The 57,230-nt window shown below is 69.7% G+C and carries 47 protein-coding genes and 1 riboswitch (1 of these 48 running past the window's edge); of the genes, 26 read left to right on the top strand and 21 right to left on the bottom strand.

Annotated features, from left to right (window positions below; translation table 11 throughout):
• Both AAGI91_03880 and AAGI91_03875 read right to left on the bottom strand, forming a co-directional pair.
• Nucleotides 1-59, bottom strand: partial view of a DUF3368 domain-containing protein gene (locus tag AAGI91_03880; protein MEM1041748.1) — the start only. 337 nt of this gene lie to the left of the window's left edge; 59 of the gene's 396 nt are visible here — the first part of the coding sequence; it begins with the start codon at nt 57-59; its stop codon lies beyond the left edge, outside the window.
• 126 nt (nt 60-185) lie between these two features.
• Entirely contained in the window at nt 186-488 is a 303-nt protein-coding gene (locus tag AAGI91_03875) for a UPF0175 family protein (GenBank protein ID MEM1041747.1), read from the bottom strand.
• 307 nt (nt 489-795) lie between these two features.
• Here AAGI91_03875 and AAGI91_03870 point away from each other — a divergent pair, with 307 nt between their 5' ends.
• From AAGI91_03870 to infA, 6 genes are all read left to right on the top strand, one after another.
• Nucleotides 796-3,171, top strand: coding sequence for a GAF domain-containing protein (locus AAGI91_03870; GenBank protein MEM1041746.1), 2,376 nt, complete (start codon nt 796-798; stop codon nt 3,169-3,171).
• A gap of 100 nt (nt 3,172-3,271) precedes the next feature.
• Nucleotides 3,272-4,846: a sodium-dependent transporter gene (locus tag AAGI91_03865; GenBank protein ID MEM1041745.1), complete on the top strand. Its 1,575-nt coding sequence runs from the start codon at nt 3,272-3,274 to the stop codon at nt 4,844-4,846.
• Nucleotides 4,846-5,268, top strand: a complete 423-nt coding sequence (locus AAGI91_03860) for a hypothetical protein (protein ID MEM1041744.1) — start codon at nt 4,846-4,848, stop codon at nt 5,266-5,268. The genes AAGI91_03865 and AAGI91_03860 overlap by 1 nt, the downstream gene beginning before the upstream one ends.
• A gap of 212 nt (nt 5,269-5,480) precedes the next feature.
• Complete coding sequence (locus AAGI91_03855) at nt 5,481-5,807, top strand: hypothetical protein (GenBank protein MEM1041743.1); 327 nt, start codon at nt 5,481-5,483, stop codon at nt 5,805-5,807.
• A 238-nt stretch (nt 5,808-6,045) separates the two neighbouring features.
• Nucleotides 6,046-7,566 (top strand): amidophosphoribosyltransferase, encoded by a 1,521-nt coding sequence (gene purF, locus AAGI91_03850; protein MEM1041742.1) that lies wholly within the window; start codon nt 6,046-6,048, stop codon nt 7,564-7,566.
• 133 nt (nt 7,567-7,699) lie between these two features.
• On the top strand, nt 7,700-7,918 hold the full coding sequence (gene infA / locus AAGI91_03845; GenBank protein MEM1041741.1) for a translation initiation factor IF-1: 219 nt from the start codon (nt 7,700-7,702) through the stop codon (nt 7,916-7,918).
• 28 nt (nt 7,919-7,946) lie between these two features.
• On the opposite strand, the gene AAGI91_03840 is transcribed toward infA, so the two are convergent.
• The 6 genes from AAGI91_03840 to AAGI91_03815 form a co-directional block, all read right to left on the bottom strand.
• On the bottom strand, nt 7,947-10,298 hold the full coding sequence (locus AAGI91_03840) for an acyl-CoA dehydrogenase (protein MEM1041740.1): 2,352 nt from the start codon (nt 10,296-10,298) through the stop codon (nt 7,947-7,949).
• A gap of 650 nt (nt 10,299-10,948) precedes the next feature.
• Nucleotides 10,949-11,983, bottom strand: coding sequence for a quinolinate synthase NadA (nadA, locus tag AAGI91_03835; GenBank protein ID MEM1041739.1), 1,035 nt, complete (start codon nt 11,981-11,983; stop codon nt 10,949-10,951).
• Nucleotides 11,984-12,222: 239 nt separating this feature from the next.
• The gene (locus tag AAGI91_03830) at nt 12,223-13,095 is read right to left on the bottom strand and encodes a class I SAM-dependent methyltransferase (GenBank protein MEM1041738.1); all 873 of its coding nucleotides are present in this window, start codon (nt 13,093-13,095) and stop codon (nt 12,223-12,225) included.
• A gap of 54 nt (nt 13,096-13,149) precedes the next feature.
• Nucleotides 13,150-13,809, bottom strand: coding sequence for an ABC transporter ATP-binding protein (locus tag AAGI91_03825; protein MEM1041737.1), 660 nt, complete (start codon nt 13,807-13,809; stop codon nt 13,150-13,152).
• A 95-nt stretch (nt 13,810-13,904) separates the two neighbouring features.
• Nucleotides 13,905-15,284 (bottom strand): sigma-54 dependent transcriptional regulator, encoded by a 1,380-nt coding sequence (locus AAGI91_03820; GenBank protein MEM1041736.1) that lies wholly within the window; start codon nt 15,282-15,284, stop codon nt 13,905-13,907.
• Nucleotides 15,285-15,358: 74 nt separating this feature from the next.
• Nucleotides 15,359-16,057 carry a hypothetical protein gene (locus tag AAGI91_03815; GenBank protein MEM1041735.1) on the bottom strand — a complete coding sequence of 233 codons (699 nt, stop codon included), beginning with the start codon at nt 16,055-16,057 and terminating at the stop codon, nt 15,359-15,361.
• A 238-nt stretch (nt 16,058-16,295) separates the two neighbouring features.
• Between AAGI91_03815 and gap the strand changes: the two genes are divergently transcribed.
• The 9 genes from gap to AAGI91_03770 all read left to right on the top strand — a co-directional run bounded on the left by gap (nt 16,296) and on the right by AAGI91_03770 (nt 25,412).
• Nucleotides 16,296-17,309 (top strand): type I glyceraldehyde-3-phosphate dehydrogenase, encoded by a 1,014-nt coding sequence (gap, locus tag AAGI91_03810; protein MEM1041734.1) that lies wholly within the window; start codon nt 16,296-16,298, stop codon nt 17,307-17,309.
• A 77-nt stretch (nt 17,310-17,386) separates the two neighbouring features.
• The gene (locus AAGI91_03805; GenBank protein ID MEM1041733.1) at nt 17,387-18,580 is read left to right on the top strand and encodes a phosphoglycerate kinase; all 1,194 of its coding nucleotides are present in this window, start codon (nt 17,387-17,389) and stop codon (nt 18,578-18,580) included.
• Nucleotides 18,581-18,900: 320 nt separating this feature from the next.
• Complete coding sequence (locus AAGI91_03800; protein MEM1041732.1) at nt 18,901-19,872, top strand: mechanosensitive ion channel family protein; 972 nt, start codon at nt 18,901-18,903, stop codon at nt 19,870-19,872.
• 70 nt (nt 19,873-19,942) lie between these two features.
• A complete protein-coding gene (locus AAGI91_03795; GenBank protein MEM1041731.1) occupies nt 19,943-20,434 on the top strand; it encodes a DUF892 family protein in 492 nt (163 codons plus the stop codon).
• Nucleotides 20,435-20,566: 132 nt separating this feature from the next.
• The gene (locus AAGI91_03790; protein ID MEM1041730.1) at nt 20,567-21,550 is read left to right on the top strand and encodes an ABC transporter ATP-binding protein; all 984 of its coding nucleotides are present in this window, start codon (nt 20,567-20,569) and stop codon (nt 21,548-21,550) included.
• Nucleotides 21,551-21,606: 56 nt separating this feature from the next.
• Nucleotides 21,607-22,494 (top strand): ABC transporter permease subunit, encoded by an 888-nt coding sequence (locus AAGI91_03785; GenBank protein ID MEM1041729.1) that lies wholly within the window; start codon nt 21,607-21,609, stop codon nt 22,492-22,494.
• Nucleotides 22,495-22,660: 166 nt separating this feature from the next.
• A complete protein-coding gene (locus AAGI91_03780) occupies nt 22,661-23,629 on the top strand; it encodes a hypothetical protein (GenBank protein MEM1041728.1) in 969 nt (322 codons plus the stop codon).
• A 125-nt stretch (nt 23,630-23,754) separates the two neighbouring features.
• Nucleotides 23,755-24,645, top strand: a complete 891-nt coding sequence (locus tag AAGI91_03775) for an arginine deiminase-related protein (GenBank protein ID MEM1041727.1) — start codon at nt 23,755-23,757, stop codon at nt 24,643-24,645.
• Nucleotides 24,642-25,412 (top strand): TIGR04283 family arsenosugar biosynthesis glycosyltransferase, encoded by a 771-nt coding sequence (locus AAGI91_03770; GenBank protein ID MEM1041726.1) that lies wholly within the window; start codon nt 24,642-24,644, stop codon nt 25,410-25,412. The genes AAGI91_03775 and AAGI91_03770 overlap by 4 nt, the downstream gene beginning before the upstream one ends.
• A gap of 61 nt (nt 25,413-25,473) precedes the next feature.
• On the opposite strand, the gene AAGI91_03765 is transcribed toward AAGI91_03770, so the two are convergent.
• Entirely contained in the window at nt 25,474-26,502 is a 1,029-nt protein-coding gene (locus tag AAGI91_03765) for an Ig-like domain-containing protein (protein MEM1041725.1), read from the bottom strand.
• 150 nt (nt 26,503-26,652) lie between these two features.
• Between AAGI91_03765 and AAGI91_03760 the strand changes: the two genes are divergently transcribed.
• The 5 genes from AAGI91_03760 to AAGI91_03740 all read left to right on the top strand — a co-directional run bounded on the left by AAGI91_03760 (nt 26,653) and on the right by AAGI91_03740 (nt 36,843).
• Entirely contained in the window at nt 26,653-27,225 is a 573-nt protein-coding gene (locus AAGI91_03760) for a sigma-70 family RNA polymerase sigma factor (protein ID MEM1041724.1), read from the top strand.
• A 63-nt stretch (nt 27,226-27,288) separates the two neighbouring features.
• Nucleotides 27,289-30,060: a serine/threonine-protein kinase gene (locus tag AAGI91_03755; protein MEM1041723.1), complete on the top strand. Its 2,772-nt coding sequence runs from the start codon at nt 27,289-27,291 to the stop codon at nt 30,058-30,060.
• 70 nt (nt 30,061-30,130) lie between these two features.
• Nucleotides 30,131-33,136 (top strand): binary toxin-like calcium binding domain-containing protein, encoded by a 3,006-nt coding sequence (locus tag AAGI91_03750; GenBank protein ID MEM1041722.1) that lies wholly within the window; start codon nt 30,131-30,133, stop codon nt 33,134-33,136.
• A gap of 126 nt (nt 33,137-33,262) precedes the next feature.
• Complete coding sequence (locus tag AAGI91_03745; GenBank protein ID MEM1041721.1) at nt 33,263-35,767, top strand: cation:proton antiporter; 2,505 nt, start codon at nt 33,263-33,265, stop codon at nt 35,765-35,767.
• Between the two features lie 38 nt (nt 35,768-35,805).
• Nucleotides 35,806-35,910, top strand: a riboswitch (TPP riboswitch).
• 39 nt (nt 35,911-35,949) lie between these two features.
• The gene (locus AAGI91_03740; GenBank protein ID MEM1041720.1) at nt 35,950-36,843 is read left to right on the top strand and encodes an ABC transporter substrate-binding protein; all 894 of its coding nucleotides are present in this window, start codon (nt 35,950-35,952) and stop codon (nt 36,841-36,843) included.
• Nucleotides 36,844-36,950: 107 nt separating this feature from the next.
• Here the strand turns inward: AAGI91_03740 and AAGI91_03735 are convergent, their stop codons facing one another.
• The 8 genes from AAGI91_03735 to AAGI91_03700 all read right to left on the bottom strand — a co-directional run bounded on the left by AAGI91_03735 (nt 36,951) and on the right by AAGI91_03700 (nt 44,042).
• Nucleotides 36,951-37,100: a hypothetical protein gene (locus AAGI91_03735; protein ID MEM1041719.1), complete on the bottom strand. Its 150-nt coding sequence runs from the start codon at nt 37,098-37,100 to the stop codon at nt 36,951-36,953.
• A 42-nt stretch (nt 37,101-37,142) separates the two neighbouring features.
• Nucleotides 37,143-38,357, bottom strand: a complete 1,215-nt coding sequence (gene folK, locus AAGI91_03730) for a 2-amino-4-hydroxy-6-hydroxymethyldihydropteridine diphosphokinase (GenBank protein ID MEM1041718.1) — start codon at nt 38,355-38,357, stop codon at nt 37,143-37,145.
• Nucleotides 38,354-38,746 carry a dihydroneopterin aldolase gene (gene folB, locus AAGI91_03725; protein ID MEM1041717.1) on the bottom strand — a complete coding sequence of 131 codons (393 nt, stop codon included), beginning with the start codon at nt 38,744-38,746 and terminating at the stop codon, nt 38,354-38,356. Before folB ends, folK begins: the two co-directional genes overlap by 4 nt.
• Nucleotides 38,747-38,792: 46 nt before the next feature.
• Nucleotides 38,793-39,029: an RND transporter gene (locus AAGI91_03720; GenBank protein MEM1041716.1), complete on the bottom strand. Its 237-nt coding sequence runs from the start codon at nt 39,027-39,029 to the stop codon at nt 38,793-38,795.
• The gene (locus AAGI91_03715; GenBank protein MEM1041715.1) at nt 39,029-39,973 is read right to left on the bottom strand and encodes a hypothetical protein; all 945 of its coding nucleotides are present in this window, start codon (nt 39,971-39,973) and stop codon (nt 39,029-39,031) included. Before AAGI91_03715 ends, AAGI91_03720 begins: the two co-directional genes overlap by 1 nt.
• A 71-nt stretch (nt 39,974-40,044) precedes the next feature.
• Nucleotides 40,045-42,108 carry a tetratricopeptide repeat protein gene (locus AAGI91_03710; GenBank protein ID MEM1041714.1) on the bottom strand — a complete coding sequence of 688 codons (2,064 nt, stop codon included), beginning with the start codon at nt 42,106-42,108 and terminating at the stop codon, nt 40,045-40,047.
• 81 nt (nt 42,109-42,189) lie between these two features.
• Complete coding sequence (locus tag AAGI91_03705; protein ID MEM1041713.1) at nt 42,190-43,131, bottom strand: PfkB family carbohydrate kinase; 942 nt, start codon at nt 43,129-43,131, stop codon at nt 42,190-42,192.
• A 338-nt stretch (nt 43,132-43,469) separates the two neighbouring features.
• Nucleotides 43,470-44,042 (bottom strand): hypothetical protein, encoded by a 573-nt coding sequence (locus tag AAGI91_03700; GenBank protein MEM1041712.1) that lies wholly within the window; start codon nt 44,040-44,042, stop codon nt 43,470-43,472.
• A 274-nt stretch (nt 44,043-44,316) separates the two neighbouring features.
• Between AAGI91_03700 and AAGI91_03695 the strand changes: the two genes are divergently transcribed.
• The 6 genes from AAGI91_03695 (at nt 44,317) to AAGI91_03670 (ending at nt 52,260) form a co-directional block, all read left to right on the top strand.
• On the top strand, nt 44,317-47,346 hold the full coding sequence (locus AAGI91_03695; GenBank protein MEM1041711.1) for a tetratricopeptide repeat protein: 3,030 nt from the start codon (nt 44,317-44,319) through the stop codon (nt 47,344-47,346).
• 112 nt (nt 47,347-47,458) lie between these two features.
• Entirely contained in the window at nt 47,459-49,075 is a 1,617-nt protein-coding gene (locus tag AAGI91_03690) for a hypothetical protein (protein MEM1041710.1), read from the top strand.
• A gap of 49 nt (nt 49,076-49,124) precedes the next feature.
• On the top strand, nt 49,125-49,346 hold the full coding sequence (locus AAGI91_03685) for an HU family DNA-binding protein (protein MEM1041709.1): 222 nt from the start codon (nt 49,125-49,127) through the stop codon (nt 49,344-49,346).
• Nucleotides 49,347-49,349: 3 nt separating this feature from the next.
• Nucleotides 49,350-50,870, top strand: a complete 1,521-nt coding sequence (locus AAGI91_03680; protein MEM1041708.1) for an SPOR domain-containing protein — start codon at nt 49,350-49,352, stop codon at nt 50,868-50,870.
• Between the two features lie 203 nt (nt 50,871-51,073).
• On the top strand, nt 51,074-51,790 hold the full coding sequence (locus AAGI91_03675) for a MotA/TolQ/ExbB proton channel family protein (protein MEM1041707.1): 717 nt from the start codon (nt 51,074-51,076) through the stop codon (nt 51,788-51,790).
• A 68-nt stretch (nt 51,791-51,858) separates the two neighbouring features.
• Entirely contained in the window at nt 51,859-52,260 is a 402-nt protein-coding gene (locus AAGI91_03670; GenBank protein MEM1041706.1) for a biopolymer transporter ExbD, read from the top strand.
• Between the two features lie 14 nt (nt 52,261-52,274).
• Here AAGI91_03670 and AAGI91_03665 read toward each other — a convergent pair whose 3' ends face one another.
• The 4 genes from AAGI91_03665 to AAGI91_03650 all read right to left on the bottom strand — a co-directional run.
• Entirely contained in the window at nt 52,275-54,371 is a 2,097-nt protein-coding gene (locus AAGI91_03665) for a T9SS type A sorting domain-containing protein (protein ID MEM1041705.1), read from the bottom strand.
• Between the two features lie 173 nt (nt 54,372-54,544).
• Nucleotides 54,545-55,789, bottom strand: a complete 1,245-nt coding sequence (locus tag AAGI91_03660; GenBank protein ID MEM1041704.1) for a lamin tail domain-containing protein — start codon at nt 55,787-55,789, stop codon at nt 54,545-54,547.
• Nucleotides 55,790-56,110: 321 nt separating this feature from the next.
• Nucleotides 56,111-56,524 (bottom strand): ATP synthase F1 subunit epsilon, encoded by a 414-nt coding sequence (atpC, locus tag AAGI91_03655; protein ID MEM1041703.1) that lies wholly within the window; start codon nt 56,522-56,524, stop codon nt 56,111-56,113.
• Nucleotides 56,525-56,601: 77 nt separating this feature from the next.
• A partial coding sequence (locus tag AAGI91_03650; protein MEM1041702.1) for a F0F1 ATP synthase subunit beta occupies nt 56,602-57,230 on the bottom strand: 629 nt, incomplete at its 5' end.

Raw genomic sequence — 57,230 nt, 5'->3', positions numbered from 1 at the left:
TTTTTGACCTCGGCTTCTCCTGGGCGGCCCTGTCCTTCTTCCACGGCTTCGCGCCACACAGCGGTCGGGGTCAGGAGTTAGCCGAAGAACGTCTTCAGCAGGTGAAAAAGGCCGGCGCGGGTGAGGTGAACGAGCGGTGATGTGTCGCTGACCACGACCTCGCGTAAGGCAGACTCTGGCACAGCTTACTCTCCCGCCTCACCGAGACCGTAGGCAAGGTCGTCCTCGAGGTCGTCGTCGGTGTAGGCGCGGGGGACGTGACGCTCGGCGAGGAGGTCGTCGAAGTCTCGCCTCGCCATGCCGGCCAGCCGCCGCGCCTTTCCGAGCGGAAGAACCTGGCGGGCGTAGAGCGCGAGCGCCAGTTCCGTCCTGAGCTCCTGCTCGGCCTGCGCGGGCGGCAGCCGGAGCGCGGCCGCCACGTCGTCGGGGATTTTCAGCACGAGCGCGCTCATGGCAACGTTGATGGAGTTCGACGCAGTCGCACGCAAGATAGCACAGGCTCGGGTGAGCGCCCCGCGCCGACCGGCCCGCGCAGCGCCCCGGCCCGTTCGTTTCAGCGCCCGGCGGATTCGTCACAACCGGGCATCCGGGCTCGAAATCACTCCGTAGTCTTTCCATGCGCCTCTCGCCGAGGGGCCGGCCCGGACGGGGAGCTGAGCAGGACTCCTCGACGCGCCGTCCTCGGCAGGGGCGTTTTCTGTTGCCCTCGCCTGCGGCGGCAGGTGCACTGACATGGTCTAGCGGTGCTTCGAAGCGTTCGTAGCTTGCCTGCTCCCCGCCTGCCCCAGGTCTGCCATGGAAACCTCGACGCGCCCGTTCCCCTTCGCTACGGCGTTCAGCCTGAACCGGCTGGTCGCGTTCTGGGAAGCCGCCGAAGACGGCCCCCTCGCACCGCTCGCCGCGCTCATTCGGGAGCGCCTTGCCGGTGCGCCGGACCTCCACGCGCCGGACCTCGACCCGGACGCGCTGCACGCGCACGGCGACCTCGTGGACCTGATGCTGAGCGCGGTTTTCCCTCGCGCCCAGTGGGACGAGAGCGTCGCCGCCTTGCTGCCTCCTTTCGGAACCGGGATGGTCTACGCCACGCCGACGTCCGAGCGGCTCGGCCTCTTCGGCGCGGCCACGCTCCACGAGCAGATGGACCTCGACCCGCGCGGCTTCGAGCTCGGCCGGACGATGATGGCCTACTACCTCGTGCTGGAGCGCTGCTACGGCATCACGGTGCCGTACGACTTCCCGCTCCTGCTCAACCTAAGCGACGCAGGCACAGAACTGGAGCGCCACTTCAAGCTGCTGATCGACACCCAGTTCGTCTGGGTCGAGACGCGCGGCGCGCGGCCGCCTCTGGGCGAGACCGACCTCGCCCGCCTCGTAGCCTCGCCCACGGACCGGGCGCTGTGGGAGCAGATGCTCCCGCCCGAGCGCTTCGCGCTGCACGGCTTCACGATCGCCACCGCACTCGACGTGACCGACGAGCAGGTGCTCTCGGCACTCCGCGACGACCTCCTCGAAAAAGCAGCGATGACGTCGGAGGCGAGCGTGGTGAGACTGGAGCGCCGGCTGCGCTCGCTCCTGCGCTCGCCCGACCTGCGCTTCGGGCTTATCTGCCTCGAAGACGGCGACGACCTCGGCGAGACGCAGCGCGTCCGGGCCATCGGGCGGAGCCTGCTGCTCTCGTCCGGCGCGGCCCCCGTCTGCCCGAGGCGGGGCGAGTCCGTCTACGCCCAGGCGCTCGGCAGCGGGTGCCCGGTGGTCGTCAGCGACCTCGCCGCGCACGAGCCGCAGACGGGCTACGAGGACCACCTGCTCGCCGAGGGGTTCGGGAGCCTCCTCGTCGCCCCGCTCCGCGTCGGCGAGCGGACGGTGGGGCTCTTGGAGCTAGCCGCGCCGCAGCCGGGGGCGCTCAACGCCTTCAACACGATGAAGATCGAGGAGGTGGCCAGCGTGTTCGCCACGGCGCTCCAGCGGAGCCTCGACGAGCGCGAAGACCACATCCAGGCCGTCATCAAATCGCAGTGCACCGCCATCCACCCAGTCGTCGAGTGGCGCTTCCGCGAGGCCGCGTTGCGCTACATCGAGGCCACGCCGGGTGCCGCGCCAGGCGAGCGGCGGCAGCTAGAGCCCATCGTCTTCCCCGGCGTCCTCCCGCTCTACGGTGCCTCCGACATCCGCGACTCCTCGACCCACCGCAACGCCGCGATTGCCGCCGACCTCGCCGAGCAGCTCAGTCTCGCCTTCGCGGTCGTCGTCGAGGCCTCGGCGCACCGGTCGCTGCCGGGCCTCGACGAACTCGGCTTTCGGCTCCAGTGCACGATCGACGAGGTCGGGGCCGGGCTCCGCACCGAGCACGAGGCCCACGTCGCTGAGTTTCTGCGGCGCGACGTGGAGAGCCTCTTCGACCACCTCGCACCCTACGGGGCCGGCGTCCGCGACCGCGTGGCGGCCTACCGGGCCGCGCTCGACCCGACACTTGGGATGCGCTACGAGGCGCGGCGGCACTACGAGGAGTCCGTCACGAAGATCAACGAGACGATTGCCTGCCACCTCGAGCGGCAGGACGACTACGCGCAGCGCCTCGTCCCGCACTACTTCGAGAATTACAAGACCGACGGCGTCGAGCACAACCTCTACGTCGGCGACGCCCTCCTCGAAGACCGCACCGTCGACCCGCTCGCCGTCCGCAACCTCCGCCTCTGGCAGCTCATGGCGACGTGCTCGACCGCCTGGGCGCTCGACCGCATCGCGCCCGACCTCCCGATGCCGCTCCAGGTGGCGCACCTCGTCCTCGTCCAGACGACCCCGCTCGCCATCCGCTTCCGCTACGACGAGAAGCAGTTCGACGTGGACGGGGCGTACAACACGCGCTATGAGATCGTCAAGAAGCGGATCGACAAGGCGTGCGTGGCCGGGACCGAGGAGCGGCTGACACAGCCGGGGCACCTCGCGATCGCGTTCACGCCTGGGCGCGCGGCGCAGGAGTACCAGACCTACCTCGACTACCTCCGCGCGGCCGGCTACCTCGGCGCGCCGGTCGAAGAGGTCGCCCTCGAGCCGATGCCCGGCGTCCACGGCCTCCGCGCCTTCCGCGTCCCGGTTGCCCCGCAGCCGCCGGGGATGGAGCTCGACGTGACGCCGGAGCGCGCGCGGGCCGCGGCGCTGGAAGCGAGCTGAGCGGAATCGGAACGGGCAGTGGCGCTGTCCCCTTCCCTAACCTGCGTGCTTTGCCGTAGTTTGCGCCCCGACCCCGCCTCCTTCACGAAGCCTTAACGACGTGGCAAACGGTTCAACGCAGGTCGCCCCCGAGACTGCTGATGCAGCGCGCGGTGCGTGGAAGTCCAAGCTCGGGTTCGTCCTCGCCGCGAGCGGGTCGGCGATTGGGCTGGGCAACATCGTCTTCTTCGCCTCCAACGCCTACCAGTACGGCGGCGGCGCGTTCTACCTGCCGTACTTCGTCGCGCTCTTCGTGATCGGGATCCCAGTGATGATCATGGAGTTCTCGCTCGGCACGATGACCGGGCAGTCGTTCCCGATGGCGCTCGGCCGGCTCGTCGGCAAGAAAGGCGAAGTGATCGGGTGGTTCACGATGGCGAGCGCGCTCTTCATCACGATGTACTACATCACGATCCTCGGGTGGGCGCTCTCGATGCTCTTCGGCGCGATGGGCGGCCTGCTGACCGACCCAGCCGTAGCTCCCTTCGTGCCGTTCGCCGAGCCGAGTGACGGGCCGAGCGCGACGGCCTACTTCTTCGGGCTGATCGCCACGTGGAAGCCGATGCTGGCCGTCGCGACGATCTGGGCGCTGACGATCCTCATCCTCTGGCGCGGGACCTCCACGATCGAGTCGGCGGTGCGCATCTTCGTGCCGCTGATGTGGGGGTTCATGATCGTCCTCATCGTGCGTGGCCTCACGCTCGACGGCGGGACCGACGGCGTGCTCTACCTCTTCACCCCCAACCTCGACGGGATCAGCGACGTCAACGTCTGGCAGGGGGCGTTCGCGCAGATGTTCTTCTCGCTCTCGCTCGGGCTGGGCACGATGACGGCCTACGCGAGCTACCTCCCCAAAGACGCCGACCAGATCAACAACTCGCTCCTCGTCAGCTTCCTCAACTGCGGGTTCGAGTACATCGCCGGCGTGGCGATCTTTGCGATGCTGTTCGTCTTCGCGCTCAACCCGGCCGGCTCGACGCTCTCGCTCTCGTTCTTCGTGATCCCGCAGGGCATCGCGGCGTTCCCGTTCGGGGTGAAGCTCTTCGGGACGCTCTTCTTCTTCCTCGTCGTGATCGCCGGGCTGACGAGCGCGGTCTCGCTCGTCGAGGGGTTCGCCGCCTCGATCATCGACAAGCTGCACCTCTCGCGCACGACGGCGCTGACGACCGTCCTCGTCCCCGGCATCCTCGGGTCGCTCGTCTTTGCGCTCCCCCACGTCATCGACCCCGGCCTGACGGGCAACGGCACGCTCGGGCTGACGCTGCTCGACATCCTCGACCACTGGGCGTTCCGCTACGCGCTGATCTTCTCGGGCTTCATGCAGTGCATCCTCATCGGCTGGGTCTTCGGCGCGGACCGGCTGCGGCAGGCTGCGAACCGCTACTCGAAGTTCCACCTCGGGCCGTGGTTCAACTGGCTCATCAAGCTCGTCATTCCGGTCATGCTCGGCTACGTCCTCGTCGGGACCCTCATCGAGGACCTGACGCAGGAGGGCGGGCTCTACGGCTCGCTCTACGACCTGAGCGGCTTCGCGTGGCTGCCGACGGTCGTGCCCATCGTGTGGTTCGTCGGCTCCGTCGCGCTCGCTGCCTACCTCACCTTCGGCCGCCCCACCGAGCAAGCCCCCGTCGCCTGATGCGTGCCCTCTGTCTTCTCGCACTCCTGGCGCTCGCCGCACCCGCTGCGGCGCAGCCCATCACCCTGGCACCGGAGATTCCCGTGGCGAACCAGGAGCTGACCCTCCGCTTCGCCGCGCCGGTCGACACCGTCTTCGTGACTTACCGCCCGAACAGCGCCGTGGCGCAGCGCGACACGATCCGCGTCGGCGAGGCACAGTCGATGCGGTGGACGCCGAAGCGGGCCGGCGTGGTGCGGATCGGGCTGCCGGACGGGACGAGCCAGAACGTGTCGGTTCGCTTCGCCGCGACGCCGCTGGCCGGGGTCCTGGTGCTGCTCTTCGCCGGGCTGATCCTGTTCGGCGGGGCTACGTGGGCGATGCGGAAGCTCTTTTCTGAGGGCAGCCCTGGGTTCGACCCGAACGACCTGCCGGATACGTGATGGCGAGAAGTCGAGGGTCGGGAGTCCGAGGTCTCGTGGTCCTCGCCGTGTTGCTCGCGGGGCCGGCGCTGGCACAGTCGCCCGCTTCGCTGCAGGCGGCGGTGCTGCACGGAGAGGTCGTGCCAGGCGGAACCAGGGCGCAGCATGCTGCGCCCCTACGGGTCGTGTCGCCGGTCTGGGCACAGGGCGAACGCCGTTCGCCCCTACGGTTCTTGTCACCGTCTTCCCCCGCTCTCTCACACCCTCGCACGCTCACCCTCTCCGACACCACCCTCGCGGACCCGTGGTTCGGGCGCGACAAGGCGCTCCACGCGGCCGGCAGCTTTCTGCTGACGCTCAGCGCGCAGTACGTCCTCACGGCCAAGCTCAGCGCGGACGAGGGCACGGCAATTCCGATTGCGGCGGGCACCGCCTTCTCGCTCGGCCTAGCCAAAGAAGTCGCCGACAGCCGGCGGCCGGTCAACCCCCTTTTTAGCACGCGCGACCTCGTGGCCGACGCCGTCGGCGTCGCGCTTGCGGTGGGGCTGATTCTGCTGTGACTTACGGCGGCCGGGTTTGCCTCGGCCAGGGCAACCACGAGGGGTCGCCCCTACGGGGTTGGCGCGGCGCGCAGGGGCTGAGAGGGCGTTGCGAGACTTTCTCTGTCCCCTGTCTTCCGTCCTCTGTCTTCCGTCCCCTGTCCTCTGAACCTAAATTCACCGAACCGCATACCCCTCCGCGGGTTTACCTTGTGCCACTCCGCCCAGACCGTCTCCCTCGCCTAGACCGTCCGAGAGCATGAGCGTCCGCGACCACTGCGGGATCGTCGGCATCTTCAACCACCCGGAGGCCGCCCGGCTGACCTACTTCGGGCTGCACGCGCTCCAGCACCGAGGCCAGGAATCGGCCGGGATCGTGACGGCGACCTACGACGAGGTTCGCGGCCGCACCATGATGCCGGTCCACCGCGACTTCGGCCTCGTCCTCGATGTCTTCGACAAGAAGAACCTGTTCGAGGACGCTCTCCTCGGCGACCTCGCCATCGGACACACGCGCTACTCGACGAGTGGGGCCTCGGACAACCCGGCCAACATCCAGCCGTTCGTCGTTCACTACCAGGAGGGCAACCTCGCGCTGGCCCACAACGGCAACCTCTCGAACGCCCGCTCGATCCGCGAGGACCTCGTGGCGAAGGGGACGCTCTTCAACTCGTCCTCGGACTCGGAGCTCATCCTTCACCTCGTCGCCCAGAGCCGCGAGGACGGCCCGGTCGCCCGCATCATCGACGCGCTCCACCAGTGCCAGGGCGCGTTCTCGCTCGTCCTCCTGACCGACGACACCCTGATCGCCGTCCGCGACCCGAACGGGTTCCGCCCGCTCGCGCTCGGCCGGCTGGAGCACGCAGGCGGCGTCGCCTACTGCGTGGCGAGCGAGACCTGCGCCTTCGACATCATCGGGGCCGAGTACGTCCGCGACGTGGCCCCGGGCGAGATCCTCATCATCGACCGCGCCGGGATCGAGCGCGCCGAGCGCACCGGCGACCGGAGCGCCGAGGCCTTCCACGGCGTCTGCCTCCCGCGCCACCACGGCGTCAACCAGTGCGTCTTCGAGTACGTCTACTTCTCCCGGCCCGACTCGCGGATTTTCGGGACGATGGTCGACAAGGTCCGCCGCAAGATCGGCAAGGCGCTCGCGCACGACGCCCCGCCGCCGCACCGCAAGCACGGCGAGAAGCGCCCGATCGTGATCTCCGTCCCCGACTCGTCCAACACGGCCACGCTCGGCTACGTCACCGAGTGCCAGAAGCTCGGCTACGACGTGCGCTACGAGATCGGGCTGATCCGCAACCACTACGTCGGGCGCACCTTCATCTCGCCCGGCCAGAACGCCCGCGAGATGAAGGTGCGGACCAAGTTCAACCCCGTCGCCGGCCTCCTCAAGGACCGCGTCGTGGTGATGGTCGACGACTCGGTCGTGCGCGGGACGACGGCCAAGCAGCTCGTCAAGATGGTCCGCAACGCCGGGGCGAAGGAGGTCCACTTCCGCAGCGCCTCGCCGCCGGTGATCTCGCCGTGTTTCTACGGCATGGACTTCCCCTCGGAGCGCGAACTCCTCGCCAACCGGCACGACCGCGACGTGGAGCAGATGGGCGCGTGGCTCGGCGTCGAATCGCTCGCCTACGTGTCGGTGGAAGGCATGATGGAGGCCGTCCGCGAGGCGAGCGACAGCAACAGCACGGGCTACTGCAACGCCTGCTTCTCGTCGAACTACCCGATCCCCGTCGAGCGCGGCGTGGAGAAGGAAGAGAACGAGTGGTAGGCGGCACGTCGCTGCGTGCGGGTCTCTCTGGACCCACGGGCGCTTTTGTGCGTAGGTTAGACCCTGGCGGAGCCGCCCTCTAGCGGCCTGCGTCAGTTCCCCGTCTGTTCACCAATGCACCCCGCTACACCTTATGGCGAAGCAGCCACCGATCAAGCAAGAGGGCGTCGTCACCGAAGCCCTGCCCAACGCCCAGTTCCGCGTCGAGCTCGACAACGGGCACGAAATTCTCGGCCTCCTCTCCGGCAAGATGCGCAAGTTCTTTATCCGCATCCTCCCCGGCGACCGGGTCGACGTTGAGATGTCGCCCTACGACCTGACGAAGGGCCGGATCGTCTACCGGTACAAGTAGGCGCAGCCAGCGACTTCAGAGCGGCGCGCTAGCCCCTGACGAGGTCCGAGGCGAGTACCTCTTCCGGGATGCCCCACGCCGCGACGAGATCGACGGCGAGCGGACGCAGCCGGTGCAGAAGCGCGTTGACCTCGGTACGGATCGCTTTGGCGACTGTGCCCTCGAACACACCTTGCTCCAGGAACCAGCCTCGGTCCTGCTCGATGTGCCAGAGCGCGTAGAGCGTGCAGACGAGGTCCAGGACGGAGCGCAGGTGCTCGTCCTCGGTTGCGTCGACGGCCGCGCGGAAGCGGTCGTGGACGAGCCGCTCGGCATGGGCCGAAGCGAGCGTGAGGAGGTGATCCTGCACCTCGACGAAGGCGTCGAACGAGTCCATGCCCTGGTCCAGCCGGCGCTTCAGGCGGCGGGCGGCGGTGACGAGAAGCTGCCGCTCGCGGCGCTCGAAGAGGGCAGCGTGCCAGCCTGCGTCGTGGAGCTTGTCGGTGTCGCGGCGGGCGAGCGGGTTGATCTCGCCGAAGCGGGTCTCGGCAAGGTCGCGCACGTAGCGGAGCAGGCCCCACGCGTTGAGGTCCTCGAACTCCTGGCGGTAGCCCGCAAGGAGTCCCTTCGCCACCTGAAGCTGGAGGACCGTGTTGTCGCCCTCGAAGGTCGTGAAGATGTCGGAGTCGGCCTTGCGGGAGGCGATGCGGGAGGTCCAGCGGAAGCCCTCGCCGCCGCAGGCCTCGCGGGCCTCCTGGAGCGAGCGCGTGCCGTGCCACGAGGCCATCGCCTTGAGCGCCGCCGCCTCGGCCTCGGCCTCGCGCGTGTCCGCGCCCGGCGGCATCGCGGCGAAGCGCTCGGCGAGGTCGTGGAGCGCGAACGTCAGCCCGTAGCTCGTCGCGACGAGTGGGAGCAGGCGGCGCTGGTGGCTGAGGTAGTCGAGGATCGAGACCTCGTCCCCGCCAGCCGGGCCAAACTGCTTGCGGCGGTCGCCGTAGCGGACGGCAATCTCGAGCCCGCACTTCGCCGCCGAATTGGCCCCGGAGGCGACCGCGATCCGCCCGCCGACGAGCGTACCGAGCATCACGAAAAACCGCTTCGACGCGCTCGGGATCGGGCTGAGGTAGGTACCGTCCTCGCTTACCCGAGCGAACCGACTGAGGAGGTTCTCGCGCGGAATCCGCACGCCCGAGAACCACAGCCGCCCGTTGTCGACTCCGTTGAGGCCCATCTTGTGGCCCGAGTCGGCGATGCGGATGCCGGGCATCGGCTCGCCGTCGTCGCCCCGGATCGGGACGAGGAAGGCGTGGACGCCGAAGCCCTCGCCGTCGATCACGAGCTGGGCGAAGACCGTCGCCATCCGCCCGTGCTGGGCGGCGTTGCCGATCCACGCCTTGTGGTCGTGCTCGGCAGGCGTCTCGATCACCCACTCGTCGGCGTCGCGGTCGAGCGTGGCGGTCGTCTGGAGGTCGCGGACGTTCGAGCCGTGGCGGCGCTCGGTCATGGCAAAGCAGCCCGGAAGGTCGAGCGTACCGACGTCGGCCAGGTACTTTTTCTTCTGCGCCTCGCTGCCGAGTTGGTTGATACTCCCGCCGAAGAGCCCGAACTGCACCCCGAACTTGATAGCGAGGTCGAGGTCGTGAAACGAGATCGTCTCCAAAGCAGCGATGAAAGCGCCGATGTCCCCCTCACCACCAGCGTAGTCGGGAAAGGCGAGCGCGCCGATGCCTTGCTCGGCGAGGTGTTTCGTCCAGCCGAGCACGATCTCGCGGTAGGCCGGGTCGCCGATGTCGGGATCGGGGCGGCGGAACGCGTCGTCGCGGAGCAGCCGGAGGACGCGGCGGCGCAGGTCGGTGCGCGGCCCGTCGATGAGCCGGCTCATCCCGTCGATGTCGAACGACGGCGGCACGGCGACGACTGGCTCCGCGCTCGCCACTCCGTCACCCGACGGCGGCAGGGTCCGCTCGACGAGGTCGCGCACCACCTCGTGCCCGACGATCCCGAGTGCGGCTTCCATCTCTTCGAGCGCCCGGTGCGCCTCCGGCGTCGAGAACGTGACGCCTCCCTCCTCCCCGGCGAGCGTGGCAAGCTCGACGCCTAGCTCGGCGAGCGACTTCTCGTCGGCGTCGGGGATGTGGCGGGCGGCGCGGCGGATGGCGCGGACCCAGCCGAAGTAGGTCGTCGCGTCCGGCGGCTGCTGCGGGTCGAGCCAGCCGCAGAGCTGGTCTCGGTCGGCGTCGGAGAGCCAGTCCTGGGCGCGGACGCGCGCGCGAAGCGCCTCCATTTCCGACGGCACGAGTAGGCCGTCCGCCCACGCGACGTAGAGGAACGGGAGGACGGAAGCGGCACCCCGCGAGAGATCGGCGACGGGCGTATCAGAAGAGGCGGCGGAGGAAGGCATGGCAGCGTCGGTTGGAGTCTGCCGAGCCTACCGTTTCCTCCGCAAAAGGTTGCTCATTCGGGGCCGAGTTGCTTCTTCGCAAAGGCGAGTTTTCGATACTCTGCGGGACTCAGGTCCGCTCTCATCGGCTCGAATGCATCGACAACTGCGCGGTAATCTCTCGCTTCCCATGCTGCCCCAGCATGTGACCGCGCACTCTGCAACTGGATATCTCTCGTGTGCCGAGCGGCGGCATTCTGCTGGCCCTCCAGGAGCCGCTCGAAAGCATGCTCATCACCCTTCAAGAGTGAGACTGCACAACGGCGAACCCGCTCGGCCAGCATATCGACGACCCGCTCCACATTGTCATTTCGAGCCATCAGCCCTGGTGGAGCGCTGGCGGGGTCTAGGGTGCGTATGATATCACTCAGTGAAAGGCCGCGGCCTCCCGGATAGGCCTGATCGAGTCGGTGGAACCGGGCGTCGATCTCCCCTCTGTGATGAGTGACAGTCAGTCGCACCGCGTCTGATTCGAAGACGACTGCTGAGCCATCCGATGCTGACCTACTGAGGCCGTACTCGCTGGACACGAAAGCAAAAGAATCGAGTGCGGCTTCCACGAGACGCCGCTCAATTTCTCTCTGATGGCCAGGACTCATAGGTCGGTGCCTCTAGCTCACCCCCTCGCTCATGGCCAGCATCCGCTCGATGGGCCGGAGCGCGCGGAGCCGGGTCTCCTCGTCCATCGTGACTTCCGGGGCCTCATGCTTAAGGCAGAGGTAGAGCTTCTCGAGCGTGTTGAGCTTCATGTGCGGGCAGTCGTTGCACGCGCAGCCGTTCGAGGGCGGGGCTGCGATGAACGTCTTGTCGGGGTTGTCCTTCTGCATCTGGTGCAGGATGCCCGACTCCGTCGCCACGATAAATTTCTCGGCGTCGCTCTCGGTCGCAAAGCGGAGGATGGAGGAGGTCGAGCCGACGTGGTCGGCGTGCTGGAGGACAGCCTCCTCGCACTCGGGATGGGCGAGGACCGGAGCGCCGGGGTGGCGCGCCTTGAGGCGGACGATCTCCTGCTCGGAGAACACCTCGTGGACGATGCAGCTCCCGTCCCACAGCACCATGTCGCGCCCGATCTCCTTGCTGAGCCAGCGCCCGAGGTTGCGGTCCGGCGCGAAGATGATCGGCTGGTCTTTCGGGATCTGCCGGACGAGGTGCTCGGCGTTCGACGAGGTGCAGATGATATCGGTCTGCGCCTTGATCGCCGCGGTGCAGTTGATGTACGAGATGACGATGTGGTCCGGGTGCTCGGCCCGGAACGCGGCGAACTCGTCGGGCGGGCAGCTGTCGGCGAGCGAGCAGCCCGCGTTGAGGTCTGGCAGAATGACCTTCTTCTTGGGGTTCAGGATCTTCGCCGTCTCGGCCATGAAGTGCACCCCGGCGAAGACGATGATGTCGGCGTCGGTCCGGGCCGCCTCGCGGGCGAGGCCGAGCGAGTCGCCGATGAAGTCGGCGATGTCCTGTATCTCCGGCTCCTGGTAGTAGTGCCCCAGAAGCACGGCGTTCTTCTCGGCCTTCATGCGCTCGATCTCCTCGAAGAGGTCGAGCGTCGGGTCGATGGGCTCGCGGACGTATCCGGCCGACGCCAGCAAGTCGGCCAGCGCGTCGGGCGGGAGCACGTCGGGCGTGATTAGGTCGAGCGTTTCGGGCATCAGGATCTGGGCTGGGCAGAGGCTTCAGGTAGACAAACGGGTGATTCCCCCATGGGTTCTTCCCCGCTCAGGCACTCAGCAGACTTTGTACCGATCCTGCCCCTACCCCTCTGCGCGGCTTTTTTAGCGCCCGGCGTCTATCCGGCAGGACGCCTGCACGGCTCCGGCCTGCAGCAAACTGCCATTCCGTCAGGCCTCGTCCCGTGCCTGCCTCCCCTTCCACCTGGAGGATAAAATCCTCAGTCGACCCTGGCTCTCATAAACACGGACCGGAACGCGCTCCTGCTGCTCCAGGAGGCGACGGGTCTCCCGAGCACCCTCTTTGCCGCGTACTTCGCAGCAAACAGGGGCAGAGGGTCGCGGTAGAAATGATCGTAGCGCTCGATCTTCAGCACTGACATCTCCAGGCGGCGCATGGCAGTGACCAGGTGCTGCTCTCCGGCAAAGACCAGGTGGTCCGGTAGCAAGAGAGGGTCCGGGTAGTCTGCGTACTCGACATCGGCCCCGTTGCCGGTGACGAGTACCAGTTCGCCGCTCGGGGCCAGCATGTCCCTCAGCCTTCCGAGAAAAGCGATGGGGTCCGGCAGATGGGAGAAGACGTTGACGAGCGATATCACGTCATAGCCCTCGCCGACATCCTCCAACTGGTCGTCCGAAACGCTGAGCCCCTTGCGTCTACCTACATCGACTTTGGGCCGGCACGGGTCTATACCGGTGACCTCCGACCCGGGGTGAGACACCGCCTCCACTGCCGCTACCAATTCCCCGAACCCGCAACCGACGTCGAGCCAGCGCACCGGGCGCTGCGTGAGCCGACCATCTGGAAAGAGTGTGCCTAGACGCTCCTCGAACATCCTCACCTTCCTGCGGCTAAAGCCGCTGACGCTGACCGCGTCGTAGACGCCCCGCTCGGTTTGGTGGAGGCCCGTCTGCGAGGCTTCATCGATGGTAGCAAGGGAGGGTCTCGGGCTGACGTAGACGAACCGGCATGCACCGCAGCGCTGGGCTGTGTACCCATTGTCCTGAGCCCAGAGTACAGGCTCGTCGGCAGAGCACAGAGGGCACGAGACGCGCTCTGCGCTTGGCGGGACTGACGGCAAATCAAGATTCATGGCGAGCGTCGTCTTCGGAGCCCTCCGCTGAGAGGAGGTGGGGAAAATCGAAGGTCAGCCCAACCGGCCTTCGCGGAGGTTCAGCACGCGGTCGGCGCGGTCGGCGAGGGCGGGGTTGTGGGTGACGATCACGAACGCCTGCGTGCGCTCGCGGGCGAGGCGAACGATCTCGTCGTGGAGCAGCTCGGCGGTGTGGGTGTCGAGGTTGCCCGTCGGCTCGTCGGCGAGGACGAGCTTCGGCTTGTTCATGAGCGCGCGGGCGACAGCGACGCGCTGCTGCTCGCCGCCGGAGAGTTGGGCGGGCCTGTGGTCGGCGCGGGCTGCGAGACCGAGCATGGCCAACAGTTCCGTCGCACGAGGCTCCGCTTGCGCGACAGAGCGCCCCTGGATGAGCGACGGCATCGCCACGTTTTCGAGCGCCGAGAACTCTGGCAGCAGGTGGTGGAACTGGAAGACGAACCCGACTGAGCGGTTGCGGAAGTCGGCGAGGGCCTCGTCGTCCTGGGCGAAGATGTCGGCGCCGTCGTAGCGCACGGTGCCCGTCGTGGGCCGGTCGAGCGCGCCGAGGAGATGTAGCAGCGTGCTCTTCCCCGTCCCGCTCTCGCCGACGACGGCGACGACCTCGCCCGCCTCCACGCGGACCGACACGTCGCGCAGCACGTCGAGCGTCCCGGCTGCTGTCGGATAGCTCTTGCCGAGGCCGGCGGCCTCCAAGAGGGGGCGAGAGGGCGAGAGGGCGAGAGGGCGAGAGACCACCACCTCATCGGGGTGCCCTTCTTCCCCTCTTCCCTGCTTCCGCTCTTCCACGCCTAATCCTCGCGCTCGATGCCGTACTTGTTGAGCTTGTTGTAGAGGTGCGAGCGCTGGATGCCGATCTCCTCGGCCGTCTTCGAGACGTTCCAGTCGAACTCCTCCAGCTTGCGCTCGATGAACAGCCTCTCGGCCTGGTCGCGGAAGTCGGCGAACTGGTCGTACTGGTTCATCAGCCCGACGAGGGGGTCCTGGCCGGCCCCGCCGGGGCGGACGTACTGCTCCACGTCGCGCTCGGTCACCTCGTCGCCGTCGCTCAGGATGAGCAGGCGCTCGACGACGTTGTAGAGTTCGCGGACGTTGCCGCGCCACTCGTAGCCCTGGAGCCGGCTGAGCGCGGCGTCGGAAAAGGCTTTGGCCGGCAGCCCGTTGCGGCTCGTGACGTGGCTGAGGATGAACGAGGCGATGAGCGGGATGTCCGTGCGGCGCTCGCGCAGCGGCGGGACGTGGACGAGGATCACCGAGAGCCGGTGGTAGAGGTCCTCGCGGAAAGCCCGCGCCTCGACCTCTTCGAGGAGGTTCTTGTTGGTCGCCGCCACGATGCGCACGTTCACGTCGATCGCCCGGTCGCCGCCGACGCGCGTGATCTTGTTCTCCTGGAGCGCGCGGAGCACCTTCGCCTGGGCCGAGAGCGACATGTCGCCGATCTCGTCGAGGAAGAGCGTCCCGCCGTCGGCCTGCTCGAACTTGCCGATGCGCTGCTTGGTGGCCCCGGTGAAGCTCCCCTTCTCGTGCCCGAACAACTCGGACTCGATCAACTCGCTCGGAATCGCGGCGCAGTTGACCTCGACGAGCGGGCCGCCGGCGCGGTGCGAGTGGTGGTGGACCCACCGGGCGACGAGTTCTTTCCCGGTCCCCGGCTCGCCGGTGATGAGGACGCGCGCCTCGGTCGGGGCGACGCGCTCGACGGTCGACTTGATGGTACCGATGGCGGCGCTCTCGCCGACAATAGGTGTCAGGTCCGACTGTCCGGCGTCGACGAGCACCTGGCGCATGCGCTGGTTCTCGGTCTGGAGCGAGCCGCGCTCCAGGGCACCGCGGACGGAGACGAGGAGGCGGTTCAGGTCCGGCGGCTTCTCGATGAAGTCCGTCGCCCCGAGCCGCGTCGCCTCGACGGCCGTCTCGACGTTCCCGTGCCCGGAGATCATGATGATCGGGACGCCCGCCTCGGCCTCGCCGAGCGCTTCGAGGACCTCGAGCCCGTCGCGCTTGGGCATCTTGATGTCGAGCAGGACGAGGTCGAACTTCCCGCTCCGGGCCTGCTCGAAGGCGTCGTCGCCGTCCACGGCCTCGCCGATCTCGTGGCCCTCGTACTCGAGGATGTCGCGCAGGGTGCGGCGAATGCTCGGCTCGTCGTCAGCGATGAGGATGGCGGGCATGGCGGGAGGGGCGCGTTACGAGTGCCGAGGTCCTGTTGGGTGGTGAATGATAACCATTCGGCACGCGCCCTTCGTCACTCGCCGTTCTCCAGCGCGTCGAGGCGGGCGGTGTAGACCGCGAGGTCGGCCGCCTCGGGGGCGTTGTCGTAGTCCTCGGCGATGGCCTCGTAGGCCGCGCGCGCCGCGCCGTAGTCGCCGGCCGCCTCGAAGTTGCGCGCCGCGTCGAGGTAGTACGCCGGGGCGGTCGCTGCGCTCTCGTAGGCCCGAGCCGCGCGGCGGTAGAGGTTGCCCGCCCCGCCGTGGTCGCCGTTGATCTCGGCGATGGCGGCCTGGCCGGCGAGGGCGCTCGCCCCGAGGAGGTCGGCCCCGTTGTAGTCGGCGTACATCGCGGCGGCCTCGTCGTAGCGGCCGAGCTCGAAGAGCGCGCCGGCGGCGTAGAACCGGGCGAGGTTGCCGGCCTCGGTCGAGGCGTAGTCATCGGCGATGTCGAGCAGGCCCAGCGCCTCCGGCGTGCCGTCGAGCGCTTCCTGGAAAGAGCCGCTCTCGTAGGCCGGCAGGATGGCCCCGAGGACGTCGTCGGCGCGGTCGCTCTGGCCGCCCTGGTAGAGCGTGAAGCCGAGCACGCCGAGGAAGATGACGACGATGCCTGCGGCAGCAGCGATGAGCAGCCCCTTATTGTCCTCAGCCATCGTCATCGTCCGCGCGTAGGCGGTAATGACCTTGTCTTCGCGAAGCTCCTGGCGGCGGCTGACAGGCTTCGGGGGTTTGAGCATCGAGGACATAGGGAGCACAGGCTGGGAGCGGCCGGGCCGCGAGGTTGCGGAAACGTGAGCGAGGCTTCAGGCGGAAGCGAGGTCGCAAAGATAGGAGCCGCTCGTCCCGGTTGCCGCCGCGCAGGGCCTTTTTGCGGTGTTTTCACTACCTCCCGGAGACCCCGATGCTAGGTTCCTCGGCACGTATTTCCGAAGCGGCTCCCACCGCCTTCGCTCACCCAAGCCCCTCTCTCCCCTTATGGCGACCAAGATCGGAATCAACGGATTTGGCCGGATCGGCCGTCTCGTCTTTCGCTCCATCCTCGAACGCTCCAAAGCCGGCCACCTGAGCTACGACATCGTCGCGGTCAACGACCTGACCGACGCCGAGACGCTGGCCCACCTGTTCAAGTACGACTCGGTCCACGGCGTCTACCCCGGCGAGGTCAAGGTCGACGGCAACCACCTCGTCGTCGACGGCGACCGCTTCCAGGTCTTCTCCGAGCGCGACCCGTCGGCCCTCCCGTGGGGCAACCTCGGAGCCGAGGTCGTGGTCGAGTCGACCGGTGCCTTCCGCACGCGCGAGAAGGCGGCGCTCCACCTCGCGGGGGGCGCGAAGAAGGTCGTCATCTCCGCTCCGGCCTCGGGCGCGGTCGACGCGACCGTCGTGCTCGGCGTCAACGACGACGAGTTGGCCGGCGACGAGGAGATCGTCTCGAACGCGAGCTGCACCACCAACTGCCTCGCGCCGATGGTGAAGGTCCTCGACGACGCGTTCGGCGTCGAGCAGGGCTTCATGACCACGATCCACGCCTACACGGCCGACCAGAACATCCAGGACGCCCCGCACAAGGACCTCCGCCGCGCCCGCGCCGCCGCCATCAACATGGTCCCGACGACGACCGGTGCCGCCAAAGCCGTCGGCCTCGTCCTGCCGTCGCTCAAGGGCAAGCTCGACGGCTTCGCCGTCCGCGTCCCGACCCCCGACGGCTCCCTGACCGACCTCTCGGCGATCCTCAAGACCGACGCCTCGGCCGACGCCATCAACGCTGCGTTCGAGAAGGCCGCCTCCGGGCCGCTCCAGGGCATCCTCGAGTACTCGACCGCGCCGCTGGTCTCCTCCGACATCGTCCACAACCCGCACTCGTGCATCTTCGACGCGCCGTCGACGATGGCGCACGGCCGGATGGTGAAGGTCGTCGGCTGGTACGACAACGAGTGGGGCTACGCGAGCCGGACCGTCGACCTCATCGGCAAGCTGATGAAAGGCTGATCATTCACCGATTGGGTGATTGGGTGATTCGCTGATTGACTGTCAATCGCCCAATCAGTCAATCAGCCAATCACCCAATGGCAAAGCTCACCCTCGACGCCCTCGACTTCGCGGGCCGGCGCGTGCTCGTCCGCGTGGACTTCAACGTCCCGCTCGATGGAGACGGCGACGCCGTCACGATCACCGACGACACGCGCATCCGCGCCGCGCTCCCGACGATCCGCACCATCACCGGCGACGGCGGCACGGCGATCCTGATGAGCCACCTCGGCCGGCCGAAGGGCGCGCCCGATCCGGCCTACTCGCTCCGGCCCGTCGCGGACCACCTCGCAGGCCTGATCGACGTGCCGGTGGCGTTCTCCGAATCGACCGTCGGCGACGAGGCAGAGCGGGTGATCGCGGAGGCGTCGCGAGGGTCGGTGGTGCTCCTCGAAAACACGCGCTTTCATGCGGGCGAGACCGCCAACGACGCCGACTTTGCGAAGCAGCTCGCCGCGCTCGGCGAGGTCTATGTCAACGACGCCTTTGGCGCAGCGCACCGGGCGCACGCCTCGACGGTCGGGGTGACGGAGCACGTCGGGCAGTCGGCGATGGGCACCCTGCTCCAGCGCGAGGTCGAGGCGCTCGGCGCGGCGCTCGGCGACCCCGAGCGGCCGTTCGTCGCCGTCCTCGGCGGGGCGAAGGTGTCGGACAAGATCGGCGTGATCCGGGCGCTGCTTGGCAGCGTCGACCGCCTGCTGATCGGCGGGGCGATGAGCTACACGTTCCTCAAAGCCCTCGGCCACGATGTCGGCGACTCGAAGGTCGAAGACGACCGGCTCGACGAGGCGTTCGCGATGTACGACGGCGCGCGCGACCAGATCGTCCTCCCCGCTGACCACGTCGTCGCGGGCGCCTTCGACAACGACGCCCCGCGGCGCGTCGTGACCGGCGAGATCCGCGACGGGATGGCGCTCGACATCGGGCCGAGCACGCGGGCGCAGTACCGAAGCATTCTGAAGGGCGCGAAGACGATCCTCTGGAACGGCCCGATGGGCGTCTTCGAGATGTCGAACTTCGCCGACGGCACAAACGCCGTGGCCGAGGCGATTGTCGAGGCGACCGAGGCCAACGGCGCGCTCTCGCTCGTCGGCGGCGGCGACTCCGTGGCGGCCGTCACGCAGGGCGGCTACGCCGACGCCGTCAGCCACGTCTCGACCGGCGGCGGCGCGATGCTGGAGTTCATCGAGGGCGACGAGCTCCCCGGTATCGCCGCGCTATCGGATAGATAGAGTCCGGCATTGCTATTCACAAAAATGGCTAACCCGGACATCGTCGAGCGCCTACGAGATACACTTGCCCAACAGGAAGCTGGGGCGTGCTCGCTCGGTGATCTAGTTTTGATTCTCGAATTCAATGTCGAAGCGCTGGAGGGCTTGCCTTTCACGCTATACAAGCGGTTCAAGCAAGTCGAACACGACCTCCTCCAAGCTCATTGGGCCGAAGAAGAGGGCCTGGTTTCAGAACCAGCGCCAGTCATAGAGGAACTCAGGTCCCGTCTTTCAGAGGTAATTCGCTGAACCTTACCCTTTCGGACACCGAACGCAGCCCCATGCAAGACACCACCACTGTCATCACCGAGGACGCTGACGCGTCAGACGCGCTCACCCTCGCAGACCTGACCGGAGCCGAGTTCTGGCTCGCCCTCGGCGTCACCGCGCTCCGTGTCGTGATCATCCTCGCGGTCGCGCTGTTCATCATTGGGCTGGTGCGGAAGCTGATGCTGCGCTGGCGCAAAGAGACCGAGGACCTCCCGGCGATTGACCCGCGCCGGCAGCGAGCCTTCACGGTCTCGAACCTCATCATGTCGGCGACGCGCTACGTCGTCTGGACGATGGCGTCGATCACGGTCCTCTCCGAGATCGGCCTCGACATCGGGCCACTCCTGGCCGGGGCGGGCATCGCGGGCCTCGCGATTGGCTTCGGCGCGCAGACGCTGGTCAAGGACGTCATCTCCGGCGTCTTCCTCCTGTTCGACGACATCATCCACGTCGGCGACCTCGTCGTGGTCGGCCCGACGACCGGGACCGTCGAGGCGATCAGCCTGCGGCTCGTCAAGATCCGCAAGTTCGACGGCGAGCTCGTGATGATCCCAGCGGGCGACCTCCGGGCGTTCGGCAACAAGAGCGTCGGGTTCGCCCGCGTGGTGGTGCCGGTCGGGGTGTCGTACGAGCAAGACCTGGACGAAATCCTGGACGCCCTCAACGAGGTCGCGCAGGAGTGGGCGGCGAAGGAGGGCAACAAGGAGATCATGCTCGAAGAAGCGCCGACCGTGCAGGCGGTGACCAGTCTCGGCGATTCGTCGGTGGAGGCGCGGATCATCGTGCAGGTCATCCCCGGCGAGCAGTTCCCGGCGGAGCGCGCCCTCCGCGCCCTCATCAAGCGGCGCTTCGACGAGCAGGGCATCGAGATTCCGTTCCCGCGCCGGACGGTCTACGTCCGCAACGAGACCGAGCTTCCGGCCCGCTCGTTCAAGCAGGCGGCTCCGGACGTGACCGACGGGGTGGCGGAAGACGAAGCGTGAGGAACGCGGGGCGGGGGCTACCCATATGCTTCCCTCCTCTCTCGTTTCTCTCATCTCACCTCTTCTTCCGATGGACATCAACACCCTGAAGGACCTCTACATCGAGCAGCTCCGCGACCTCCACAGCGCCGAGAGCCAGGTCGAGGCCGTCGCTCCAGCCATCATTGACGCGGCCACGAACGAGACGCTTAAGACGGCTATTCGCCATCACCACCAGGCGGCGCAGCAGCGCCAGCAGCAGATCAAGGCCATCGTCGAGAAGCACGGCGCGAAGGCGACTGGCCACAAGTGCAAGGGCATGGAGGGCCTCATCAAAGAGGCCAAGGACATGGTCGGCGAGCACGACGACGCCCCCGGGGCCGTGCTCGACGCGGGCATCATCACGCACGCCCAGCGCATGCTCCACTACGAGCTGGCGGGCTTCGGGACGGTCAACACCTACGCGCAAGAGCTCGGCGACGACGCGAGCTTCTTTCAGGAGGTGCTCGACCAGACCTACGACGCCGACCGGACGCTGACCGACCTCGCGGCGAACACGATCAACCCGAAGGCCGAGGCCTGACCGGCTCGGCAGCAGAGTCTCGCAGGCGGGGGTGCGGCAAGCCGCGCCTCCGCCTTGCTGGTTTGCGGCGCGGCGGCGTAACCTCGGCACCGCTTGCCCGTCTTCTGTCCACTGCCCGCTGTCTTCCGGCCCATGTCCGCCCTCTCCACGCTCGGCCTCCACAAGACGTACCGCAGCCTGTTCGGTGCGGGCGTCGAGGCGCTGCAGCCGCTCGACCTGACCGTGGAGCGCGGCGAGATTTTCGGCCTCCTCGGTCCGAACGGGGCGGGCAAGACGACACTCGTCAAGCTGCTGCTCGGGATCGTCCGGCCGTCGGGCGGCGAGGGGCGGCTCTTCGGGCGCGACATCCTCTCGCCCGAGGCGCGGCAGGCCGTCGGCTTTCTGCCCGAGAGCCACCGCTTCCCGCCCTACCTCACCGCCGCGCAGACGCTCGACCACTACGCCCGCGTGGCCGGGGTCGCGGAGACCGACCGGGCGCGGCGCATCCCAGCCCTGCTGGAGCGGGTCCGCATGGCGAAGCGGGCCGACACGCGCGTCCGCACCTTCTCGAAGGGCATGATGCAGCGCCTCGGCCTCGCCCAGGCCCTCATGAACAGCCCCGACCTCGTCTTCCTCGACGAGCCGACCGACGGCGTGGACCCGGTCGGCCGCCGCGAGATCCGCGACCTCCTCCTGGAGATCAGCGCGGGCGGCACGACCATCTTTCTCAACTCGCACCTCCTGAGCGAGGTCGAGCAGGTCTGCACCCGCGTGGCGATCCTGAAGCACGGCGCGCTCGCCCGGATCGGCTCGGTGGACGAGCTGACGGCGCAGGACCGGACCTACGAACTCCGCTGCACGCCGCTCCCCGGCACGCTCGGCCCTGACCTCCGCGCGCTCTTTAGCTCAGCGCCGGCGACCGGGACCGCCGAGAGCGACCTCGTCCGCTACCGGCTCGGAGTGCAGGACCGGACGGCCCTCAACGCGGCTCTCGACGCGCTCCGGGCGGCATCCGTCGAGATCGAATCCGTGCAGCCGCTCCGGCAGAGCCTGGAGGACTTCTTCGTCGAAGTAGTAGCACCCTCCGCTGGGGCTGCTGAAACCGCTCCGCCTGAGCACAGCGAGGATGGAGGGTAGACGATGGATGATTGCCACTCCGTCCTCCACTCTCCATCTCCTATCCTCCAGCCCTTATGCTCGGCATCGTCCTGCTGACCCTCCGCGAGCTGCGGTCCAAATTCATCATCGTCGGCCTGTTCGGCGTGGCGACGTTCGTGTGGCTGATGCTGACGTTCGCGCTCAACCTCGACATCGTGGACGGCACCCTCGCCGGGCTGAGGATTTTCGGGCAGGAGGCTCCGCTCGAGGAAGAGGTGCAGGTCCAGAACCCCGAGACGGGCGAGGTGGAGACCGTGCAGAACCTTCCGTTCGGCGAGAACCCGCTCGAGAAGATCGTGGTGACGGTCGGGCAGGTGGTCTCGGGGATCACGTTCTGGGTCGTGCTCCTGCTCGGGCTCTTCGCCACGGGCTCGCTCGTGACGTCGCTCATGGAGCGCGGGCAAGTGGACCTCCTGCTCTCGAAACCGGTCTCGCGGACGACGCTCCTCGGGGGGCGCCTGGCGGGCGTGCTGGCCGTCGTGGCGGTGCTCGTGGTCTACGTCCTCGGCGCGGTGTGGCTCGTGATGTCGCTCAAGAGCGGGATCTGGAACGGCGGCTTCCTGCTCGGGGTCGGGACCGTGCTCGCGTTCTTCGCCGTGCTCTACGGCGTCGTGGCCTTTGTCAGCGTGTGGACCGAGAGCAACGCCCTCGCGCTCATCGTGGCGCTCGGGGTGATCGTGGCCTCGCTCGTCCTGACGGCCGCGACGAACCCAGAGGCCATGACGCAGCTTCGGCAGCCGTGGCGCGAGGTCTACGTCGGGCTCTACCACGTCTTCCCGAAGTTCCCCGGCGGCACGGCGATGACGTGGAGCCTCGCCGGCGGCGAGCCGGTCGGGTCGTGGTGGCCGCTGACCTCGTCGGTGCTCTTCGGCGCGGCCTGCTACGCCGGGGCCTTCGCCCTCTTCCGCCGGAAGGACTTTTAGGAGCGGACGAGCGGAGGAGAGAAAGAGCGGATGCACTCCAGCATGCACCACGGAGCTATTCTTCCTCGCTTTCGCTCTTCCTCGCTTTCGCTCTTTTCCCCACCGCCGCAACTTTGCCGTCCGGCGACGCGAACAACGAGGCTGTACCCTCCAACCCAGCCATTCCATGCGACGCTCCCTCCTCTCCCTCTTTGCCTTTGCGCTTCTCGCTGCCGGCTGCGAGAACGTGCAGGCCCCCGGCGACGACCTCGCGCTCCAGACCCGCAACGCGCTCGACGTGCTCCCGGCAGGGGTCGAGACCGTCGGGATGATGAACCTCGACGAGGCGCGTGGCTCGGACGCCTTCGACCTCGTCTCGGGCGGCGAGCTATCCCTCGACCGCCTCCAGGGGGAACTCGGAGCCCGGTTCGACGACTTCATCGCCGCCACGGGCTTCAACCCGGAGGAGAACTTGCACCGCGTCTACTTCGGCGCTGCCACCGACCCCGGCCGGGGCGACGCTCCCTACTTTGTCGCCTACGCCGACTACGACCGAGCCCGCCTCGACGCCTACATCGACGACCAGCCCGACCTCGACCTGGAGCGCTCCACCTATGCCGGCGTGCCGGTCTACACGTCGCTGGAGAGCGAGGACGGGGGCCTGGCCTTCGCGCTCGTCAACGACGACATGATCGTGGCCTCGGCCTCGGCGGGCGTCCGCGACATGCTCGACCGCATCCAGTCCGGCACGCCCGGGCTCAGCAGCGATGCCGAGATGATGGCCCTCATCGGGCGGGCCGGCTTTCCCGACGACATGTGGATCGCTGTGCGCGGCTTCGAGCCGTCGAGCGACGACACCAACCCCTTCGGCCAAACCGGGCGCATGATGGACGACCTCGTGCTGTCGGTCGGGTTCGAGCGCGACGGCGTCGGCCTCAAGGCTACCGGCATGACGCGGGCCGGCACCGACGCCGCCGACGTGGCCGACCTCGTGCGCGGCACGGTGGCGACGATGAAGATGTCGGTCAAGGCGGACGATGCGATGCTCGACGCCCTCGACCGGGTGAAGGTGCGCGAGGTGCGCGGTGGCGTCGAGGTCGACGTGTTTCTGACGGACGCGGCCCTGCGCTCGATGCGCAGCCAGGGCGACGCGTGACTCGGCAAGGCTCCTGGCGTTGTCCACGCCCCTGCCGGCTCCGGTCGGTAGGGGTTTTTCGTTGGACGCCCCGGCGGCGCGTGCCGCGTGCGTAGATTCCGCGCCGTCTCTCTCGCCGCACACGCATGGTCCACACGCACGTCACCGACGCCCTCCCCGCGCTGGACGCGCTGCCCGCCATCCCGCGCCCCAACCGCGTCCTGCTGACCACGCCTGCGCACTTCCGCGTCGACTACGTCATCAACCCCCACATGGCGGGCAACGTCGGCTCGGTCAATGCCGGCCAGGCGCGGCGCGAGTGGGGAGCGCTGCGCGACGCCTACGGCGGCCTCGGCGTCGAGGTGAGTACGGTGGAGGGCGCAGCGGACCTACCGGACATGGTCTTCTGCGCCAACCAGACGCTCCCCTACCAGACCCCCGGCGGCGAGCGCGGCGTCGTCCTCAGCCGGATGCACGCGGCCCAGCGCAAGCCCGAGGTGGCGCACTACGCCGGGTTCTTCCGAGAGGAAGACTACGAGGTCCACAGCCTCGACGCCGACCTGCCGGGCGACTTCGAGGGCATGGGCGACGCGCTCTGGCACCCCGGCCGCTACCTCCTCTGGGGCGGCTACGGCTACCGCACCGACGCCGAGGTCTACGAGCGCCTCTCGAGCGCCCTCGGCTTCCCGATCGCCGCGCTCCGCCTGACCGACCCCGACTTCTACCACCTCGACACCTGCCTCTGCCCGCTCGACGAGCACACGGCGCTCGTCTATCCCGGCGCGTTCGACGACGACGGCCTCGCCCTAGTCCGTCACTACTTCGCGCGCGTGATCGAGGCCCCGGAGGACGAGGCCCGCCGCCTCTTCGCCTGCAACGCCCACTCGCCCGACGGCCGGCATGTGATCGTCCAGCGCGGCTGCGCCGGGACGAACGAGAAGCTGCGCGAGGCCGGCTACGAGGTCATCGAGGTAGACACCGGCGAGTTCCTCAAGGCCGGCGGCTCGGTCTTCTGCATGAAGCTGATGTTCTGGTGAGCCCAGCGACGAGCGACGAACGACGAGCGACGAAGGGGTGCCGAGACGAACTCGCCACCCGTCACGCGTCGCTCGTCGTTTCGATCATCATCCCAGCGCTCGACGAGGAAGAGACGCTTCCGGCGACGCTGGCGAGCGCGCTCGGGCAGCCGGGGCCGAAGGAGATCATCGTCGCGGACGGCGGCTCGGGCGACGCGACGCGGCAGATCGCAGGCCGGGCAGGCGTGACCGTCGTGTGCGCACCGCGAGGACGGGCCCGGCAGATGAACGCTGGCGCGGCGATGGCCACGGGCGACGCGCTCCTCTTTCTCCACGCCGACACCCAGCTCCCCGACGGCGCGCTGGACTGCGTTCGCGAGGCGCTGCACGGCGGCAGCACCGCAGGCTGCTTCCGGCTGCGCTTCGACCGGGGCGGGTTCTGGCTCTGGCTCTGGTCGCGCCCGGCCTGGATGCACTGGCACCGCTGGGCCTTCGGGGACCGCGCCCTCTTCGTTCGCCGCACCGACTTCGACGCCGTCGGCGGCTTCCCGGACCAGCCCATCTTCGAGGAACTCGACCTCGTCCGGTCGCTCCGGCGGCGGGGCCGGTTCGCGTTCCTGCCCGAGGCTGTCGTGACGAGCGCCCGTCGGTTCGAGGCCGTCGGAGCGCTCCGGCAGCAGCTTCGCAACTGGGCACTCTGGGGCGCGTGGTGCCTCGGCGTGGACCCGGAGCGCGTGGCGCGGTTCTACCCGACCCACAAGCAAACGGCGGGGACAGACTCTACATAAGCCTGCCCCCGCCGCACCGGCGACTCGGAGGAAGTCAGCCGAACCTAGAACTCGAACGGACCTAGAACTCGAAGTCGCCCAGTTCGCTGATTGGGAAGGCTGCGGTGAAGCCGCTGCCCGTAAAGATGGTGTACATCGTGCCCTGGCGGTTGATGAGGTAGACGTCGCCGCTCTCTTCCTGGAAGAAGGCGGCACCCACCGACGAGATGGGGGCAGAGCCGTTCCCGAAGTCAGCCGGAAAGTCGAACACGTTCGAGAAGCCGTCGGAGCCGGTGAACCACTCTTGCCACTCCGTCCCGTTGCGGTTGAAGAGGATGACGCTCTCGCCGTCGGAGCCGTAGGCCGCGCCGATGCCGCTGAGGTCGTAGCCGAAGTCGTCGAACTCGTCTTCGAACGAGGATTCGGTGTCGAAGGCGGCCTTGTCGCGCTCGTAGGTGGTGTAGGTATCGCCGTCGAGAGCGAAGAAGTACGTTTCGTCGTCACCGAAGACGCTGGCCGCGGCCCCAACGTCGCCGAGCGGGAGGTTGCCGTCCTCTACGTCGTTCAGGTCGTCGGCGTCGGAGACGGCTCCCGTCACGGGGTTGAAGAGGAGGAAGCGGTCGCCGTCGGTGTTGAAGAAGTTGATGCGGCTGTCGCCCGCGTTGGGGTAGGCCGCGCCAAGTTCCTGGCTCGCGCTGCCGGAGCTGCCGCCGAAGGGAAAGGCCGCCGAGGTGCCGTTGGCGACGTTGCCGGCTGCATCGCGGACGCCGTTCGCCGTGACGGTGTAGGTGACGCGCTCGTCATCGCTGAGTTCGCTGGCGAGCACAATCGTGACCTGGGTGCCGGTGCCGCTTGCCGAGGCCACCGCAGCGCCGGGTGTGACGGTGAAAGCCGCCGATGTGACGGAGGTGGGGTCGAGGGCTTCGTCGAACGTCGCCGTGATCGTCACGCCGTCGTCTGAGTCGGCCGAGAGGAGAACCGGGGCCGTGGTGTCGGCATCACCGCCGCCACCGCCGTCGCCGCTGTCGCCGCTGTCGCAGGCGGCGAGGCTGAGGGCGAGCACAAGCGCAGCGAGCCAGCGCGTAATCGGGAAGGTCGTGAGAGTCTGCATGGGTTTCGTCCGTTGTGTTGGAGGTCAAAGTCGGGGGCCGATGCGCTGGCCTTCACCCCCTCACGCAGCATTCCGGCCGCCGACCGATCATGGCACGCCTTTTTCTTCGGCTAGCGCCCGTAGTTTTCCTGGTATCCGATCTATGCCTAGATGGAGCACGACATCACCGAACTGCTCGCGGACCTCAGCGGCGGCGACGAGAACGCCGTCAACGCGATCTTGCCGCGCATCTACGACGAGCTGCAGGCGATGGCGCACGGCCAGCTCCGCCGCGAGCGCGCCGACCACACGCTCAACACGACCGCGCTCGTCCACGAGGCCTACCTCAAGCTCGTCAAGCAGGACCGCGTCACCTGGCAGAACCGCGCCCACTTCTTCGCCATTGCCTCGACCGCGATGCGGCGCATCCTCGTCAACTACGCCCACAAGCGCAACGCCGAGAAGCGCGGCGGCGGCGAAGCCCTCGCCACGTTCGAGGAGGGCATGGGCAGCCCGGCACGCGAGACGAAGGCGGAGGACCTGATCGCGCTCGACACGGCGCTCGAACGGCTCTCGGCGATGAGCGAGCGCCAGGGCAAGGTCGTCGAGTACCGCTTCTTCGGCGGCCTGACGCAGGAAGAAATCGCCGAGGTGCTCGGCATTTCCGTCCCGACCGTGCGGCGCGACTGGACCTTCGCCAAAGCCTGGCTCAGCCGCGAACTAGCCGACGACCTACCGGACTGAGCGGTCGCAGCGAGATTTCCTGCGTATCGGTCTGACGACCCGCCTTGCACCCGTGCTCTGCCGATGGACGCCGCCCGCTGGACCTCGATTCAGACCCTCTTCGAAGCCGCCCTCGACCGCGAACCGGCGGAGCGCGAACCCTTTCTCCGCCGTGCCTGCCGCGGCGACGCCGCGCTCTACCGCGAGGTCGCCTCCCTCCTCGACGTCGAGGTCCACACCCTCTTCGAAGGCTTCGCCGCTGACGCCGTCGACCTGCCGGGGCTGCTCTCGATGGAGGGCGAGGCGGTCGGGCCGTACCGCATCGCCGAGGAGGTCGGGCGCGGCGGCATGGGGGCCGTCTACCGCGCCGAGCGCGCCGACGGAGCCTTCGAGCAGACGGTGGCGCTGAAGATCGTCAAGCGCGGGATGGACTCCGAGGCCATCCTCCGGCGCTTCGAGCAGGAGCGCCAGATCCTCGCCCGGCTGGAGCATCCCCACATCGCCCGCCTCCTCGACGGCGGCGTGGCGGGCGACGGGCGGCCCTACTTCGCGATGGAGTTTGTGCGCGGCGAGCCGGTCACGGCGTACTGCGACGCGCGCGCGCTCGGGGTCGAGGCGCGGCTCGCGCTCTTCGAGCAGGCGTGCGCGGCGGTCGCGTTCGCGCACCGGTCGCTCGTCGTCCACCGCGACCTCAAGCCATCGAATATCCTCGTCGCCGAAGACGCGGGGGGAGTCCCGCAGGTCAAGCTGCTCGACTTCGGCATCGCCCGCCTGCTCGACGTGGAGCAGGACAGCGACCTGACCTGGACCGGGCTCCGGCCGATGACGCTGGAGTATGCCGCGCCCGAGCAGATCCGGGGCGAGGCCGTCACGACCGCCGCCGACGTGTACGCGCTCGGCGTGCTGCTCTACGAACTCCTCACCGGCCGCCGTCCGCACGCGCTGGGCCGGAACCGCACCAAGCAGTTCGAGCGGTCGATCCTCGAAGAGGACCCCGTCGCCCCGAGCCTGGCTATCGCCCAGACGCTGCCGCCCGAGGCCACGAAGAGCGGCCGGGCCGTGACGCCGGAGGGCGTCGCTCACGCGCGCAGCGCGACCCCGGACCGCCTGCGCCGCCGCCTCGCGGGCGACCTCGACACGGTCATCCTCAAGGCGCTGGAAAAAGATCCCGAGCGGCGCTACTCGTCCGTCGAGGCGTTCATCGAGGACGTGCGCCGCCACCGGCAGGGCGAGCCGATCCGGGCGCGGCGGGCGACCGTCGGCTACCGCGTGCGCAAGTTCGCCTCGCGCCACCGCACGGGCGTGCTGACGGCAGCCGGGGTGATCGTCCTACTGGCGGCGGTCGTCGGGGTGTACACAGCGCGCCTCGCCGATGCCCGCGACCGGGCCGAGCGAGAGGCTGGCAAGGCCACCGAGATCGCCGCCTTCCTGACCGATCTCTTCGAAGCGTCGGACCCGCTCCAGACGCTGGGCGACACGCTCTCCGTGCGCGACCTCCTCGCCTCGGGCGTCGCACGCATCGACGCGCTCGGCGGGCAGCCGGCTACGCAGGCCGACCTCCTCGGGACGCTCGGCGAGATCTACCTCAACCTCGGCGACCCGGCGCAGGCGGAGCCGCTGCTTCGCCGCGCCGTCGCGCTCCGGCGGCCGGCCGGCGACGGCGGCGCGCTCGCCCTGTCGCTCCGCCGGCACGGCACGGCGCTCCGCCGCCTCGACCGCACCGAGGAAGCACAGGAGGTTACCGAGGAGGCGCTCCGGCTTCATGAGGCGACCCTCGGCCGCGTCCATCCCGAGACCGCCAAGACGCTGCGCGATCTTGGGGAAGTTGCACAGGCGCGGGGCGCGTACGACGATGCCGAAACTCATCTGCGCGAGGCCCTAGCCGTCCAGCGCCAGGTGCTCCCCGACTCCTCCGAAGACCTGGCTCTGACGCTGGGTACCCTCGGCGAACTGCTGGAGCGCGTCGGCCGTCTGGACGAGGCCGAGGCCTTTACCGTCGAAGCGCTGGTGATCGAGCAGCAGGTCTACGGCGACGACCACCCGTTCGTGGCAACGACGCTCGTCAACCTCGGCGTCATCCGGCGCGAGCGAGGTGACATCGAGGCCGCCGTGAGCGCGTACCGTCAGGCGCTCGCCGTCACGCAGCGGGTCTATGGCAGCGATCACCCCGAGACGGCGACCGTGATGCGCAACCTGGCCTCGGCCCTGCGCGACCAGGAAGCCTACGACGAAGCCCTCGCTCTCTACGAGCGTGCCCTGACGATCCGCCGCGACCGCCTCGGGCCGGACCATCCGCGCGTCGCAAACCTGCTTAACAGCCTCGCCCGGCTCCACGACGCGCGCGGCGACCTCGGCGCGGCCGGAGCCGCGCAGGAGGAAGCGCTCGCCATCTACCGACGGAGCGACCGGCCCGAGCCCGCACTTCTCGCCCCGGCACTCCACAACCTCGCCGAACTGCGCGAGACGCAGGGCCGCGACGCCGAGGCCGAGGCGCTCTACCGCGAGTCGCTCGCCACGCTCCGGGCCGCCCTCCCCGCCGGCAGCACCGATTTCGGGTTTCCGCTGACGAGCCTGGGTACGTTTCTGACCCAGCGCGCGGCGCACGGCGAGGCCGTCACCCTGCTCCGCGAGGCGGTCGCCGTGCGCCGCGACGGGCTGCCGCCGGGGCACCGGCTTACGGCGCAATCGGAGCGGCGGCTGAGCGATGCCCTGGCTGCGCTGGAGCGGTTCGATGAGGCCGAGCGCGTGCTGACCGAGAGCCTCGCCCGGCTGCGCGAGGCCGGGGCAGGCGGGTCGCTCACCGCGCAAGCCAACGACCGGCTCGCCGCCGTCCGCGCGGCCAGGCAAGAAAGTTGACCGTGCGATGATCGGTTTGGGGCCGAGGTGCTGCGTGAGGGGATAGAGTATCCGTTCAACCTCCAGCACCATGACCCGCATCGCTACCCTCCTCGCCCTGTTCACGCTCACGCTGCCGGCCGTCGCCCAGGACTCCGACGGCGACGGCGTGCCCTCCACGCTCGAAGAAACCGGCTACCGCTGGAACGCCGGCCCCGACGTGTTTGAAGCCTGCACGCCGGGCGTCGACAATCCGTGCTTCGTCACCGACCCGGCCTCGTGGTCGAGCGACGGCGACCCGTACAGCGACGGTCAGGAGGCGAGCGGCGTCAACATGGACAGCGCCGTGCCGCGTCCGTACAACAGCCCGCTTGTGGCCGCCTACCCGGTGATCGAGGTCGCCCTCGGCAGCTACTCGTTCACCTCGACCTCCACCATCACCGACTCCAACGGGACGACCCTCTCGGAGAGCGAGACGATTGCCTACGGAGCCGAGGCCACAGTCTCGACCTCCGTCACGGCGGGCGTCGAGTCGAGCTTTCCCGGCGGCGTGACGGGCAGCGTCGAGGCGACGGCGTCGTTCTCGGCGACGGTGTCGTACTCGGGCGAGCAGACCTCCGGCAAGGAGCTGAACTGGGAGACGGCGACGCAGACTTCGCTGGGCGACGCGGGGATTCTGTTCCTCTCGGTCGCGGTGCGCAACTCCGGCGGGGCCGCCGCCCGCAACATCCGCCCGACCTTCAATGTCTTCATCGGCGACGACCTCATCCAGACGATCTTTCCCGACGACGTGATCGAGACGCTCGACCCCGGCGCGGTGAGTCCTCCCGTGGTGCCGACCGTCAACGGGGAGTCGCTCGGGATCACGCTCACCTTCGACCGGCTGCGTGCGCTCCAGACCGGAGCCCCGGTGCGGATCGAGGTCGTCGAAATCATCGCCGACATCCGGCGGTGGTCGTTCGAGACGAGCCAGTGGGGGTGCGGCGCGCAGGGCCAGGAGACGTGCCCGTGGTCGGACTTCCAGAGCCAGATTCTGCCGCGTACGCTCCGCCTGCTCGTGGACTTCGGCTACACCAACGACCCGGAGGCCGTCATTCCCTTCGGCGTCCTGGGCAGCCCCTACGAGTTCCGCGTCTACACCGGCTCGCCCTCCGCCAGCCCGGAGAATACGCTCCGCGACGTGCTGCTCTTTCTCGACTACAACGGCGTCGGGACCGAGGGCGACGCGCTCGACATCGACGCGGCAGGCGACGCGCTCGTCATCGAGGGCCGCGCCTACCCCGACGCCTGGCTGCTGACCGAGCAGTACGGGGGAGACGGTCCCTTCGGCCCGATCGAGGCGGCGTGGAACGCGGCCGGACAGCCCGACAACCTGCTCAATGTCGTCATGCCGACGCAGGCTACGCTCCAGATGGCAAGCCCCGATCCCGAAAACGCCGGCCCGATCATCGCGGCGACCTCGCTCTCCGAGGACCTGCTCGGCGTCCGGGCAGTCGCCATCGCTAAAGGCAACCTGCCCGTCGTCTCCGCCGAGGCCCACGTCACCCAGTACGGCGGCACCCAGGTCGTCGTCCCGATGACGCTGTCGGACGACGGCACGGTCTGGACCACCGAGGGCTCCGATGCCGACCCCTTCCTCGTCCCCGCCGGAGCCGCGTCGTCGTACGTCGTCTTCACCGACCTCAGCGGTGCCAGCCGCCGGACCACCGAGCCGCTCGGCCTCCCGATCCGCCCGGCACCGACGTGTGAAGAAGCAGACTTCCGCGACTTCCGCGACAACCCCGCCGCGTCGGGCTTCGACGTCATTCTCTTCCCCGACAGCGACCTCGACACGCCGGTCGAGACCTACTGCGGCAGCGAGGCTACGGCCGAGTACTTCTGGGTCCCGAAAGCGACCGACCTCGGCGTGAATGGGCTGTACGGTGCCGTATTCATCGACGAGCGCACCGTCATCGCCACCGGCACGGAGTCGATCATCCGCTCGACCGACGGGGGGCGGACGTGGACGACGGTCGAGGTCGACGGGCTGAACGCCGTGCTGTGGGACATCGCCCGACGGCCCAATACCGGGACGCTCATCGCCGTCGGCGGCAACGGCAAGACAGGCACGACACTTCGCTCGACCGACGACGGCCTGACGTGGACCTTCTCCGACACCGGCACCTCCCGCACCATGCTCAGCGTGGACCACGGCGGCGGCGACACGTGGTACGCCACCGGCGAGGACCGCATCATGACTTCGACGGACGACGGCCTGACGTGGGTGAGCGTTCCTACGAATCCGGGTCCTGTCTTCAACCGCATCAGCGTCGCTTTCCGCGATGCCCAGACCGGCATCGTCCTCGACGAGGGCAACGGCAGTGGCGGCACCGGACGGACCTGGCGCACGACCGACGGCGGGCAAACGTGGGAGAACGTGTTCGTCGCCACCACCGTGACGGACGTGACCTACGCCGGGGACGACACCTGGTACATCGCGCAGAACCTGGGCACCCCGCGCCGTGTGCTCCGGTCCCGCCAGAACGGCAATGCTGACTCGTGGGAGATTCTCGACCTCCCCTCGAACGCAACCTCGCCCCGGTCCGTTGACTTCCTCACGCCGAACTTCGGCTACGTCGCGGGGAACGGCGGCGTCTTCCGCACCGAAGACGGCGGCGAGACGTGGACCGGCGAAAGCGCCAACGGCGTCAGCTTCCGGGCCGTCGCAGCCTTCGACGCCAACCGGAGCCTCGTCGTCGGCACGTCCGGCCGCGCTGCGCTGACTACCTCGGGCGGCGGCTTCCCTGCCCCGGTTCCCGTCGCCAACGAGGACTCCGAGCCCAGCACTGCCCCCGTCACCTTCAGCCTCGACTCCGCCTACCCCAACCCGTTCCGCGACCAGGCCACGCTCGCCTACTCGCTCGGCCAAGCGGGCGACGTCTCGCTCACGGTCTTCGACGTGCTCGGCCGCCGGGTGGCAACGCTCGTGGACGCGCCGCAGGCAGCGGGTGCCCACACGGTCCGGTTCGACGGGCGCGGCCTCGCGGCAGGGGTCTACGTCGTCCGCCTCCTCGTCGGCGACCGAGCCGAGACGCGCCGAATGACGCTGGTTCCCTGAGGCTAGCTAGCTCAGGTTTGGCGCGGGGGCGAAGCGTGGCGGCTCGCCCCCGCGCTTATCTTGGGCGAGCGGAGGCGGAGCGCCCTGGCCTCCCCTCTCGCCCCGCCTCAGCGCACCCGACCGCTCGTGCCTCTTCCGGTTACGGACCCCGTCCTCATCGTCGCGATCACGATGGTGATCCTGCTCGTCGGGCCGCTGCTCTTCGAGCGCCTGCGCATGCCCGGCCTGGTGGGGCTGATCGCCCTCGGCGCGGTCGCGGGGCCGAGCGTGACCGGCCTGCTGGAGCGCGACGCGACGTTCGTCCTCCTGGGCACGTTCGGGCTGCTCTACCTGATGTTCATGGCGGGGGTCACGCTCGACCTCGGCGAGTTCCGGCAGCAGCGCCGGGCCGCGCTCGCCTTCGGGCTCGCGTCGTTCGCCGGGCCGATGGCGCTCGCGCTCGTGGCCGGGATGGGGGTGCTCGGATATGGGTTTGCGGCGGCGGCTCTGCTCGGAAGCATCGTCGGGAGCCACACGCTCCTGGCGCTTCCGCTCGCCCGCCGGCTGGGGGTCGCGGGGGAGCGGCCGTTCGTGATCGCCACCGGCGCGACGCTCGTGACGGACCTGCTCTCACTCATCGTGCTGGCCGTCGTGCAGGGCGTCGTAAGCGGCGAGACCGGCGCAGGGTTCTGGGTGACGTTTGCCGGCGGGGCGGCCGTGTGGACGCTCGCCGTGCTGGCTGGGCTGCCGCGCCTCGCGGGCCAGTTCTTCCGGCGCGTCCGGCGCGAGGACGACGCGGCGTTCGCGTTCCTACTTGCCGCCGTATTCCTCGCCGCGTGGACGGCCTCGCTCGTCCGCCTCGCCCCGATCATCGGGGCCTTCCTCGCCGGAATCGCCCTCAACCGGCTCGTCCCGAAGCGGAGCCCGCTGATGACCCGGCTCCGCTTCGTCGGCGACGCGTTCCTCGTCCCGTTTTTCCTCGTCTCGGTCGGCCTCCTCGTCGACGTCCGGGTGCTCGGCGCGCTGGACGTGTGGGTGCTCGCGCTCGCCTTCACCGGCCTCGTCGTAGTCGGCAAGGGCCTCGCCACGCTTGCGCTCGCGCCGGTCCTCGGGTTCTCGCGGGACGAAGGCGTGGCCGTCGCCGGGCTGACGATGCCGCAGGCGGCCGCGACGCTCGCCGTCACGCTGGTCGGGTTCGAGATGGGCCTCTTCGACGCCGTCGCCGTCAACGCGGTCGTGCTGACGATCGTGCTGACGTGCCTCGTCGGGCCGACGCTGGTGCGGGTCTTCGGGCGGCGGGCGGCTCTCGCCGCCGCCGACGCGCCCTACGAACCGACCGAGGCCCCGGAGCGGATCATCGTCCCGCTCTCCAACCCGGAGACGGCCGAGGAACTGATGCAGCTCGCGCTGCTGCTGCGTAGCCCAGCGAGTGAGCAGCCAGTCTACCCTCTCGCCGTGGCGCGGGGCGGTCCGGGCGAGGCCGCGCGCGTGGCCGAGGCCGAGGCGCTGATGGAGCGGGCCGTCGAGTGGGCGACGGCCGCCAGCGTCCCCGCCGTCCAGACGGTGCGGATCGACGACAACCCGGTGGTCGGTATCGTCCGCGGCGTGCGCGAACTGCGGGCCTCGGAGATCGTGGCGGGCTGGAACGGCGAGTGGACGCCGGGCACGGCTGTTTTCGGGCACGTCATCGACGGCGTGCTGGAGGACACCCGGGCGATGATGATCGTCGCCCGCCTCGCCGCCCCGCTGGCGGCGGCTCAGCGCATGGTGGTCCTCGTCCCGCCGCTCCTCCACCGCGAACCGGGCTTCGCCCGGGCGGCACGCGCGCTCAAGGTGCTCGCGGCCGGCAAGAGCCTCCCCCTCGTCGTGGTCGCCGAGCGCGAGCATGCTGCGGACGTCGAGGCGCGCCTGCAAGCGGCCGAGCCCGAGGCCACGCTCACCCCCTACCCGGTCGCGCAGTGGCGCCGGCTGGTCCGCTCCCTCGACGGCCTCGTGAGGCCCGGCGACATCGTCGTCGCGCTCAGCGTGCGGAGCGGGTCGGTGGCGTGGCGTCCGGGCGCGCAGCGGCTGGTCCGCGTCCTCGCCCGGCGCTTCCCCGACTGCGATCTCCTCTCGGTCACGCTCTCCGAGACCCGCGTAGACCCCTACGTGCGCGAAGCCGAGCCTTCAGTCGAGGACGCGGCTGGCGCGTTCAGCGTCCCACCGGAGCGGCTCACGCCGGGCCTGTGCACGGGCAGTACCGAGACGCTGCTCCGGGGCGTCATCGCCCCCGCGTTCTCCGATACGCCGGCCGAGGCCGCGCCACTCGCCCGCTTGCTCGCGCTCGACGGCGGCAGCCCCGAGCGCGGAACGCCGGAGGTGACGCCGGGGGCCGTTCTCTATCACACCCACACCGAGCACGCCGACGCGCCCGCGCTCTACGTCGGCACCTGCCCTGAGGGGGTCCGCCTTCCCGGTGCCAGCGAGCCCGCCCGCGTCCTGCTCGTCGCGCTTGCCCCGGCCGAGATGGACCCTGACGCCTACTTCCGCCTGCTCGCGGCGGCGGCCCGGACGGTGCGCGAGCCGGAGACCGTCGAGGCGCTCGCGCAGGCCCCGACGCCCGAGGTCATGCAGCGCGTCCTGCGGTCTGCTTTCCGCGAAAGGCTGACGTGAGGCCGGACCGTGAGGCCGGGCTGCCGTATCTTGGGCGTAACGGAAGCCAGGGGTGCCGCGCCTGCAATCGGGAGGCGGCTGAGACAGACCCTCCGCACCTGATCCGGTTCGCACCGGCGTAGGGAGTGCTCCGACCGGCACAGGTCCGGCTGGCTTTTCCCCTCACCCCAGCCGCCTACGCCATGACCCGCCTTCGCCTCGGCCTCGAGTGGTTCCTCAACCCGGACCACGTCCCCTTCCTCCTCGCCCAAGACCGCGGCTGGTTCCGCGACGCCGGGCTCGACGTCGAACTGATCGAGCCTGAGGAGCACCTCGACGCCGTCGAAGCGATTGAAAACGGCGAGATGGAGTGCGCCATCACCGAGCCGCTCCACCTCGTCGAGGACCGCGCCAAAGGTGAACTCTGCGTCGGCTTCGCGCGCTTCCTCCACACGAATGGCGGCGTGATGGCGACGGCCGAGATCGAGCGCCCGCGCGACATGGCGGGCACGCGCATCCAGTACCCTGGCGCGCCCGGTCCCGGCGGTCCCGCGATCGTCGCCACGATGGTCGAGGCCGACGGCGGCCCGGCCGGCACCGAGGACGGCTACGGCCGGGTCAACAACTCGTTCTACCACACCGACGCCCTCGCCGAGGGCAAGGCCGACGTGGCGACGCTCGTCTTCTACAACTTCGAGATCGTCGAGGCCCGGCACCGCGGGCTCGACGTGCGGATGTTCGCCCTCAAGGACTGGGGCGTCCCCGACTTCTGCCAGCTCGTCCTCATCACGCACCCCGACAAGCTCGCCGCCGAGCGCGACACGTTCGCGCGCCTCGTCCGCGTGCTCCGGCGCGGCGTCGACGCCGTCAAGCAGGACCCCGAGGCCGCCCGCGAGGTCTACTTCCGCCGCGCCGAGGCCGACCCCGGCGACGCGCTGACCGGGGCGATCTACGACGCCACCGTTCCCTGCTTCACGCACGACTTCTCGATGAGCACGGCCTACTACCGGCAGTTGGAGAACTGGATGAGTGAGCGCGACCTGATCGCCGCGACACCCGGCGCAGACGCCTACTGGACCAACGACCTCGCGCTCTGACGCTCTGCCCGGCGGCTGTGAGCCTCACCGAGCATCTCACGCCGGGATCCTACAGTGACACAGCCGAACTGAAGAACTTCGCGCTCAACCTGCCGACAGGCTTGGTCCTACACGGCGGCAGGGCCTACAACGAGTACCCCACCGAACCGAAGGGTGGTCGAGACGAGCTTCAGTTCGTTGGAGCGCCTGCTACCGACGCCGGTCCACGCAGTGACGGCGCGGAGGTTCGAGTTGAAGGCGTTCCTGTCGGTGCTCACGCTGAGACCGGAGCGGCTCCCGTACCACGCAACTTGAGTTATCTAGAGCAGGTCCAACTGCCCTTCCGCGACGGGGTTGAAGCGGACGGTCCCGGGCCGCCCCGCCATCGCGGCGATCTGGCGGACGAGCCGCTCGAAGTCGTCGGGGTCGTTCACGAAGTCCATCGTGGTGCCGTCGATGATGAGCAGGGGACCTCTCGTGTAATGCTTGAAGTATTGGTCGTACGCCCCCGACAGCTCTGCGATATAGTCCCGGTCCATGTCCTTTTCGTAGTCCCGCCCGCGCTGCGCGATGTTCTCCATCAGCCGGTCCACGGAGCTTTGGAGGTAGACCACGAGGTCGGGCTGCGGCGTCGCCGTCTCCATCAGGCCATAGAGCGTTTCGTAGAGTTGCAGTTCGTCGCCCGAGAGCGTGATGTGGGCGAAGATGCGGTCCTTGTCGAAGGTGTAGTCGGCGACGGTGGCGTGGTGGAACAGGTCGCCCGCACCGAGGGCTTTCTGCTGGCGGAAGCGGCTGGCGAGGAAGGCGAGCTGGGTGTGGAAGGCCCAGCGCACGGCGTCGCGGTAGAAGTCGGGGAGGAACGGGTTCTCTTCGAACTCTTCGAGCACGAGCCGCGCCCCGGTCCGCTCGGCGAGGAGCCGGGCGAGCGAGGTCTTCCCCGCACCGATTACGCCCTCGACGGCGACGTAGCGCAGCGCCTCGGGCAAGAGCGGCTCCGTGTCGGCGAGCGAGGGAGCGAGGCGGTGCGCCGTCCGGCGGATGGAGCCGGCGTCGGGGCAGTCTTCCAAAAGCTGCCGGACCGGTGCGTCGAGGACCGGAACCACGAGGTCCGGGGCGAGGTCGGCGAGGGGGTGGAGGACGAAGCGGCGCTCGGCGAGGCGTGGGTGCGGGACGGCGAGGGCCTCAGTACGGATCACGCGGTCGTCGTAGAGCAGCAGGTCGAGGTCTAGCGGCCGGGCAGCCCAGCGGGCGGCGTCGCCGGAGCGGTCGCGGCCGGCGGAGCGCTCGATGCGCTCGAAGAGGGCGAGCAGGAGGTCCGGCTCGAGCGTCGTCCGCAGTTCGGCGACAGCGTTGAGGTAGGGCGGCTGCGGCTCGCCGCTGCCGAGCGTGTGGGCCTTCGACTCGTAGACTGGCGAGACGGCTCCGGCGCGCACCTCGGGCTCGGCGGCGAGCACCCGGATCGCCGTCCGCAGTTGGGCCGCCCGGTCGCCCAGGTTCGCGCCCAGGCCCACGAATACGCGTGCCTCGTCTCTCATCCCCGCACGGCTCTGTAGACCACTTCGGCCCGGTCCACGGACCCGCCGACCGGCGGGTTCGCCTTGCGCACCGTCACCTCGGCCCGCTCAACGATAGCGAACGCCTCCAGCACCGCCTGCGCGATCTGGTAGGCCAGCTTCTCGATCAGGTAGAACTTGTTGCCGGTCACATGCTCGCGGACGAGGCTGTAGACCTGCTCGTAGTCGACGGTCCGGTCCAGGTCGTCGTTCTCGGCGGCGGCGCGGAAGTCGAGGTCCATCGCCACGTCCACCTCGTAGCGCCCGCCGATGCGGTGCTCCTCCTGCATCACGCCGTGGTGCGCGTAGAACACGGCGTTGACGAGCCGGACGGTGCCGGTCGAGTCGGCGGAGCGGGAGTGGTCAGTCATGCGAGCCGGTGGTGGATGCCGAAAGATAGCGCCATCGGGGGCCAGGTCACGCCCCCTCTGCCGCGCTCTTTTTCTTCCGGTCGCGGACGAGCCGGACAGCGAGCAGGACCGGCAGCGCGCTGTGCCAGAACAGGTCGAAGATGTCTTCGGGGCGCGTCAGGTCCCCTGCGAGGAGCCACTTCAGGTCGCGCCACAGGTGTGGCTCGGGCACGAACGGCGCGAGCGCCATGAAGAGCGCTCCGGCGGCGAGTATCCATAGCGGGACCCGGTCGAGCCAGCGCATCACAGCCCGAGGGTTTCGAGCAGGGCCGCGTCCTCCGGCGCGAGGCGGCCGGCGGTGCGGTCGGCGAGGAGACCGGAGACGAAGAGGGTGCCGTAGATGCCGAGCACGGAGTCGCTGCGCTTGGCGTGCTCGTTGAAGAAGGGGACGACCGAGGCGTTGCGCATCGCCTCCCCGACGCGGATGCCGCGCGGCCCGAACGGCCCGTCGGGCGCGGCGGCGGGGAAGCTCCTCTCCGGCTCGAACTGCTTCTGCCCGAAGTGGCAGCCGGTGCACTGCGTCGGACTCTGGAGCGGGCGCGGCTCGGTCGCGGTCGCCGCCGCAAGCCGTCCGTCGGCACCGTAGACGAAGAAGTCCCAGAAGCCGTCGGCGCGGCGGAGCTTGACGGTCGTCTCGGCGAGCGCGCCGTCCACCCGGTGCTCGCCGACAAGCGTCGTGCCGACGGGGTAGATGAGCCGGTCATCGTTTTGCCGGTACCCTTCGAGCGCCGCGCGGAGGCTCGCCATCGGGACGAAGATGTGCCGCCGGGCGTTCGTCATCACGCCGTCGATCTCGACCGTGAACCAGGCCGGGTCGCCGCCGGCGTAGGGCGCGCTAGTCCGGAACGCGCCCAGCGTCGGCGGCAGGCCGCGCGCCGCGGCGTAGGTCCGGTCGACGAAGTCGATGAACTCGTCCCAGTCGATGGCCGCGTCGCCGTCGGCGTTGGCGCTGTCGAGCGCGGCGCGCCAGCGGGCGTCGAGGCGCTCGGGGTGGAGCCGGAAGTCGCCGTCGCCGGAGAGCAGGCCCGCCTCGAACGCGTCGCCGCCGTCCGGGCCGAGGTAGGAGCCGAGGTAGAAGCGCAGCAGCCGCTCCGGGTTGCGCTTGTCGAGGTCCAGCAGGAGACCATTTTCGCCCCCCCCACCGCCGCACCCTGTGAGACAGAGCAGACACACGAGAGGATAGAGCATGGAGGATAGAGAATAGCGCGCGCTCCTCCATACTCCATCTCCCATTCTCCCTCTCTCCCTCTCTCCCATTCTCATCCCTCCGCAAGCTGCGCCAGGTAGGCCCGCGCGCGCTGGTCGCCGGGGCTCAGCGCGAGCAGGCGCTCGAACATCCGGCGGGCGTCGGCGAGGCGGCCGAGGCGGGCATAGGCCACGCCGAGGTTGCCGAAGGCCGGGGCGTAGTCGGGCCGCGCGTCGATGGCCGCTTCGAGGTGCTCCACGGCCTCGTCGAACTGCCCGGCCAGCAGGTAGACCGAGGCCAGGTTGACGCGGGCCTCGGCGAAGCGGGGGTCGAGGCGGACGGCGGCGGCGAGGGCGGACGTGGCCTCGTCCGTACGCCCGGCCTGGAGGTGGATGAACCCGAGGTTGTTCCACGCCGCCGGGTGGTGGATCGAGTCGGTTTCGACGGCAGCTTCGAGCTGGGCGACGGCCGCGTCGGTCTGCCCCGCCGCGTCGAGGGCTTCGGCGAGCGCGATGCGGGCCTCGACGAGGACCGGCTGGAGCTCGACCGCGCGGCGCAGGGGGTCGAGGGCGGCCGGGGCGTTCTGCTGCTCGGTCCGCACGACGCCCAGCCAGTAGGCCGCCCACACGTCCTCGGGATAGGCCGAGGACGCTTCGCCGAGGACGCGCTCCGCGGCGGCGAGGGAGTCCTGCTCCATCAGCACACGGCCGAGCGCGACGAGGGCCTCGGCGTGGCCCGCTCCGGCGGCGAGCCCGCGGCGGAGGCCGGCGGCGATGTCGGGGAGGTAGGCCGGGAGGCGGTGCTGGGTCTCGTAGAGGTGGAACGTGGCGAGGGCTGCCTCGATGTCGGCCTCGCCGGGGCTGCGCTCCGGGTCCTCGTCCAGCAGGCTGACGAGCGTGAACGGCTCCGTCTGCTGCTCTTCGCGCTCGATCAGGCCGGGCAGGCGCGCCGGGGGCAGTTCGCGGCGGATCCAGTGGTCGGTGAACGAGACGTGCGGGATGTCCGACGTGCCGCCGACTTGGAGGTGGCAGCTCACGCAGTCGCCGGTCATCGCCTCGGCGACGGTCTCAGCTTCGGGGCGCTCGCAGACGGGCTCGGCCTCGGCCTCGCCGCCGTGGCAGCTCTGGCACGCCAGGTTGAAGGCGTCGGGGTCGAGTTCAGCCGTGGGCTGGTGCGGATCGTGACACGTAGTGCAGGTCATCGCGCTCTCTTTGAAGCACGCGCTGAGCGCGAGGCGGAGGCCGTGCGAGGCGATCCCGAAGTCGTCGGGGTCCTCGATCTTGTCGAGTCGGGCGAAGACGCTGCGGTGGGCCGTGAGCGCCTCGCCGGGGCGGAACGTCGTGGGGTCCTCGCCGGGCTCGAAGACGGTGATGCCTTCGAGGTGGCACTGCTGGCAGACGGCGAGCTGAAGGCTCCGTTCCAGGTTCGCCGGGTTGACGACGTTCTCCGCCTCGTCCGGCTCAACGCCGGCCAGCCAGCCCTCGACGTGGGCCTCGCCCGGCCCGTGGCAGCGCTCGCAGGTGATGCCCAGCGGGAGTTCGGCGTAGTGGTTCTGCGTGAACGCCGTCAGCTCCGGGTTGCCGTTGTGGCACGTCACGCACTCGAGGTTGGCCGGACGGCTGAAGCGGCTGTTGCTCGACCGGTAGCCGGGGCTCATGTCCCAGATCTCGCGCTCGACGTACCACGTCAGCGGCATCTCGGTCACGAACCCGTTCTCGTGCATCAGGTACGACCGCGTCGCGTTCCCGCTGCCGACGACGTAGGCGGCGCGGTGGACGCGCTCGTAGGTTACACGGCCTCGGTCGTCCTGCCGGAACTCGCGCTGGAAGAGCGTGTCGCCCTCGGCATAGGCCTGGTAGTAGTACCCGAACGCCTCGTTGAAGACGACGGGGCTGCGCCCGGCGGCGTCGAAGCGCTCCGGGGCCGTCGTCCGCTCGAAGCGCGAGACCGAGCGCCCCATGCCCGTGCGGTGGTAGCTCGCGTAGAGGTCCTCGTGGCACGACGCGCACGCCTCGTCGCCGACGTAGGCCACCTCGGCGATCTCCGTCACTGCGATCGTGCCGTGGTCCACCGGTGCCTCGCGGGCACACCCCACCCCGAGGACGACGAATACGGCGAGCACGGTGGGAGATCGCATGGCAGGCAGGAGGCGAGCAGACCGAAGATAGCGCCGGTTTGCGCCGCCCGCAGGGCCAGACCCCGTCCCCCGCTCCTTCGCTCAGGCGCTCGGCGCGGCGAGGGCCTGGGCCATGTCCGGGATCGCCGAGAGGTCGTGGAACGCCGCGATGCGCGCCTCCAGGTCGCGCGCCTCCAGGTTCAGCAGCCGGTCGGTCCCGAAGGCCTCGACGACGAACGACGCAAGGGCGCTGCCGAGGACGATGGCCCGGCGAAGCTCCTGCGGGTCGCTCGGGTCGGTCCGGGCGAGGTGCCCGGCGAAGCCACCCATGAAGGCGTCGCCCGCGCCGGTCGGGTCGTAGATCGCTTCGAGCGGGAAGGCGGGGGCGCTGAAGACGGTGTCGCCCGCGAAGAGCAGCGCGCCGTGCTCGCCTTTTTTGATGACGAGCGTCTGCGGTCCCATGCTGCGGACCACGGCGGCGGCGCGGACGAGGTTGGGCTCGCCCGAGAGTTCGCGCGCCTCGGAGTCGTTGATGACGAGGACGTCGACGCGGCGGAGCGTCTTGCGCAGCTCTTTCGGTGTATGCTCGATCCAGTAGTTCATCGTGTCGAGCACGACGAGGTCTGGGGCCTCCACCTGGTCGAGCACCTTCGCCTGCACCGTCGGGTCGAGGTTGCCGAGGCAGACGATCCGGCTGTCGCGGTAGGCATCAGGGATCACCGGGTCGAACGTAGCGAGGACGTTGAGGTGCGTGGCGAGCGTGTCGCGGCGGTTGAGGTCGTAGTGGTAGCGCCCGGCCCAGAAGAACGTCTCGCCCTCCGGGTCGCGCTCCAGCCCCTCGGTGTCGATGTCGCGCGCCCGGAGGAGGTCGACGTGCGCCTCGGGGAAGTCGTGCCCGACGACGCCGACGACCCGGACCGGCGCAGCGAGGTAGCGAGCGGCGAGGGCGATGTAGGTCCCCGAGCCACCGAGGATGCGCTCGGCCTTGCCGAAGGGGGTTTCGATGGTGTCGAACGCGACGGTGCCGACGACGAGGACGCTCATGGGGCTAAAGAGTCGGAGGGACTAGGGCTGGAGGTCACGAAATATAGGCGTGGAGGCGATTTCTGCCCCGCCCCTCTTCGGTGAAGAAGCGCGGGGCGGTCCCTCTATCCTCGGTCATCCCGAGCGCAGTCGAGAACGCGAAGCCGCGCCGCAGGCCGACCCGAAGGCTCGGCGAAGCTCGTCTCTTCGGGGAAGCGCTCAGCGTCTGCCCGATCCTGTGCCCGTAGAGCCCTTTCGACTCCGGCCTCCGGCCTCCGCTCAAGGCGGCCCCCCGAGATGCAGCGCGGGGGCCAGCGCCTGTGCGCCAGCCCCCGCGGGAGATCGGAGCTAGACCAGGCTCACGAGACTTTGTCCATCCACTCGCTCGCCTTCTTCGAGAACGCGTCGCCGATGGCTTCGGCGATCGTCTCGGTGAAGTCCTTCGCCTCGCCGTAGCCCTGTTTGGCGTTGACGGAGACGGCCTGGGCGGCTTCGCTGAGCGCGTCGGCGGCGACGGCGAGCTGCTGCGAGATGGCGTCGCCGGCATCGTTGGCCGCGTACTTGCCCTGCTTGGCGAGAACCTTCGCCCGCGCCTCGATCTTGTCGGTCAGCGTCTGCGGCGCGGGGTCGGGCACGGCGGCCATCACCACGCGCCCGACGAGCAGCCCGAGGCCGACCGCGCCGACGACGGCGAGGACGGGGTTCTCCTCGACCCACAGCTTGGTGCGTGTCACCCAGTCGTCCGAGTCGGCGGGGTCGAGCGAGAGGCGGTCCACGGTCGGGTCGCCGTAGTTGGGCGTGGTCGTCACCGGGCGTCCGGCCGAGGCCGTGACGGAGTTCGGGTCGAGCTTGGGCGGCGTCTTGGGGTTCGGGGTGCCGTTGGTTTCGGCTTTGGCGGCGGGGGTTCCGGTGTTCTTGTCGTCGGTAGCCATGAGAGCGGGAGTCGGAGAGGGGACGAGATAGAGAAGAGCCCTGGCGGTACAGGGAGAGAGATTCAACGCGAGGCGGCGGGGCTTTTGTTTCGCCCGGGGCCGAATGCGAAGCGCCCGCCTTGTTGCGTTCCTCGGTTATCTTAGACCCGGCCGCGTGCCCGAGGCGCGGTACCCCGTCCCAGGCGTCTATTCACCCCTCTGTGCCGAGCCCAAACGGCCCCCACGTATGAACGAGCGGACGAAGGGAAGAATGGATGAAAGGCTCTCTGGCGCGATGACGTCCCCCCATCGCTCCTGCTCTTTCGCTCTTCCGCTCTTCCTCGCCTGCCTGCTCCTCGCGGCGTCCGCCCTCGCCCAGCCTGGTCCCGTCACCGCCGAGGCTGCCTTCGCCGACGCCTACGCGCTCTTCGACGCCCGCCTCTTCGGCGAGGCCGAGCGCGCCTTCGCCGACTTCCGCTCGGCCTATCCCACCGACACGCGCACGTCGGAGGCGCTGTACTACGGCGGCGAAGCGGCGCTCGCGGCAGGCAACGACGAGGAAGCCGGACGCCTGCTGATGGCCTTCCGCACGCGCTATCCGGCCCATCCTCTCGCGCCTCGCGCCCGCCTCGCGCTCGGCGAGTACTACTTCGCCACGGAGCGCTACGACGAGGCGCGCCGTGCACTCGGCGAGGCCGCGGAGGAGGACGCGGCTCCCGAAGATGCGGCGCGGGCACTGCTGCTGATGGGCCAGACCTCGCTCCGGCAGGACCGCCCCGGCGCGGCCGTGGCGACGCTCCGCCGCGTGGCAGATACCTACCCGCGTGCCGCCGCCGCTCCGCTCGCGCTCTACACCGCCGGCTTCGCCGAGGTCGAGCGCGGCAACTACGCCGCCGCTGCCGACGCGTTCGGCCGGCTCGCCCGCGACTACGCCCGGTCGCCGGAAGACCGCCGGGTCGGCCTCGCGCTTGCCGAGGCGTACCTCCGCACCGGGCAGTACGACCGCGTCCTCGTCGAAGGCGAACGCCGCCTGCCAGACCTGGGCGGCACGGCCCGAGACCGCGCTCTTTTTCTCCTCGGCGACGCCGCGCTCCGGCTCGGCCGCATGGACGAGGCGGACCGCTACTTCGCCGAGATCACCGAGGACGGACCGTACAGCCGCCGCGCCCGGTTCGGGCAGGCCCGAATCGCGTGGGAGCGCGAGGCGTGGGCCGCCGCCGCCGACAGCTACGCCGCCGTCCGTACCGCCTCGGGCGAGGCGTTTGACGACCTCGCGGCCGAGGCGACGTACTACGAAGGCATCGCGCTCAAGCGCACCGGGCAGATCGACGAAGCCGCGCGCCGCCTCGCGGCCGTCGAGCTCCGCCGCCCCGAGAGCCCCTTCGCCGACGCCGCCCTGTTCGAGCGCGGGTTCCTCCTCTACGGGGTCCGCCGCTGGGACGAGGCCGCCGAGAGCTTCGAGCGCCTCCTCGACCGCTACCCCACCTCGGCGTTCGCGGGCGAGGCCGCCCGGATGCTCGGCGAGACCTACGCCGCCCTCGGCGACTTCCGCCGCGCCGAGCGAGCGAACGAGCGGGCCGAGGCGCGAGGCACGGCCTCGGCAGAGGTGCAGGGCGAGGTCGCGTTTCAGCAGGGCTACGGACTCTACCAGTCCGGCGACTACGCCGAGGCGGCACGCCAACTTCAGGGCCTCTACCGGCGCGAGCCGCGCGGGCCGCGCGCGGGCGAGGCGTTGTTCTGGGCCGCTGAGTCGTCGTTCCAGGAAGGCCAGCGCGGAAACGCCGCCGCGCTCGACCGCGCCGAGACGCTCTTCACGGAGTTCCTCAGCCAGTTCCCCGACCACCGGCAGCAGGACGCCGCCCGCTACGCCCTCGCGTGGGCCGTCTTCAAGCGAGGCGACTACGCCCGCGCCGCCGCCGCCTTCGAGCGCTTCCTCGCCAGCTACCGCCCCGGCACCGAGATCGTCCCCTACACCACCGACGCCCGCCTCCGCCTCGCCGACGCCTACTTCGCGCTCAAGCGCTTCGACGAGGCGGTCGCCGTCTACCGGCAGGTCGAGGGGGCCGGGGTCGGCGGTGCGGACTACGCGCTCTTCCAGGTCGGGCAAGCGCACGCCAACGCCGGCCGCCGGGCCGAGGCCCAGGCGGCCTACGACCGGCTGCTGACGGGCTACCCCGACTCGGCGCTGCGGGCGCAGACGCACTACGCGAAGGGCGCACTCGCCTTCCAGGCCGAGGACTACCCGGCGGCGGTGGCGAGCTACCAGCGCGTGCTCGGCGACCACCCCGGCTCGCCGGTGGCACCGAAGGCGCAGTACGGAATCGGCGACGCGCGCTATAACCAGGGGCGGCTGCGCGAGGCGACGGCGGCGTACCGCGCCGTGCTGGAGCGCTACCCGGACAGCCCGTTCGTCGTGGACGCGCTCTCGGGGGTGCAGTTCGCGCTCACCGCGCAGGGCGAGGAGCACCGGCTCGACGAGGTCGTCCGGCAGTACGCCGACCGGAACCCTAACGCGGGCGTGCTCGACGAGCTTCGGTTCCGGCAAGCCGAGGGTGCGTTTCAGAGCGGCAACCTCCGCGTCGCCGTCGAGGCGTTCGAGGACTTCCTCCGCACCGCCCGCGACCGCGAGCTTCAGGCGGCGGCCTACCTCTACCTCGGCCGTGCCCACGCCGACCTCGGCGAGCCGGACCGCGCCGAGCCGAACTTCCGCCGCGTCGTCGAGCGCTTCCCGAGGGCCGACGTGCAGCCCGACGCGGCGGCCCGCCTCGGGGCGCTCTACCTCAGCGCCGAGCGCTGGGACGAAGCCCTCGCGCTCTACCGCTCGCTCAGCGCCGGCGCCGCGACCGTCGAGGCCGGGGTCGAGGCCCGACTCGGCGAAGCCGAAGCGCTCCTCGGGCTAGGTCGGGCCGCCGACGCCGAGGCGCTCTTCGACGCCGTCGCCGCCTCGGTCAGCGGCGTACTCGGCGACCGCGCCTGGTTCGGACTCGCGCAGGCCGCCGAGGCGCAGGGGCGCAGGGACGAGGCCGTCGGAGGCTACGAGCGCCTCGCCACGGAGCGCGACGACGAACTCGGGGCCGACGCTCTCGTTCGCCTCGCCGAAGCGCTTCTTCCGGGCGACCCGCAGGGCGTGCTCACGGCGGTCGAGCGGCTCGACATGGACAACCGCTTCGCGGGCTATCCCGACCAGGTGGCCGAGACGCTCGTCGCGTTGGCCCGTGCCTTCCGCGCCCTCGACGAGCCGGGCCGCGCCGAGGAGACCTACCAACTCGTCCTCGACGCCTACGCCGACACCCCCGCCGCGGTCACGGCCGAGCGCGAACGCTGATTCAGGTATGGAAGAACGAACGCAAGGAAGAACGAAAGATTCCCGATTGGACAAGCTGAAGCGACGGGGAGCGCACGCCGCGCGTCTCTTCCGCTCTTCCACTCTTCCGCTCTTGCTTGCCTGCCCCGCCCTGGCGCAGCCCGAGCCGGAGCGGCTGCCGGACCTCACGCCGCGCGCGTTCGAGATCCGGGGCGACCTCCAGATCTCGCTGCCGAACCTGGAGCGACAGCCGCTGCGCGGGTTCGCCCCGCCGCCGCGCACCTACGTCGTCCCGGCCGACCGGCGGACGTTCGTCGCCCCTTACCGCCAGGACCCCAACGACCTGCCGCTCGACCCGCTCGCGGTGCCGCCCCCGCCGGAGGTCGCCACGCTCCGCCCGCTCACCGGACGGATCGACGCCGGCTTCGGGCGCTACGCGAGCCGGCTCGGGCGCTTCGCCGTCAGCCGAGGCGGCTTCGGCCTGAACGCGGCCTACGCCGGCTTCTCCGATGGGCCAGAGGATTTCGACGCCGCCTCCGACCTCTTCGACGGGCGCATCGCCTACGCCTCGCGCGGCTCGACGCGGTTCGGGTTTGACCTGGGCGGAGCATACTGGGAGCACGACTTTTTCGACAGCGGCGTTCCGACCGTCCCTCCGTTTCGGCCCCGGTGGAGCACACGCGCACTCGACGGCGGGGCGCGTGTCGCCGCTGATGGGCGCACCCCGTTCGAGCTAGCTGCACGGTTCGGCTCGACATCGACGACGCTGGGCATCGACGACGTGATCTTCGGAGCGACGCCGGGCACGACCGACTTCTCGGAGACTCGCCTCGAGGGACGCGCGGAGGTGCAGCCAGGGCGACTTCGGTTCGGTGCCAGCGGCGCGGTTAGCGGACTCGGCGACGAGGGCATCGGCGAGAGCCTGACCTCGCACAGCGCAGGCGGCACCGTCGAGTTCAATGTCGGGCGCGGGCAGCTTGAGGTCGGAGCGCGGCTGCTCGGGTACGATGCCAGCACAGCCAACGGCGGCGGATCGAGTACGAACGTCGGACCCGTCGTCCGTTTCGAGACGCCGCTCTCGCCGACGACGCGGCTCTTCCTCCGCACCGACCCGCGCGTTGAGCGTCGCGGCCTCGCCGGGCTGTACCGCACGAACCCGTACGTCGAAGCAGCACCCTTCGTCGCGCCCGACCTGCACCTCGTCGACAGCCAGGGCGGGGTGGAGATCCAGGGCCGACGCCTCCGCGTCACCGCCTATGGTGGGTACCGCCTCAGCCCGGTGACTCTCTACTTCGAGTGGGACAACGCGACGACCGACTGGCTGTACGTTGCCCGCTACGGTGAGACCCGCGTCCTGCGCGGCGGCGGGTCCGTCACGCTCTACGCCCCGCGCCGCCTGCGGGTCACCGTCGGAGGCGAAGTCCGCTCCGGCACCCTCACCAGCGGAGGTGACGACCGCGACATCCCGTATTTCGCGCCGCTCACCGGGCACCTCTCGCTCGCGCTCCCCTTCGCCGGTACGCGCGGCCTCGTCCAAGTCACCGGCACCGCCGAGAGCAGCCGCCCTACCGGGATCGAAGACATCGATGCCGACGGCTGGGCGACGCTCGAGGCCGAGGGCCACTACTGGTTCGCCTCCAACGTCGGCCTCCTCGTGCGCGCCGAGCGCCTTGCCGGGCGCGCCGAGCAGTGGCCGGGCTTTCCGCGTCCTCCCGCCGCCTTTCTGGGCGGCCTCCGCGTCCGGTGGTAGCCCAGCGCTGCCTTTCGTATCCTCACCCACGCCCCACCCTCTTTCTCCGATGATGCTCGACACCGTTTCCGAGGACGTGCTCCGCGCCTTCAGCCAGGCCGTCCGCGAGCAACTGATGAACCACCGCGACGTGACCGTACCGGGTCTCGGCCGCTTCAGCGTAGCCCACGAGCCGAGCCGCGTCGTGGAAAGCGAGGCGGGCCAGCGAACCCTGCACCCGCCGGTCGATGCAGTCGCGTTTGAATCCGAACCGGAGCCCTCTTCCGCCTGAGCTATGGCCGACGCCCTCGTCACCCACCTGGCCCGCGCCCTGCACCTCCCGCCGGACGCCGCGCAGCAGACCCTCCACCACCTCGTCGCCACCCTGCGTGACCAGATCGAAGCGACGGGCGAGGCGGCTGTGCCCGGCCTCGGCGTGTTCCGGCGCTCGGGAGCCCGCCTCGCGTTCGAGCCGGAAGACGCGCTCGTCCGGGCGGTGAACCACCGCTACGCTGGCCTGGCCCCGGTTGCCGCTGAGACCGCCGCGCCGCGCCCGGCTTCGGAGACTGCGGCCGCTGGCTTCCAGCCGCTCCCGACGTTTATCGCTCCCGAGGAGCCGGCCGACTCCGCCGCGCCCGACTTCGCCGACGAGGCAGCCGAAGCACCTGCGCCGCCCGAAGCCGAGCCGGAGACCCCAGAGCCTCCCATCGCCGGCCTGCTCGCGGACGAGCCGCCGCCGGAAGAGCCGCCGGTTCTAGCCACCGCCAGCACCCCCATCGCTCCCGACGATTCTGAGCTGGAACCGGCAGAGCCGGAGGCAGCCTCCGAGCCGCCGATGCCGGCACCTAACGCCCCGAGTGATACCACCATCACGGGTGAGACGGACGACGCGCCCTCGGACATCGAAGAGCCGGAACCAGAGGAGGTGCCCCGAGCCCCGGAGGAGGACGGGCTGGACGAGGTCATCGCTTTCGAGGGCCTATCGGACCTGGAGACCGGTGAGGAAGCAGAAGACGACACGTTCGAGGACGAGGACACCAGCCTCGACGAACTGCTCGCCCACACATGGACCGACGGGGGCGATGCGGACGACGACGCGCACCCGCTCGGCCCGATGCCCGAGGAGCCCCTCGAGGACGCCGAGTATGCCGTCATCGAACCGGACGAGGGCGAGCCGGACGAGCCCGGCGCCGAGGCTACGGTCGTCGCCCCGGCCGTGCTCGCCAGCGACGCTGCCTCCTCCGAGGCCGTGCCTGCGGACGACGAACCGGTAGCTCCGGCTGTCGCCGCGGTGAGCGCTGCCGGCCCCGAGCCTCCGCAGGACCGCAAGCCCGAGGAACGCTCCGGCCGAGGTCCGCTGTTTGCAGGCCTCGCCGTTGGCGTCCTCCTGGCCATCGCGTTCCTGCTGTGGACGCGCAGCCGCGAGCCCGCGCCTGCGCCCGTCGCCGAGCGTCCGCCCGTCGCCGACACCGCCGCCGCGGTCCCACCGCCGGCCGACTCCGCGGTGGCGACACTCCCCACGGACCCGGTCGAGGAAGAAGACCCCGACCCGCTCCGTAGCGCAGGCACCGTGGCCCCCGCCGATGGAGGCTTCACCTGGGTCATCGGCTCCGAGCTGAGCCAGGCGGCGGCCGAGCAGCGGGTCGAGGCCTACCGCACGCAGGGGTTCCGCTCGGGCGTAGTCGCGCAAGAAGCGGCCGGCCAGACGCGTTACCGGGTCAGCCTCGGACAGTTCGATACCGTGGCCGAGGCCGAAGCCCGGCGCGGCGACCTTCCCGCCGACGCGCCGTCCGATAGCTGGATTCTCCGGCTCTGAGAGCTGTCCGGACTTATGATCGCGGGCTGCGGGCGGCTGCGGAACCGACCGGCCACGTCGCGCCGCATCACCGAACCTCGCGGTTCGCCTGGTGAGGTCGCTGCACTCCCCGATGCTTCGCATTCGCACTCCTTGCCGAATCAGTCCCTCGATCGCTCTCGCTCCGCACGCTGAAAATCCGAACAGCTTCTAGCTCATCCCCGATGCTCCTCGCCTTCATGCAAGACCTCGCGGCGGCACCCGACACGCTCGCCCTTGCCGCGGAGGAGACCACGCTCTCGCTCCTCGACGTCCTCCTCAAAGGCGGCTGGGTGATGGTCCCCATCGCCCTACTCTCGCTGCTGACGGTCTACCTGTTCATCGAGCGCTGGCTCGTGCTGCGCCGCGCTCACAGCGACCCCCACCGGTTCATGGAAACCGTCGCCGACTACGTCCGCTCCGGCGATGTCGGCGGGGCCGTCGGCTACTGCAAGGCCCACGAGACGCCGATTGCGCGCATCCTCCAGCGCGGCCTCGAACGGCTCGGGCGGCCCATCGGAGAGATCCGCGAGGCCGTGCAGGCCGCCGGCAAGCACGAGACCTACGAACTCGAAAAGCGCACCGACCTCCTCGCCTCGGCGGCCTCGATTGCGCCGCTGCTGGGCTTCCTCGGCACCGTCCTCGGCATGATCGCGGCGTTCCAGCAGATCCAGGCGCTGGAGGGCAACGTCAACCCGAGCGTCCTCGCCAGCGGCATCTGGGAGGCGCTCGTGACGACGGCCGCCGGGCTCGCGGTCGGCATCCTGGCGCTCTTCGCCTACAACTTCCTGCTGAGCCGGATCAGCCGCTCGGTCAACGAGATGGAACGCGTCGCCACCGAGTTCATCGACTTGCTCCAGACCCCGGCCGACAGGCGCGAGCGCAGGGTGACTGTGCCGTGACGCGCAGATCCGATCTGTCACGCTCACCACGCACGGTCTTCTGTCCTCCGTCTTCAGTCCGCTGAACCATGCCCCTCGACTTCGCCTCGGGCCGCAAGCCGCTCTCGGTCTTCAGCCTCGCCGGGCTGACGGACATCGTGCTGCTGCTGCTGATCTTCTTCCTGCTGACGAGCTCGTTCGTCACCCAGTACGGCATCCAGGTCACCCTGCCGCGCGTCGAGGCCGGGGCTCCGACCGAGGACCGCTCCGTCACGGTGACGATCACCGGCGACGGCCTGTTCTACGTCGGCGACGAGGTGACGGTCGAGGCGGACCTCGCTGCTGCCGTGCAGGCTGCGGGGGCGAGCAGTGACGCGCTCATCCTGCGCGCCGACGAGGCCGCGACGGTCGGGCAGTTCGCGGCCGTCGCCGGGGCCGCGCGCGCCGCCGGCCTCCGCATCCTGATGGCTACGGAGCCGGCGCAGCGCTAGCGCAGCCCGAGCGGTCAGCGCACGAGCACCAGCCGGCCTGTCTGCACCTGACCCTGGGTCGCGAGGCGGTAGACGTACACCCCACTCGCCAGGCCGTCCGCTGCGAAGTATCCCTCGTGCTGCCCGGCTTCCAGCACCGCGTCGACAAGCACCGCGACCTCGCGGCCCGTGACATCGTAGACGGCGAGGCGAACCGGCCCCGACTCGGCCAGGGCGAAGCGCACCGCCGTCTGGTCGCGGAACGGGTTGGGGTAGGCTTCCGGCGCGGCTATGGTTTCTGCACCGGCCTGCTCTGTCCTGCTCGCAGGTGGCACCGTTTCCTGGACGAGAACCGGCGTACCGTCTGTGACCTCAACGGTCTGCCAGGTGGCCACCGGCCCCACCCCACGGTCTGGAGTATCCAGCGTCTTCTCGACGGCGATGCTATCGGCGTCGGCAGCGAGCGGGAACTGGCCGGTCCGCACGACTAGGAAGTAATCACCCGTCGGCGCGGCTCCCGGCACGGACTGCCCCAGGGTCACCGGCCCGATGGTCGCCCCGGCGGGAAGCCGGAGCCGCTGCGGCGGGATGACCGGGCCAAACTCGCTACCGTCCGGCAGCACGGCCACGCCCCACGCATCAATCGCCTGCCGCTCCCCGGTGCCGTTGCTGAGCGTCACGTCGAAGTCGAAGCTGCCGCCGCCGGCCAGGATCAACACCGGCGGGGCCTGCGCCTCGGCCGTCACGCCGACGGTCAGCGGCAGCGCGCCGCCTTTGAAGAGGTAGGCCCGACCGGCGTCCTGGGGGCTGCCGCCGGGGTCCTCGAAGTAGGCCCCAGCCAGGGCATCGGCCAGGCCGTCGCCGTCGGCGTCCGGCACGCCCGCCACGCTGAAGCCGAAGTAGCCGTCGCGCGCTTCGTTCGGCGAGGTCAGCACGTTGAGCAGGGCACCGTTCGCACCGCTGAAGAGATACGCCCGCCCCGCCCGGCTCGGACTCGTCGAGGGCGACTCGAAGACAGCCCCGACGAGGAGGTCACCCCGACCGTCGCCGTCGGCGTCCGGCGTGCCCGAGACCGCGAGCCCGAAGAAGCCCTGCACTTCCTCGTTGGGCGAGGCAAGTTCGAGGAGCAGCGACCCATCGGCCCCGCTGAAGAGGTACGCCCGGCCCGCATCGCCGGGGCTGCTGCCTGGATCGTCCCGGTCGGCCCCGACGAGGAGGTCGCCCCGGCCGTCCCCGTCGGCGTCGGGCACGCCCGACACGGCCGAGCCGAAGTTGCCGACGAGTTCTTCGTTAGGCGAGACCAGCGACTGCAGCAGCGCGCCCGTCGCCCCGCTGAAGAGGTAGGCCCGGCCGGCGAAGATGGGGCTGCTGTCGGGGTCCTCCTGCCGCGCGCCGACGAGGAGGTCGCCCCGCCCGTCGCCGTCGGCATCGTCGATGCCCGCTACCGACGACCCGAAGAGGCCGAGTTCTTCTTCGTTGGGCGAGACCAGCGTCTGGAGTAGCGACCCGTCGGCTCCGCTGAAGAGGTAGACGCGGCCCGCCTCGGCCGGGCTCGTGCCGGGGTCTTCGCTCGCCCCGATGAGCACGTCGCCCCGACCGTCCCCGTTAGCGTCCGGCACGCCCGCCACCGACGAGCCGAAGAACCCGGCCTCTTCCTCGTTGGGCGAGACGAACGTCTGGAGCAGTGCGCCCGTGGCCCCGCTGAAGAGGTACGCCCGGCCCGCCGCCTCCGGCCCACTACCTACCTGCTCTGACCGAGCGCCAATGAGCACGTCGCCGCGGCCGTCGCCGTCGGCGTCCGGCACGCTCGCCACCGACGAGCCGAAGAGGCCGTCTTCCTGCTCGTTGGGCGAGACGAACTCGAAGAGCAGCGACCGGTCGGCCCCGCTGAGGAGGTAGGCCCGGCCCGCCCCCTCGGGGGCCCCCGCTGGGTTCTCACCGAACGAGCCGACGAGGAGGTCGCCTCGGCCGTCGCCGTCGGCATCGTCGACGCCGGCCACGTCCCAGCCGAAGTAGCCGAGGGCCTTCTGGTTGGGCGAGAGTAGTTCGTCGAGCACGTACTGCGCTGAGGCGGACGGCAGCAGAAACATCACCACCGCAGCGGCCATCGTTACGCGAGATAGAAGATGCATCGGAAGCAGAGTATGGTGAAGAAAGAATCGGCGTGCAGGCCCGTCAACCCCTATGCCCGGTGTTTTCAGGACTGTGAATCGACCGGCTACCGGGTCAGCGGGGTCCAATATAACAGGCGAGGCCCAGGAGCAGAATGTGCCCTGGGCCTCGCTCAGAGTAAGTCAGGCCTGGACTAGCGCACCACCGTCATGCGCCCGGTCTCGACCTGGGTGCCGCTGACCAGCCGGTAGACGTAGACGCCGCTGCTCAGGCTCGACGCGTCGAACGCGACGCGGTGGGCTCCGGCGTCGAGCGCTCTGTCTACGAGGCGCGCCACCTCACGGCCCCGCACATCGTAGACCACGAGCGAGACGTCGGCGGCGCGCTCCAGCGAGAACGCAATCTCGGCCTCGCGGGCGAGCGGGTTCGGGAAGACCGACAGCCTCTCGGCAACGGCCGAAGCAGCGAGCGTGCTCTCTTCCTGCCACGGGCCGAGGTCGGAGACGCTCCACGTCGTCCCCGTGCCTCGCGCCGAACCGGTCACGATCACGGAGAAGGCTTCGGCGTCCACCGTCGTGTTCGGGAATTGGCCGATGCGCACCGTGTAGGTGTAGATTCCGAGCGGCGCATTCCCCGGCACGTTCTGGGTATAGCTGTTCGAGACCGACGCGTTGCCCGAGATCGTCTGGTCGTTGAACACACTAGCCTGGAGGCCTCCGGGCGAGGCCGTGAAGAAGAGGTCGCCCGTGACCGGGTTGGCCGTGTTGTTGGCGACGGTGAAGTTGACGGTGAAGGAGCCGCCCGGCGCGACGGTCATCGCGCTGAGCGAGGCCGTGAGGTCGAAGTTCGGGCCCGCCGTGCCGCAGTCGAACGAGGCGCTGCCGAGGCCGTCGAAGGTGTCCTGCGGGAAGCCGATGTAGTTCACGGCCGGGTCGAAGACGTCGCTCGTGTCGGCGTCGGCGTCGCAGGCGTCGCTCAGGCGGCGGAGCGTGTTGTTTGCCGTCGAGGTGCTGTCCATCCCCCACTCGCTGCCGGGGTCGAAGCCGACCTGTCCGATAGCGTCGACGATCATCGTGGAGTCGCGGAAGAGGACGACAGCGTCGTCCCCGTTGAAGGACAGCGACCCACTAAGCTGGTCGGCCAGGGGCAGGACGAGCAGGGAGTCTGCGTCATCCTCGGCGATCACGAACACGTCGTCGTTAGCGACGGTGCCGGTGAGGGCGATGTTGCTCCCGGCGGTGGTGTTGCCGTTGAAGAAGATGCGGAGGTAGTAGCCCTCGGCTTCGAGGTCGACGGCGCTGCCGGTGCCGTTGTAGAGCTCGATAGCCTTGTTGAAGGCCGAGCCCTCGACGTACTCCGAGATCAGCAGGTCGGACGTTTGGGCGACGGCTGCGCCGCAGAAGAGGGCGGCGAGTGCGAAGGGTAGAAAGCGTTGCATGGCAAGCAGAGGTAGATGAGAGAGGGTAAGGGGGTACCGCACCACTAGACGGTCGGCGGTCCTCAGCATAACCTCCGGCGGCGACATCTCCTAGCGCTTCCAGCGTATCTCTCTGTAATCTTCCGGCGCACCCGGGCGCGTGCAGCCTCCGTCTGCAGGTCCGGGGGTCCGGCAGCGCGCAGAAACGCCCGGCAGCTTACGGGCCACCGGGCGCCCGGGGTGATGTCTGGGGGCGGACGTATGGATGAGCGAAAGCCGGGAAGAGAAGCGCAGCGGCGAGGCCTGGGAGTCTTCCGCTCTTCCCCGCCCGCTCTTCTGCTCCTACCGCGCTCCGACGCGGCCCATCGCGAGGCGGGCGCGGTTGCGCGCGCGCTCGAAGGCGGCCTCGGCCTCGGCCCGCTCCTCGGGCGACTGGCTCTCGCGGATGCGGTCGCGGGCGCGCTCCTCGGCGGCCTGCGCCCGTTCGAGATCGATCTCGTCGACCGGCTCGGCGCTCTCGGTGAGCATGATGACGTGGTTGCCGAGGACCTCGACGAACCCGCCGGAGGTGGCGAACTCGACCGTCTCGCCCGCCGCCGTGGTGATGGTGACGGGGCCGACGCCGGTGACGGCGATCATCGGGGCGTGGTTGAGCAGCACCTCGAAGGAGCCCTCGACGCCGGGGGCGCGGAAGCTCGTGGCCTCGCCCCGAAAGGCGTTCGTGTCCGGGGCAACGATCTCGACGAGTAAAGGCATGACGGGAGCGACGAGTTACGAGCGACGAGCGACGAGTCTTGGTATTCGTCGTTCGTCGCTCTGCGTTCGTAGTTGGACTAGGCTTCGGCGAGCATCTTCTCGCCGGCCTCGATGACCTCCTCGATGGCCCCCTTGTAGAGGAACGCCTGCTCGGGGAAGGGGTCGAGCTCGCCGTCGAGGATCATGCGGAAGCCGCGAATCGTGTCGTCGATCTTGACGTACTTGCCCGGCGTGCCGGTGAACTGCTCGGCGACGAAGAACGGCTGGCTCATGAAGCGCTCGGCCTTGCGGGCGCGGCTCACGACGAGCTTGTCCTCGTCCGAGAGCTCGTCCATCCCGAGGATGGCGATGATGTCCTGGAGCTCGCGGTAGCGCTGGAGGAGCTCCTTCACGTCCTGCGCCGTCTGGTAGTGCTCGTCGCCGAGGATGCGCGGGTCGAGGATTCGGCTGTTCGAGTCGAGCGGGTCGATGGCGGGGTAGATGCCGAGCGACGCGATCTGGCGCGAGAGCACCGTCGTGGCGTCGAGGTGGGCGAAGGTCGTCGCCGGGGCGGGGTCGGTGAGGTCGTCTGCCGGGACGTAGACGGCCTGGACGCTCGTGATGGCCCCCTTCTTGGTAGAGGTGATGCGCTCCTGCATCTCGCCCATCTCGGTGGCGAGGGTCGGCTGGTAGCCGACGGCGCTCGGCATCCGGCCGAGGAGGGCCG

It is taken from the genome of Bacteroidota bacterium, from assembly GCA_038746285.1.
In the GTDB taxonomy this organism is placed as follows: Bacteria; Bacteroidota; Rhodothermia; order Rhodothermales; family JANQRZ01; genus JANQRZ01.
Note: the sequence above shows the minus strand (reverse complement) of the source record. Positions and strands in the feature narration are given on the sequence as shown.

Excerpts from the sequence above, each read along its gene's own strand:
- AAGI91_03870 (MEM1041746.1), top strand. The coding sequence starts at position 796 with ATGGAAACCTCGACGCGCCCGTTCCCCTTCGCTACGGCGTTCAGCCTG.
- AAGI91_03860 (MEM1041744.1), top strand. The coding sequence starts at position 4,846 with ATGCGTGCCCTCTGTCTTCTCGCACTCCTGGCGCTCGCCGCACCCGCT.
- purF (MEM1041742.1), top strand. The coding sequence starts at position 6,046 with ATGAGCGTCCGCGACCACTGCGGGATCGTCGGCATCTTCAACCACCCG.
- infA (MEM1041741.1), top strand. The coding sequence starts at position 7,700 with ATGGCGAAGCAGCCACCGATCAAGCAAGAGGGCGTCGTCACCGAAGCC.
- AAGI91_03840 (MEM1041740.1), bottom strand. The coding sequence starts at position 10,298 with ATGCCTTCCTCCGCCGCCTCTTCTGATACGCCCGTCGCCGATCTCTCG.
- nadA (MEM1041739.1), bottom strand. The coding sequence starts at position 11,983 with ATGCCCGAAACGCTCGACCTAATCACGCCCGACGTGCTCCCGCCCGAC.
- AAGI91_03830 (MEM1041738.1), bottom strand. The coding sequence starts at position 13,095 with ATGAATCTTGATTTGCCGTCAGTCCCGCCAAGCGCAGAGCGCGTCTCG.
- AAGI91_03820 (MEM1041736.1), bottom strand. The coding sequence starts at position 15,284 with ATGCCCGCCATCCTCATCGCTGACGACGAGCCGAGCATTCGCCGCACC.
- AAGI91_03815 (MEM1041735.1), bottom strand. The coding sequence starts at position 16,057 with ATGCTCAAACCCCCGAAGCCTGTCAGCCGCCGCCAGGAGCTTCGCGAA.
- gap (MEM1041734.1), top strand. The coding sequence starts at position 16,296 with ATGGCGACCAAGATCGGAATCAACGGATTTGGCCGGATCGGCCGTCTC.
- AAGI91_03805 (MEM1041733.1), top strand. The coding sequence starts at position 17,387 with ATGGCAAAGCTCACCCTCGACGCCCTCGACTTCGCGGGCCGGCGCGTG.
- AAGI91_03800 (MEM1041732.1), top strand. The coding sequence starts at position 18,901 with ATGCAAGACACCACCACTGTCATCACCGAGGACGCTGACGCGTCAGAC.
- AAGI91_03795 (MEM1041731.1), top strand. The coding sequence starts at position 19,943 with ATGGACATCAACACCCTGAAGGACCTCTACATCGAGCAGCTCCGCGAC.
- AAGI91_03790 (MEM1041730.1), top strand. The coding sequence starts at position 20,567 with ATGTCCGCCCTCTCCACGCTCGGCCTCCACAAGACGTACCGCAGCCTG.
- AAGI91_03785 (MEM1041729.1), top strand. The coding sequence starts at position 21,607 with ATGCTCGGCATCGTCCTGCTGACCCTCCGCGAGCTGCGGTCCAAATTC.
- AAGI91_03780 (MEM1041728.1), top strand. The coding sequence starts at position 22,661 with ATGCGACGCTCCCTCCTCTCCCTCTTTGCCTTTGCGCTTCTCGCTGCC.
- AAGI91_03775 (MEM1041727.1), top strand. The coding sequence starts at position 23,755 with ATGGTCCACACGCACGTCACCGACGCCCTCCCCGCGCTGGACGCGCTG.
- AAGI91_03765 (MEM1041725.1), bottom strand. The coding sequence starts at position 26,502 with ATGCAGACTCTCACGACCTTCCCGATTACGCGCTGGCTCGCTGCGCTT.
- AAGI91_03760 (MEM1041724.1), top strand. The coding sequence starts at position 26,653 with ATGGAGCACGACATCACCGAACTGCTCGCGGACCTCAGCGGCGGCGAC.
- AAGI91_03755 (MEM1041723.1), top strand. The coding sequence starts at position 27,289 with ATGGACGCCGCCCGCTGGACCTCGATTCAGACCCTCTTCGAAGCCGCC.
- AAGI91_03750 (MEM1041722.1), top strand. The coding sequence starts at position 30,131 with ATGACCCGCATCGCTACCCTCCTCGCCCTGTTCACGCTCACGCTGCCG.
- AAGI91_03740 (MEM1041720.1), top strand. The coding sequence starts at position 35,950 with ATGACCCGCCTTCGCCTCGGCCTCGAGTGGTTCCTCAACCCGGACCAC.
- folK (MEM1041718.1), bottom strand. The coding sequence starts at position 38,357 with ATGAGAGACGAGGCACGCGTATTCGTGGGCCTGGGCGCGAACCTGGGC.
- folB (MEM1041717.1), bottom strand. The coding sequence starts at position 38,746 with ATGACTGACCACTCCCGCTCCGCCGACTCGACCGGCACCGTCCGGCTC.
- AAGI91_03720 (MEM1041716.1), bottom strand. The coding sequence starts at position 39,029 with ATGCGCTGGCTCGACCGGGTCCCGCTATGGATACTCGCCGCCGGAGCG.
- AAGI91_03715 (MEM1041715.1), bottom strand. The coding sequence starts at position 39,973 with ATGCTCTATCCTCTCGTGTGTCTGCTCTGTCTCACAGGGTGCGGCGGT.
- AAGI91_03710 (MEM1041714.1), bottom strand. The coding sequence starts at position 42,108 with ATGCGATCTCCCACCGTGCTCGCCGTATTCGTCGTCCTCGGGGTGGGG.
- AAGI91_03705 (MEM1041713.1), bottom strand. The coding sequence starts at position 43,131 with ATGAGCGTCCTCGTCGTCGGCACCGTCGCGTTCGACACCATCGAAACC.
- AAGI91_03700 (MEM1041712.1), bottom strand. The coding sequence starts at position 44,042 with ATGGCTACCGACGACAAGAACACCGGAACCCCCGCCGCCAAAGCCGAA.
- AAGI91_03695 (MEM1041711.1), top strand. The coding sequence starts at position 44,317 with ATGACGTCCCCCCATCGCTCCTGCTCTTTCGCTCTTCCGCTCTTCCTC.
- AAGI91_03685 (MEM1041709.1), top strand. The coding sequence starts at position 49,125 with ATGATGCTCGACACCGTTTCCGAGGACGTGCTCCGCGCCTTCAGCCAG.
- AAGI91_03680 (MEM1041708.1), top strand. The coding sequence starts at position 49,350 with ATGGCCGACGCCCTCGTCACCCACCTGGCCCGCGCCCTGCACCTCCCG.
- AAGI91_03675 (MEM1041707.1), top strand. The coding sequence starts at position 51,074 with ATGCTCCTCGCCTTCATGCAAGACCTCGCGGCGGCACCCGACACGCTC.
- AAGI91_03670 (MEM1041706.1), top strand. The coding sequence starts at position 51,859 with ATGCCCCTCGACTTCGCCTCGGGCCGCAAGCCGCTCTCGGTCTTCAGC.
- AAGI91_03665 (MEM1041705.1), bottom strand. The coding sequence starts at position 54,371 with ATGCATCTTCTATCTCGCGTAACGATGGCCGCTGCGGTGGTGATGTTT.
- AAGI91_03660 (MEM1041704.1), bottom strand. The coding sequence starts at position 55,789 with ATGCAACGCTTTCTACCCTTCGCACTCGCCGCCCTCTTCTGCGGCGCA.
- atpC (MEM1041703.1), bottom strand. The coding sequence starts at position 56,524 with ATGCCTTTACTCGTCGAGATCGTTGCCCCGGACACGAACGCCTTTCGG.